This is a genomic window from Pseudacidobacterium ailaaui (genome assembly GCF_000688455.1).
GTDB classification, from domain to species: domain Bacteria; phylum Acidobacteriota; class Terriglobia; order Terriglobales; family Acidobacteriaceae; genus Pseudacidobacterium; species Pseudacidobacterium ailaaui.
In genome coordinates, this window is record NZ_JIAL01000001.1 from 3,540,333 (window position 1) to 3,598,003 (window position 57,671).

Genomic DNA, 57,671 nt, shown 5'->3' on the forward strand with positions numbered 1-57,671 from the left:
CAAGCAGGTCATCGGACGCCCGATTCTTTACAAAACAACCAAAGAGTTTCTGCTCCGCTTTGGTCTGAAAGACTTGAACGAGCTGCCTTCCATGGAAGAGTTTGAAAAGATGGCTGCCGGTGAGTTGGCCGAACCAGGAGAGCTTCCTTTTGAACGAAAGACCGCTGGAATGCCCAACTCGGAGGGCATTCTGGAAAGCGGCGAAGAAACCAGCACTGGGCCTGCCATTGAGGTGACGGACGAATCTGAAGATGAAGAAGAGGATGTCCCCGGGGTGGCGGTTGAGCCTGAGCGCGATGAGGAAGACGCGCTGGAAGCTGCTTCCGATGCATCTCAGATCGGGGAAATGGCTCCGTCACAAGGCCCGGAGGAAGTGCACCAGCCATGAGCACACCTCTTCGTCTGCAAAAGATCATCGCGGACGCTGGAATTACCTCGCGTCGCAAGGCCGAGGAGCTGATTCTTGCTGGTCGCGTGCAGGTCAACGGCCAGATCGTCACTGAACTAGGCACAAAAGCTGATCCGGAACGCGACCACATTCGCATAGACGGAAAACTGCTGCAAGGCGCGCAAAAGCACCGCTATTACTTATTGAACAAGCCGAAGGGCTTCGTTACGACCGTCAGTGATCCGGAAGGCCGCCCTACGGTGATGGAGTTCGTTAAGGGCGTGGGAACGCGCGTGTATCCGGTAGGCCGCCTGGACTACAACAGCGAGGGACTTCTGCTGCTTACCAATGACGGAGAACTGGCCAATGTCCTGACGCGCGCCGCTTCGAAGGTCAGAAAAACATATCTGGTGAAAGTGAGCGGAAAGCCAGCTGAATCGGCCCTGAACCAGTTGCGATCAGGAATCATGATCGAACGCGGCAAACCGGGATCAAAGCAGGGGCGGGTCATGACGGCCCCGGCAGAAATCAGGCTTGTCCGCGATGGGGAGAACCCCTGGTACGAAATGACACTCATTGAGGGCCGTAATCGCGAGATCCGCAAGATGTTCGAGGAGATTGGGCATCACGTGGAGAAGATCCGCCGCGTAGAATATGGGCCGTTGGTGTTGGACATTGCTCCCGGGAAGATACGGGAATTGTCACAAAAGGAAGTGGAAGAGCTGCGGAGGGCAGTACATCCGAAAGTTGATAGAAAACCAGGATTTACAAAAGCAGCTTCAAAATCCGGACCTGCCGTAAAGCCTCGCAAGAAAACGCAGCCGCCTGAGAAACGATAAGAACGATTCAGCTGGCGTTGGACCAATGGTTTCCCTCTGACAACCTGACAACCGGCCGGTAACCCCTGTACTATAAAAGGTTAGCCGTCATTTCATCTGAAACAGCGCAATCGTACTTGCGCAACAGGTGAAAGTGCGGCCTGCAAGCTATCAAGACAAGCTATGAAAATCCATGAATATCAGGCAAAGGACATCCTGGCCAGGTACGGAGTTGCCGTCCCCCGGGGTGAGATGGCCAACACGCTCGATGAAGCGCTGGACGTGGCCAAAAAACTCTTTTCCGGCGGGGCCAACGGCGTCGTAGTCAAGGCGCAGATCCACGCCGGAGGCCGCGGAAAGGGCGGTGGCGTGAAAGTTGCGAAAAACCTGGAAGAGGCCGAACAGTATGCCAAGCAGATTCTGGGAATGCAACTGGTTACGCACCAAACCGGCCCCCAGGGACAAAAGGTGCAGCGTCTTCTGATTGAAGAAACAGCGGCAATTGACCGCGAGCTCTACCTGGGCATCGTGCTCGACCGCGCTGCCGCGAAATTGGTCTTTATGGCCTCGCAGGCAGGGGGTATGGAAATCGAGGAAGTGGCCGCGAAAGACCCGACTGCCATCCATAAGGCATATATTGACCCGGCTGTTGGCTTCCAGCCCTATCAGGCGCGCCAGCTTGCCTTTGCTCTGGGGTTGAAGCCGGCGCAGATCAACGAAGCCGTGAAGTTCATGATGGGCCTGTATCAGGCTTATGTGGACACCGATGCTTCGCTGCTTGAAATCAATCCCTTTATCACGACAAAAGACGGTAAGCTCTTCGCTTTGGACTGCAAGATCAACTTCGATGACAACGCCATGTTCCGCCACAAAGAATTGAAGGAATTGCGCGATATTGCCGAAGAAGATCCTCTCGAAGTCGAAGCATCCAAGTATGCGCTCAATTACATCCGCCTCGACGGCAATATTGCCTGCATGGTGAACGGAGCGGGCCTGGCTATGGCGACGATGGATATCATCAAGTATGCCGGTGGCTCCCCCGCCAACTTCCTCGATGTGGGCGGCGGTGCGAACCAGCAGCAGATTGAGGCCGCCTTTGGCATCCTGCTTTCTGACAAGAACGTAAAGGCCATCTTCATCAATATTTTCGGCGGCATCCTGCGCGTGGACGTTCTGGCCACTGCCGTTGTCGCAGCGGCAAAGAAGTTGAACGTGACGCTGCCCATCGTCCTGCGGCTTGAAGGAACAAACGTAGATGAAGGCCGCAAGATACTCCAAGAATCCGGGCTGAAGTTTTCCGTGGGCACAACGATGAAGGAAGCGGCAGAGATGGTGGTGGCCGCTGCGAAAGGAGGCAACTAACGATGGCTGTTTTAGTAGACAAGAACACTCGCCTCATTGTGCAGGGCATCACGGGCAAAGAGGGAACGTTTCATGCAAAAGGTTGTGCCGAGTATGGGACCAACGTTGTCGGCGGTGTAACGCCCGGCAAGGGCGGCACCATCCACGAAGGTTGGCCGGTCTTTGACACGGTGGAGAAGGCAGTTGCAGAAACCGGCGCGAATGCGACTGTGATTTTCGTGCCACCGCCGTTCGCTGCTGACGCAATCCTTGAAGCAAATGACGCCGGCATTCCGCTCATCATCTGCATCACAGAAGGCATCCCGGTCAACGACATGGTAAAAGTCTGGAGCGTGCTCCGGAACTCGAAGTCACGGCTGGTTGGGCCGAATTGCCCGGGCGTCATCTCGCCTGGCAAGGCCAAGATTGGCATCATGCCGGGGCGCATTCACAAAGAAGGCAGTGTCGGCATCGTCTCCCGCTCTGGAACGCTGACTTATGAGGCTGTTTATCAGCTCACGCAGCGCGGCATCGGCCAGTCCACTGCCATTGGTATTGGCGGTGATCCGATCATCGGCACCACGCACGTGGACGCCTTGAAGCTGCTCAATGAAGACCCCGAGACGGAAGCCATCATCCTGATCGGCGAAATCGGCGGAACAGCGGAAGAAACAGCTGCTGAATACGTCAAGCAGCATGTGAAAAAGCCCGTTGTAGGCTTCATCGCCGGACAGACCGCCCCTCCAGGACGCCGCATGGGCCATGCCGGAGCCATTATCTCCGGCGGACAAGGAACGGCGTCGGAGAAAATGAAGGCGCTGAAGGCAGCAGGCATTCACGTCGTTGAAAGCCCAGCGGCAATTGGTGAAACTGTCGCCCGCGTGATAAGCAAGGCCTAGCATGACGGCAGAAAAAAGGCGGCGCATCCAAGCGCCGTCTTTTTTTGCTATTGCTCCTGAGGCTGAAAAGGCAGTAGAAAGGAAGCACAATATTTCCATACAAATGACTGCCATTATTCCGCGCCCGGTACCAGGAGCTGCATGAATATTAAAGAAGTTGCCAGGCTGGCTAAAGTCTCAACAGCCACAGTTTCCCGCACGATCAACGGTTCCAACAAAGTCACGCCGGAAACGGCGGCCCGCGTGCGCAAAGCCATAGAAGCGCTGCGCTATTATCCCAACACGAATGCGCGCGCCCTCGGCTCCGGCCGCAGCAGCCTGTACGGACTTATCATTTCTGATATAACCAACCCTTTTTTCCCGGAACTGGTAAAGAGCTTTGAAGACATTGCCGTGCAGCATGGGCAGGAAGTTCTGGTCGCTAATACGGATTACGATCCGCACCGCACCGAAATCTGTGTCGGGCGGATGCTTCAGCGCAAGGTGGACGGGGTCGCCATCATGACCTCGGAAATGGACAAACATCTCATCGAAGAATTTAGTCACAGAAACATTCCGCTGGCCTTTCTTGATACAGCATCCGCCCAAAAAGGCATCAGCAATATCCGAGTGAATTATGCGGCTGGAATTGATGCAGCCGTCGAGTACCTGATAGGGTTGGGCCACACAGCGATTGCGTTTATCGCAGGACCTCCGTCTCTTTCTTCGGCACGTATCCGGAAGCGCGCCTTTTTGAATATCCTCAGACGCAAAGGCATTTCGATGGATGCCCGCTATATTGAACAGGGAAACCATCGTACGGATGGGGGCCATGAAGCCATGCGTCGGCTTCTGAATCTGGGAGCACGCCCGACTGCAGTCATCGCATCCAATGACCTTACAGCCATTGGCGCCATGGGGGCCATCTTTGAGCATGGTCTGCGCATTCCGCAGGACATATCCTTGATTGGCTTTGATGACATTGAATTATGTTCCTTCACGCAGCCAGCGCTGACCACCGTCCGCCTTTCGCGTCAGGAAATTGCCAGGCTTGCATTTCGTGCTTTGTTCAATACCTATCAGACAGAAAACTGGGAGGGAGCTGAGTATGTTGTGCAGCCTGTTCTCGTGGTCCGTAAATCTGCCGGTCCGGTGCCCGCAAATCTGGGAAGGTAATTCGCACTCCAGCACTTTGACAAAGAAATACAGGCTCTCGGCATCATTTCGTCATTCTTTGCTCATCGAAACGGACTCCATCTTTTCCTGCAAGCTGGACAACAACGTTTCCTCCATCAGCGCAGCAACTTCATCACAAATCTCTGTACCTGGACGAATAAGAGATTTCTTTGCCTGACACGATTTCCTGATATCGGGAGAATGCAATAGATATCGCATTTCCTCAATCAGTTTCCCGGTATTTCTGGCCCCACGATGCACCAGACCACATCCCAACCGTTCCATACGTTTTCCATTGTCGAGCTGGTCTGTCCATGTGGGAAGAACAAGTTGCGGAATGCCCGCCTGCAAAGCCAGCGCAATGGTGCCGATTCCGCCATGATGCACCACCGCCTTTGCGCGGGGCAACAGGAGCGGCAATGACGTATAGGCTTCCGGCCATACCGTTTCAGGTAAGGGTGGCAGCTGTTCTACAAACCGCGTCAGGAAAACCGCCCGCATCTTCAATGCTTGGCAAATTTCCAATGCGGATGCGAAGAAAGCCCGCGGGTCCTGTGTTTCCGTTCCGGGATTAAATACAACCGGAGGATCGCCTGTCTCCAGAAACCTTAGCAACCCATCGCTTAACCCTTGGTTTTTGTTTGCATCATACATGGGAAACCCAGTGCAAACTACATTGCGTGGCCAGTCTTCGCAAGCCGGAGAAAACCAGCCGTAAAACAAAGCAACGATCTTTTGAGGCGAATACCACCAATTGCTGAGGACCCTGGACGGCTTCTCCAGTTTCATGTCCTTACATGTCTGCCCCAGCAGTCTTTGACATACCGGATCGAGTACCAGACTTTCCGCACAGCGAAATACCACCTTTCGTAAAGGAAAAGGCATGGCGGAAAACCACTGCATAGATTGAAAAAGGGGTGGCTGCTTTAAAGAATAGAGATGAGCAGGAACTAAAACAGTCGATAAATAGGGTGTGCCATATCGTTCGTGCAATAAGCGCGCCATTGCATAGAAAAAAGGCGGAGCGACCAGAATACTCTGATTGTCCAAATGGTGCGCAGCAAGAGCACACACTTCTTTGACTTTTTTTGCTAGGAACTCACCATAACTTCTTACTTTCGCATAGTAGTTAATTCCACTCGTTTGTTTAAGGAATTGCTCTTTTTCTCCTTCATCTAAAAAACTGAGGACCTGAAAGCCACACTCACGGGCCATCATGGCATAGTTTGAAGTAGTAATGAAGAGCACATCATGACCTCGCCTCATCCACGCACGCCCGACACCCAGATGAGGGTGGATTTCTCCGTCTGACCCGGCAGCAAAAATGATCGCTTTCATAAAGAGACTGAAGATGGCCTTCTAAATTTCCAATTTAGAAAAAAACCAGGCACCCAACACCAGAAAGACTGCCCCCAGGATCGTTAACAGTCCCATGTCCAGAAAATAATTGAAGTGCCAAGATCCGATAAGTGTTCCTCTCAGCCCATCAACTCCGTATGAAAGCGGATTTAGCAAGGTGATTACAGTAAGCACCTTAGGTTGATGGCTGAGGGGATAGAGTGCGCCTGACAGAAAGACCATCGGCATGACCATAAAATTGCCGATGACATTAAAGCTCTGCACGTCCTTGACTGCAGAACCAATCATCGTTCCAAGAGCAGCAAAAGAAAGCGAGATCATTCCCACAAAACCAAAAGCGGGAAGCATATTAGACCAGTGCTGCGGGCGAAAGCCAGCAATCATACAAAGGATAAGGATCAAAACACCTTGAAATAGACCAATGGTCGTTCCTCCCAGAGTGCGGCCTATCATTATAAAAAGTCGAGGCACGGGAGATACTAGTGCGGCCTTTAAAACTCCGAACTGACGGTCCCATAACATGGCTACTCCGGAAAAGATAGCGCTCAGCAGGACCGTCATCCCAATCATTCCCGGCGCCATAAATTGCAGGTAACTTCCCTGCCCCGCTTGCTCAAACACATAGTTAAATCCAAAGCCCAGTGCCAGCAAGTAGAACGCAGGTTGTGCCAGTGAGCCAATAATCTGCACTCGTGAGCGAAAATAGCGTTTCAGCTCGCGAAGCCATAAGACATAAATTGCATTCATCTGTAATTCGTTCTCCACTCCGTCGCTACCCATCACACGACGGCTGCGCTAAGCGCGATGCCGGGTGTTCTATCACTTTCATGATGGATCTGCTTTGTCAGAATCTCTGAAAACATGGCCTTCAACACCTCTGCCTGGCTTCGGTCCAGACATTCGAGGTCGCCAGCGTAATAAAAGCGCAACTTGCCTTGCAAGGTATAGGCAACCAGGCCCAGCAATCGGAAGTTAAAGGAATGTACATACAGGCGGAGGTCTTTTAAACGGAACGGGGACGCCTCATTCTGCAGATCAATGCTTCCCAGATTCGATAAAGCGAAGCGGTTCCAGCTTCCGTTTACTTTCAGCATGTCTCCAACGCGCACCATGGTCTGGATACGTTCCCGTGTTACAGGACGCAGAAGCTCATTAAAGTAGTACCGTTTCGGGATATCAATCATTTCCTTCTCGATCTGCCGGCGTATCTCATCATGGACAACACGCGCCCTCGTCCAAAAATCTTGTTGTGCATGTTCGCCAGTATGTAATTTCAGACTTCCGCCACCAAAGAAGAGCATGTCGCTTTTCAATCTGGACATGCGGCCTCGTCGCACATCCATTGGGCTTTCAATCCATGCTGGTAGTTTTTTTCTTCCCAGCACAGCCAGTAGAGCGCGGTCCAGTGCTACAAATAAGGCCGCATGAATCGAAGTCCCTTCAGCTCTGCACCGTAGTTTGAGCGCCTCTGTCTGTGGGCTGTCAAGGCTCCATTCCAGGTAATATTCGTTGTTCAATGCCTGATGGCTTGAGGCTGGAAGCATCTGTAATAGAAGATTTAATAAGTGGGCCTTCAGCTTTTCCTTCCAGGGATGAGCGGGTGTGTAGTCTCCTATCAGGTCCTGCGCTGTCACCGCAGGATAGGGGACCATCTCTTCTCTGCTCGAGAGGAGCCGCAATGTCTCCCGGACAATCGTAAGCATACTCATTCCATCGCAGATGCGGTGTGAGGATGTAAACAACAGATGATTGTCTGTATTGGACTGTAACCACACTACTCGCAACTGCGGTTGCCCGTAAGGAAAAGGAGTCATTAATTCAGCCTGACGCTCCCGTTCCAGGTCATGATCTCTAAGATACGGAATGATCCTCAGCGGAATCTCTGCTTCGCATTCTTCTTCGTAGTAGAGTTTCCCTCCCTTTTCGATCATGACCATTCGCAGAGCAGGATGCTTCCGCTGTACTCTCTGAATGGAAGAACGGAGTTGTTCTTCAGAGAAATGGCCTTCGAGAGTGACGATGTAGACGATATTGCCATCAATCATGTGTTCGATGGCTGAGAGCTTCCGCCTCATTGAATCCTCCCGCAATGTTCACCGTAGGTCCGCTCTTTAAGACAACCTTTCTTCGCTGAGCCTTACAAAAAGCCGCCACTGCTGGATGCCGTTCTTCGAATGTGCCCAAACTCCCTAGCAGGCCATCCACGTATCCAACAAGTATGGCTACAGTTTTTCTTAATTTCTGCGGCTCATATTGAAGCACACGCAGAATCTGAAGATAGGCAAGAAAGGCGCTTACCCAGTGCAGTCCCCATTGTTTCCGGTGCAGCCGCAAACAGTGCACAGCATTTCGGGCGCCGTAGTAACGCCGCCAAGCAGAATGGTTCGTCGTGTAACGCTTGCCATGACGCTCAATGTTTCCCGTGGTCTGCCGAAGCGTGACCGATGCGTTGACATATACCGGAATGCCCTGCTCTGCAGCCCGCAGACAATATTCGATATCTACATATTCAATAAAATAGTCTTCCCGGAAAGGCCCTAGCTTCCGATAGGCCGAAGCAGAAATTGCGGAGCCCGAGGAAATGATGCACAAAGAAGGAAACAGCCCTTCTTCTCGGTCATCGATGCGGACCCTGTGAGGAAGAGGCCTGGCCGGCTGGAAGATGGGCATACATCGTTGCAAATTGATTTCATAAATCTTGGGACCAAGCAGAAACTCGTCATCCCCAAGTGCATTGCAGGCCTGCATCATTTTGTCAAAAAAAGAGCTCTCAATTTCCGAATCCTGGTCGAGAAGGAAAACCACATCGCATCCTTGCTGCAGAAGGACTTCCATACCTCGGTTATAGGCTCCTGCCAGTCCCCCGCGGTTCTGGTTGTAAATGAGGGGAAGACCCCTTTTCTGCAAGGCAAGATGCAGTTGTGTATCTACATAAGGGGAATTGTCCACAACAACAAGGTTCGTGCAATCAGCAGAGGCTCTTTCAAGGTTGAGCAAAAACTTCTGCGTTGGTTCGTACAGCACAAAGATCAGACCAGCTCGATTCATGTTGTTTGCTCTGCGACAGAGTTTCCGGCCAAGCTTGACTCTTTTTTGCCCGGTAAGAGCACACAGGTATTCAGAATTTCCATTGAACGCCGTTGAATTGCCAGTGCATGAGCATGAGGCAAGGAAAATTCATCGGAGATGATGGCGAATTCCATCCTGCCTGCAAAAGTTGACAGAACCACAGTATTTGCGGGAGTGGGCGACACCATGACCAGAGGACTGTAGACCGCTTCCAGTCGGAAGCCCTGGTATTGCTGCTGCAATTCAATCTTTCCCAGGTTTGATATCGTGAGGTGCCGCACTGCAGGAGCGTTATCTGTGTCAAAGACAAACTGGCCATACTGATCATGCAGCCCTTCCAATGCAACCAGATACGAGTAGACCTGTCGCCCCAGGCGTGTGACTGCGCGATCGATTTCATTTTTCAGCCTTCGCGCACGTGACCAGTAATGGTCTATGGAGATTTGCTCTGTCGATGACAGGCCTTTCACACTCAATTCAATACCGGGCACAATTCCAAACAGAGCATCTGATCTTAAACGTGGAAGATATCGGCGCGCGTTCACCATTGCATAGGTTTTACGCAGACCCTCAGCTCCTCGCACATCACGGAAGGCCTGCATCAGTGCAAGACCTGCCGCGGAAAGTACCGTCACACCTTCTGCTTTCGCACGTTCTGTAAGCCGTTTCGTGCTCGCCTCATCCAGCAACCAGCGATGAAAGTACATCTGCTCAGCAGAAACGCGTGGTGCAGGTTTTCGTCCTGGCTGCAGGGACCGAAAGAACATGACAAGCCTGAGAATTCTTCTCTTCCTCCGGACTTCCCGGTGGAACCTTGGATTGTGCAATAACTCTTGCGGTACAAGGTCTTCGATTGCTCCTAGAGCGTCATAAGATTCTGTTGCCACATGTGCAGGATCATCACATGCAGCCAGCAGGTCACGAAGCAAGGTAATGCCAGACTGGCCGTCACAAATACAGTGGTGCGCAACCAGCAGCAACTCATGGGCAAAACTCGCACGCAGCCAAACTACGCGAAGCAATGGATCCTGGGCCGCATGAAAAGGTCTGCACCATTCGCGGCGGACTTCTCTCTGCCAATCGTCATCGCTCTGGCGTTCTACAATTCGCAATGGTATGGGTTGTGGACGCTTCAGCAACACAAAGGACCGTCCCTGCACAACGCAACGGAGTAGCGGGTGTTTGTTCTGAATACTGGCCAGTGCGCGCACGATCTGGCCCTCTTCCAGCTTGCCTGATATCTGAATGGTAAAAAGGCTGCTGAATGGAGTTTGGCCTTCGCGGAACATCGTTCGTTCCGGCAGCAAGAGGGGCCTGGACCGTTTCCCGATCTCCAGAATCGGCGCCTGTCTCATCTGGAACATCATGAGGCCTCCGCAGGTGCGGCCAAAGTAGCGCCTGCAGCCAATGCCCCTGTTGCTGGCCGTTCTTCAACACAACGATGGAGTTCCGTCATGATCTCGTTTCTGATCTCCATTGCTTCGGCATGGGGAAGAGAAGATTCATCCGAAGCAAGAGAAAAATGAAAGCGGCCTGCAAAGCTGTACATCGCAATCAGGTGGGCAGGTGTGGGTAACATCATGGCAGAAATGTCGCAGATGTCCAGCAGGCGAAACTTTGCATATTGCTGCGGCAAGTCAATTTTGCCTACGTAGCTTAAGGAGACTTTGCTGCCTGCACGTTTGGATTGAGCATAAGCAGCCATCCGGTCATACACATCATGGAACTGCTCCATTCCTAGAAAGAGCGGAAAGACACTGGAGTTGAGCTTTTCCATCCGAGCAGCCATATCAGCTTTAAGAGAACGTGCGAGTCCCCAGAAGTTTTCCTTTGTCAGAGCAATCCTGTGCAGCTTTCGCAGGGACAGCTCGATCGTAGGTGCAATCGCAAACAGGCTGTCGCTACGCAAACCGGGCAGGTAACGCCGGAAATCCACAGGAGCTTCATACTTCCTGATGCGTTCCGGCCCGCATACCTTTGCAAAGGCTTTCATACAGGCAATACTCAGCGCAGCAAAAACGCTGGTCCCTTCCTTCTTGCAATTTGCAATCAGTTTTTGCGACACATCTTCATCCATGGTCCAAAGACAGCGATAGATCCTGCCATATGTCCACGCAGGCTTCGTCCTCGTCAACCGCAGCATGAACTTGGCAGCAGCTACCTTGACTCGAATCCGCCTTTGTAGTCGACGGTCTGCCCAAACATCAGCGGGAAAGACCTCCTCTAAGGCATTCATGGATGTTCTGACACCAATGTCTGCATGGGGCTGATCACAAAGCAGAAGAATCTCACACAGCAAGGTCACTAAGGATCGGCCATCGCAAAGTGCATGACTGCACACCAGCAATAACTCACTCTGTTCTTTCCCCTGCACCCAGACCAATCGTGCCAAAGGCCCCTTGCTTCCTTCGAAAGGCTGCAGTGACTCCTGCATGGCCACATCCAGCCAATCGTCTTCATGGCGGCGTTCTATCATCCGTATGGGAATCGGTACAGGATTTTCCTGCATGACAAACCAGGGACGTTTGTCTTCTTCGACCACCAGACAACGCAGAATTGCGTGCTTTTCCTGCACTCGCCTCAATGCATGGCGTATTTGGGTTTCTGTAAGAAGACCTGAGATTCGGGCCGTAATCATCACATTTACATGAAAGCCCGCACCAAAATAGAGAGCGCGTTCAAACATCGTCAATGGACGTTTCACGCCATCGCCTCCACGGCCTGAACCGCAGCAGCATCCCTTTGTGCAGTCGGCAGCAGTTGCCATCTACACAACCAGCGGATTGCTTCGCCAACGCCATCTTCTTCGCGTACGGCGTTTCCCAGATCTTTGGCCTTGTGCCACATCGCTGGCTGCTGAGTAGCAATCAACGCGGACGAAAGAGCGTCAGGAGTGAGCGTCTTGCGTTCCAGTGCAGGAGGAGCTACTCCCAGGCTGTGAAGCCTGGCCGCCCAGAAAGGCTGGTCTCCAAAAAATGGAACAATCACTGAGGGAATGCCTGCGCGAACAGCCGCCGCCGTCGTCCCGGCTCCGCCATGATGAACTGCAGCAGACATCAGTGGAAACAACTGGTCATGAGGCGCATGGCGTAGAAAAAAAATCCGCTGATTGTAGAGGCCATCTTCACCTTCAAGACCGCCCCAACCTGTGGCAATCACAGCACGCTGACCGCTCTTCTCTACTGCCCTAAGAATGGTCTGCGTAAATTCCTTTGCCTGGTTGCTCACCATGCTCCCAAAGCCGATATAGACAGGCTTTGGTCCCGCAGCAAGAAAATCTTTCAATGCTTCAGAAGGACTCCATTGTTCCTGATCGAGGAACCAATATCCCGTCACCTGTGAGTTCACTGTCCAGTCTGATGGCCGCGGAAGCACTCGTTGGCTAAAGCCATTGATGACTTTCGAATGGTGCAAATCGCGAAAATATGGACCGTACCACGGATAAGGAGACAGACCAAGCTGGGGCCGTACAATGTCGTTGATGGCCGGACGCATCACACTCCAGAAGAGCTTAAACATCACACAATGCGCCCCCAGGCTCACCATACGCGGGAGCCTGCGCTGGGAATGGATCAACATGACAGGCGGTAATATCCCCGACAGCGTGGCCGGTTGCAGGCGCGCAATCGCATAAGGTATTTCACACGCTTCCGATAATGCCTTGGCCAAAAGGATGCTGTTGCTGACGCCAATCAGCAATCGAGCACCCTCGGCTGCTGCCAGACCTTCCTTCACCCAGTGCGCGGCCCAGCCAGCATAACGTTCCCGGAAGATGCGCACCATCGCACGGATATGAAGACCCTGATCGGCAATCGAACGGTCGGTCTCCAGCATTGCCTGGAAGTCAGCCGTCATCGGAAAGAATTCTAGGCCCGCATTGAGGACCATCCCGGCAAAATTCGTGCTTGTGGCAATGCGCACCGGATACCCAGCGCGACGAATTCCCTTTCCCAAGGCCACACAGGGACGCACATCGCCCTGTGTTCCGATTGTGAAAATAACTACAGGCTTAAGCTCAGGCATAGGCTGCTGTACTTTCTCCTGTTTCTTCCAACAGCGCAGCGGGAACCTGTGCAAGACGGTGTACCCCGGGACCACAAAGCTGCTGCTGCAAGACCGCACCAATCATCGCCGCTGGTCCAGGATCCAGGACCTCTTCATGATGGCAGTGAAGAGAATGTACTTCGATCTTTCCTTTAACAAACGGTCTCCACGCCGATGGACTGCGGTGAATCACGCTTACATTGCCGGTCGTTTTGGTCGCATGGAAATAAAGCAGATCAGTTGATACACGGGCAGGCCTGTAATTACGCGCCATCTTCAGGTTATTCAACATGACAGCGGTCAGATGATTCAGAAACTCTGGTTTGTTCTTCATCATCGCCTGGACGATCTTCATCATTCCCTGATGATTGGCCGGTACTAAGTGTGCGTTTTCAGGATGTAGTAGAAACTCTCCCAGCTCCTGGAGTGTCCTCTGTGGTTTTGCTTCTTTAAACTGAATGTCAAGAAAGCTGAGTGCGGCGCGCACTTCTTCTGTCTCGGTTAGCGCAGGACTGAAACCTTCTGGATGAAAAAGAAAAGTATCAATCATCCCGAGCATCTCGACCTCGAGCCTCTGCTCTTCCATCTGCACGGCCAAAGCATGTGCTATGAGCCCACCCATCGAGCGCCCGAGCAGGCGATACGGACCGCGAGGCTGTATACGCCGGATTTGTTGCAGATAATCCGCAGCAGTTTCCTCGATGGTAGCGGGCAAAGGGCCACCCAGAAGTCCTCGCGATTGCAGACCGTAAACCGGAATGCCGTCATCAAGGTGACGCAGTAAGTTTGAAAAACCGATGCTGACGCCAGCCATTGGGTGAATGCAGAAGAGTGCTCGATGCCTGGCAGGGTTTCCTTTCCTTAAGGTCAGTACTTCTCCAAACAGGTCACTGTCCTCATGGCGCAAGCGCTCAATCAAAGCGGCAAGGCTGGCAATGGTGGGCGCCTCAAACAGACTTCCCATGGGCAGTTCCATCTCAAAGTATGCAGGAAAATGGGCGATAAACTCGGCGGCGGAAAGCGAATCGCCACCAAGGTCAAAAAAGTTATCGTGCAGCCCCACTCGCTCAAGATTCAGAATCTCCCGCCATATCCGCGCTAGCTTCTTTTCTGTTTGCGTTACAGGTTCAACATGAATGCCAGAACTTTCGCGCTTAGGGACCGGCAATGCTTTACGGTCCAGCTTCCCATTAGGGGTCAGGGGCATGGCCTTCAGTATCGTAAAGCTGTCTGGCACCATATGGTTTGGCAACCGGCTGGCAAGGAACCAGCGAATCGAACGCAGATCCACGCTTGCTCCGTGGACCGGCACCAGATAGGCATTCAGGGAAATGGACCCGTCGTCGTGGCGCTGCGCGGTGACAGCAGCCTCGGCAATCGTCTCATGCAGCAGAAAGACATTCTCTATCTCACCCAGCTCTACCCTATGGCCATGAATCTTCACCTGGTTGTCTGCTCGGCCAATGAACTCTAAGAAACCTTGTTCATTCCAGCGCACCAAGTCTCCTGTGCGATACATGCGGGAGCCGCAAGGGGAGAATGGATCCGGCAGAAACCGCAGCTCGGTTAATTCGGGCCTATTTCGGTAACCTTTGGCCACTCCCTCCCCACCGATATACAACTCACCAATTGCACCTACGGGAACAAGCTGCTGGGCCTGGTCCAGAACATACAACTGCGTGTTGAGAATAGGACGGCCGATGGGCGGAGGATCGTCCCCAACCTTTTCAATTTGATAAGCAGTGGACCAGATCGTTGTTTCCGTTGGACCATAAAACTGGGTCACACACGCTGCCATACTTTTAAGGCGCGCAGCCAATTCCGCAGTCAGAGCCTCTCCGCCCACCAGCACATGCACACCATCCAGCTTCGTTGCGGTACTGGCCATAAGAATTCGCCATACGGAGGGAGTGGCCTGTACATGGGTCACGCCACTGGACTCGATCAACCTTGCCAGCAGCGGTGGATTGCGAAGCGCTTCACCATCTGCGATCACAACGCAGGCGCCAATGGTAAGAGGCAGATACAACTCAAGCCCGGCAATGTCAAAAATAATCGTAGTCAGCGCCAGAAATCGGTCGTCTGCCTTTGGCGCCAACTGTTCCCGCATACCTTCCAGAAAATTCGCCAGGTTTCTATGGGTTACTTCCACGCCCTTCGGTCTCCCGGTAGAGCCAGAGGTGTAAAGCACATATACGACTCCATCGGGAGAGCTGTAATCCGGCCCGGAGTCCTGGCCCTGTACGCCTGCTTGCAGCGAATCAGGATCCAGCCTTATAAAATCTCCGGAAAATCGCTCCTGCATCGTAGCTTCAGCAATCAAAGCAGCAGGAGAGGCGTCCTCAATCACCAGAGATGCCCGTTCCTCAGGACCATCCAGGTCCAATGGAAGATAAGCAGCTCCAGCGCGCATAATACCCAGCAGTGTTATCAACAGCTGCTCACTGCGCGGCAGGGCCACTGCTACGATGTCTCCCGGCTTCACTCCGGCGGCCATCAGGCCCAGTGCACACCTTACGCTGCGTTCGTGCAGTTGACGGTAGCTCAATTGCCGACCGCCATGCTCAGCAGCAGGAGCATCTGGCGTTAGCCTTGCCCATTGGGCCACCTGTGCCGGAACACTGGCATAAGACCATGACTTTCTCGTGCTGTTCCATGAAACCATCAGAGTGCGGCGCTCTTCTTCTCCGAGAATGTCCAACTGCCGCAAAGGTATCGCGGGATGTTCCAGCACCTGCTCCGTCAGTCTGGTCCATCTTCGCTTGTGTTCATCCAACTCTGCCTGGCTGTACAACAATGGATTTGCATCAAAATCAAAACGCACATCCGCGCCGGTGCCGCGGTCATAGACGAATACTGTCAGGTCTTCCGCGCCGCTATTCGACAAATTATGTGTGATGGTCTGCGCTCCATCGAAGCTCAGCCGATAATCAAAGGGTTCAATGTTTACGCCAAGCCACGCAATGTTCTGGTTGTGCCCAACCAGACCAAGATCACGGCGCAAATCTTCATACCTGTATTGCTGGTGCCGCAGAGCCTGCCGCATGACTCTCGATGCCTGCGTGAGCAGGTCGCCAAAGGTCATCTCAGCATTAAAATGGAGCCGCAGCGGTACAATATTGGCAGCCACCGCGATGGACGACCGCAGTGCAGGTAAAAGCCGTCCAGAAACTGGCATCCGGAAAACCAGATCCTCTGCACCCGTAAAGCGGTGGTAGTATGCCGCTACCAGACTGGTCCAGACCTGGGGCAGGCTGGCACCCCCCAGTTTTCCTATACCGGCCAGACTCCGCACTACTTCTGCAGAAAGATACCCTGTGCTGCGGAGCAGACTACCACTCAACTGATGATGGCCGGATTTGCGCGATAGAGTGACAGGATCAGGCATTCCGTCCAATTGCCGTAGCCAGTATTCCCGGTCCCGCTGAAAACGCTCCGAGGCGCGATACCCAGCCTCAGCCTCTAGCATTGCCTGTACTGTGCAAAATTGGTTCGGAGCAGGTTCATGTCCCCTGGCATATGCTGTATAGACTTCGGCCAGCCTTCGGGCCACCAGGCCTCCACCATAACCGTCATTCACAATATGGTGAGCACGGTGATACCAGAAATAGCGGCCTTCTCCTGCTTTCAGCAAGGCAGATACCCAGAGCGGATCTCTTGCCAGATCCAGCGGGCGGCACAACTCCTCCATCATCCACTCATGGATAGCAGCCTGCGGGTCCGGCCTAAGACTCATGTCGAGATAAGGAAATTCGCCTTCATACGCGGCCCGCACAATCTGCCTGGGCTTGCCGTCTTCCTCCACAATGCAAACCCGAAGCTGTTCAGCCTCACTGGCAACACGATGCAGGGCTTTTCTGAAGATCACCGGATCGATGGCACCACAGATTTCGATTGCCTCGGCAATGTTCATCAGGGCGCCTAGAGCAATCTTTTGACTGAACCATAACCCCCGCTGTGCAACGGTCAACGGAAAAGAACTTTGGCTGCACTCTTTCATCCGATCCTCCACCATGAACAACACCGCTCTGCTGCACCAATCGAGTGGTCCGGTCAACCTGCCTTCTTTTGTCAGGGACACGGCCATGATTTGCCAGACCTGACATCGAAAATGAAGGCCGAACTTCCGGCCCAGGGATGACTGAATTTGGTTCTGCCACAGAACCTGCAATCAGGAGGTCTTAAGATCCGCGCAATCCTGTTACTCGGCGGGCGGATCAGCGCTGCTCAAGCTCCCGCGCAACTCCTCTGAAGCTTTAAAAAAGCACCTCAACGGGAACAACAAATGACACCTGCGTACAACGCGATCCGAGAGAACGGGGCCTTGCCAAGGCAAGTCAAGGGCATAGGTAATATAAATTTATGGTTATTTTAGTAATTTAATACTTCTTTTTAGTAACAGTCTAAAAGTTACCATAGGGTGAGCTGCGCGACAAATAAAATTTTGACTTTTCTCAGAACGAGGTCCAGACAAGGAGAATTGCGCAGATCGGTGGGCTTGAAAAAGAAACGAAGAACATCGTCAAAAAACAGAAGCGCCTCACCCCCTGTCGCACTTAACCACAAGGACCGGTGAGACGCTTCCGGATCTGCTTACAGCTGGTTTCAGAAAACGAATCGGGCACCGAGTTGCAGCACTCGGGGTGAATTGATCTGGCTGGTGGAAGTCCCAAAAGACTGGGAAGTGGGGCTGACATTCGGGCTGTTGAACTGAGGGTGGTTCATCGCATTATATGCCTCCACCCGAAGCTGCAGCATCGTCCGCTCGGTAAAGCTGAAGTTTTTTAACACAGAGCAGTCCAAATTATTGGAGGGGTCCGAACGAAGAGCATAGAGGGGGAATGTCCGGTAATTGTATTGGTTTGGCTGTATCTGGTTCCCGTTGGAGTCTTTCGTTCTTGTATCAAATACGGTGGTATTAAAGGCATGCTGATAATCATGTGGCGTATTGTGAAAGTCATGCCAGTTGCCATTATAGATAACATTTCCCCAGCTCAGGGCCGTGCCTGATTCCCACATGTAGATGCCGGCAACCTGCCATCCTCCAATGACTGCATCCGTCAGATGGCCCGCATCTCTGCCAATGGCCTTACCCCGTCCAAAGGGAAGATCATATGTTACGGTCACGGCCAGATGCTGCGGAAAATCCGACGCATTGGTTCCATACCAAAGCGGTCCTCCAGCATTCAGGGGACTCGCCGCAGCCAGCAACCGGGAATATTCATAATTGATGTTGGCCGCAAGCCCTGAGGAAAGCCGCTTCGTGATGCGCGCCACCAGCATGTTCATATTGGATGAAGCAGCAGGAACCAGTTGTTCATTTACGCTGGAGTACTCCGGAAAACGGCTAAAAAGACTGCTGAGCGTAATGGTTTTTCCTGTACCAATGCCGCTACCCTGGATAAGTCCATAAAAAGGATTGGCCACGGCAGAACCATAAGTTTTGGTGACAACCGGATCGTAATAGGCCGAGCGGCTGAGGAGACCGACCGGAAAATAATCTAATGGTGCTGTATAGGACATATGCACTTGATGATTGCCAATGTAGCCGACCTGAACCATCGTGTTGTGTCCAAGATCGTGCTGAATATCAAAGCTCCAGCGGATACTATAAGCCGCCTTCGGCCTTGGATTGGTGAAAGTAATGGATTGTCCGAGATAGGTGTTGATTCCTTGGCTGCTACCAAACGGTTGGCGCAAAGGATTGGAAGAAGCAGGAAATGGATCCGATAGGGTGGCTGCGGGGGTCAGCATATTGTTATTACTGGCAATGAGTGTATTTGCAATGCTGTATCCGTATGCCTGTGGCGTGTAATAGTCGTTGAATGGGTTGTAATACAGCCCCATACCACCTCGAAAGACGGTCTTGCCATGCAGCGCATCCGGAGCATAGGCCAATCCGATGCGGGGACTCACATAAAGCGATTGTGTCGAGTAGTTGCTGCGGTTGCCAGAAGATGCATAGAGCAAGCCACCCGTCGGAGAAAAGCTTGCTGGCGCGGCCGGGTATTTTGAGGCTTCCGCGGCAAAGGCCGCCTCTGCCGCAGCCGTAGCGCTGTTCACAGCATTTGGATCAAAGCCAATCACTGCCTTGTTATGACTTTCAGTAATGGGAGTTTCATGCTCCAGCCGCAGACCCAAGTCCAGTGAAAGCTCGTGTGTCAGCTTCCAGTGGTCCTGCAAAAACCCTGCAAAGTACCAGTTGTTGTATAGGAAGGAGTCGTTAATGTCATACTCTCCACTCATAGGCAGCCCTAACAGGAATTCAGCCAGAGAGTCGCCAAATGGCGCTGCCGCCTTGTTTGTGCCTGCCGTCACCCAGTTCCCCGCAGCATTTGTGAAAGAAAAGGTGCCGGCAGAATAGCCCGGATTCTGGGTGCCAAGTTTGTTCAACCGGAAATCCATTCCCGTCTTCAGCGTGTGCCGGTCCCAGTCTTTGGTCAGATTTGTAAAAAGCTGATAGGTAACAAATTTTTCGATGCTTCCTGGCTGTGTGCTGAGGCTGGGAATGCTTGCTCCATCGCTGAATGAAATGCGTGGCATCGCAGGGAACCTTGAGTTTGAAGCCATATAAGAGGGATAGCCTAGAGCAGAAGCATTCAATCCCTGACTGGGGATTGCGCTCTGCTGGAGGGTCCGGGAGAAGCCCAGCCGCGTGTCCAGAAAAAGTTTGGGAGTAAAAACATAGACATTGTCCAGCATCCCTCCCCAGATGTTGGTAATGCTGGTCGATCCCTCGGCAATGTTCGGAAAGACTCCCGTCTGCGTCTGATTGTTATTGCTGCGATGGAGCTCGAAAGTGAGCTTGTCCGCCTGGCTTACGTTGTAGTCCAGTCGGCCCTCGCTGGAACGGTAATCGAAAATGGTGGGAGTATTGGCAAGAAAGTTGTTCTCCCCATCCGGCTTTGTTGTAGGGCCGCTATAGTTAGGCAGCGGGATATACTTCACATATGCTTGGGCGACAGGGTTAATGGTTAGTCCCGCATTGGCAAAAACATTTCCCGGAATCGGCTGCCGACTCACATTCCCGCCCGACATGGTGGCATTGTACGGGTTGTAAAGTTGATAGCTGCTGTTCACTCCCAGTAAGGCCGAAAAATCCCCGGAACGCTCAGCATCAGTGGGTACCGATGCGATGGTTGTACCGGGCGCTTTTGTACTGAATCCCTCGTAAGCATAGAAAAAGAACAACCGGTTACGCCCATTAAAAACCTTGGGAATCCATACAGGACCGCCCACCGCTGCTCCAAACTGATTTTGATGTGTCGATTGGGTGGTTGTACTAAAGAATGGCTGCGCCGCCAGCGCCGATGTTTCATAGAACTCCAGCAAAGACCCGTGAAACTGGTTTGTTCCGCCTTTCGTGGTGATGTCTACCGTCCCTCCGGACGTATCTCCCAGAGATGCGTCCGAGGAGAAAACATCCACACGGACCTGATCTACCGCATCCAGCATCGGACTGAAAGCAGAGACACGTCCGCTGTCTTCCATATTGGGAGTACCGTTCAATTCAATCTCATTACTTTGAGAGTTTCCGCCGCCCAGCGAAAAATCACTGGCGCCTGAATTGTCAAAGGGGCGGACCTGAGACGTCGCATGCTTGAGCTTGGGAACCACAGCATATTCATCACGCGCAAAACCCAGCGCCGAGCGGCCGTTGCTAGGCAGGTCCTCGATTTCCTTTGTCGTCAGGACCTGTCCGGCATCAGCGGAGGCCGTATCCAACAACGGTGATTGCGCGGCAACCGTGACTGTCTGCGACGTGCTGCCTACTGTCAAGGCAACATTCACTGTGACCTTGGCCCCCGTGTCCAGTTGCAGACCTACCCGTTCATACTTTTCAAAGCCGGATGCCACTACTGTGAGGTTGTAAGGACCTGGCGCAAGAAAGGGAACATAGTAGTCGCCTGAAGTACCAGAGCGCACCACGGTAGCGGCCGCCGTGGCTGTGTTGGTAATGGTAATGACAGCATCCGGTACCACGGCGCCTGAAGGATCGCTTACCCTCCCGGTTAATGTGGCCCGGAACTCCTGTGCGGCGGCAACGCTAACAAACATCGCTGCCGCTAAAACTCCAAAAAGAAATTTTATGAAGCGCATGGCCCTCCCCTAAAATGAAACGCCATTACACTTCATCAAAAATGAAATTGTCAATATATTTCTGAAAATACTTTCTATTTACATATATAAATGAAAGTTGTTTGTAAAAATGAGGATCAATCCTATACTCTTCAAAAAGTAAGATGAAAAGCAGGCATCCATATGCATCGATCCTCTGGCCCAAATGCTTTGCTGGGGAACTTGCTTCGGCTTAAGTCTAAGCAGACATTGGCACTTGCGGAGAAAACCATCTCGTGATCTGGCTGCGCATTCTGAATCCGGCCATCCTTGCCATCTACGTGGCCGCCCTTTTTGCTTTGGGGCTGCGCTTTTTTCGCCGTCAACGCACTACGGACCGCTATTTCATGGCTGGTCGTAACGTTCCCGGATGGTTGATGGGCATTTCCCTGCTGGCAACGATCATCACCAGCGTCACTTTCATCGCGTATCCTGGAGCGGCCTATGAAGGAAACTGGGCGCTTCTCACGCCCGGCATGATGATTCTGGCCCTTCCTGCCACTCTCGGCTTGATTGTTGTTCCTTTTTTCCGACATCTCGTGGGCATGTCCGCATTTGAATATTTCGGAATGCGCTTCGGACCAGGAGTCCGGATGTACTGTGCTGCTACATTTGCCATTGGACATTTATGCAAGATAGCGTTTGTTCTCTATTTGTTGGCACTCACCGTCAACAGCATGACTGGCTGGAGCAGTCTCCTGATGCTAGCAATCACAGCCATGGTCGGAATACTGTACGCATTCATCGGAGGCTTCGAAGCGATTTTATGGGCCGATGTGATCCAGGGGGTGCTGCTCTGGATAGGCGTACTACTGGCGATTGGATTCCTTCTCTATCAGACCCCTGCTCGTTTTTCTGCGGTCTTTCAGGCTGCATGGCAGGCGCATAAATTCAGCCTAGGTTCTACAGCAATTGATTTTCGACAGCCTACTGTCGTCGTCTTGTTGATTTACGGGTCTTTCTTTTATCTCCAGAAGTACACCGCTGACCAGACCGTCGTGCAGCGGTATCTGGCAGCGCGCAGCGACCGCCAGGCGCTCCGCGGAATTCTGCTGGGTGCGCTCCTCTGTATTCCGGTCTGGGTACTATTTATGCTGGCGGGGACCCTGCTCTGGGGCTATTACCACTTCAGCCGTGAACCACTTCCTCCTTTCATCGCGCGGAGCGACCAGGTCTTTCCCTACTTTCTTTCCTTTCACCTTCCTCCGGGAGCGGGTGGGCTTTTTCTGGCCGCGCTGTTCGGCGCAGGGATGGCCATGCTCTCATCGGACCTGAATTGTCTCGCAGCAGTACTGGTGCGGGACTTTTACCAGCACTGGAGGCCGGCGGCCACCGACCGGCAAAGCCTGCGAATGGGCCGATGGCTGGTACTGGCAAATGGCATCCTCGCCTTAGCCGGAGCATGGACTCTGGGCCATACTCACGGCACGATCCTCGCGCTCTATTACGCTGCAACGTCCATTGTTGCAGGTGGACTCGCCGGCCTGTTTTTACTTGCATTTCTTAGTCGGCGTGCGACCCGGCACGCCGCCTGGATGGCCATCGGCTCTAATTTGGCTTTTACCTTCTGGGCCACGCTGACCTCGGGAAAACATCCTCTGATTTCCTGCCGGATTTCTTTCTTCTGGCATGAATACATGATTGGAGCTGTCGGTCAGCTGCTTGTTGTGGCCATCGGATGGATCGCCAGCAGGTGGATGAAGGTTCCTAAAGATGGGCCCATGACGCTGTGGAAGTGGCTGCGATCCAGCAGACAACCCCATCCACCGCAAGCTCCTCTCCATCCGCATCTTTTTCAAACTCACGAATTGGAGAAACTATGAACCGCTTCCATCAGGCTCTTGAACACAGACGGCGGCCGCTCCTGGGTGCATCGATCTACTTTTACAATCCATTTTTCCTCGAAATTGTCGCGGAGATGGGTTTCGATGTTCTTTGGATCGAGATGGAACATGCCTTTATCACTTTTGCTGAGGCTGCTGATCTCTGCCGGATGGCGCAGGGGCGCAATCTTCTGACGATGATCCGTGTGCCGGATGCGCGCCGTGAAAGCGTGTTAAAGGCTGCCGAATGCGGACCGGACATGATTGACTTGCCGATGGTGGACTCTCCGCAACAGGTAAAGGAACTACTCAGTTATGCAAAATTCCCTCCATTGGGACACCGGGGATTCTTCAGCGTCTCCCGCTCCCTGAATTACGGTCTTGTGGAAAATCTGAGCCAGGCGCAACAGAGGCTCAATGATGAACTCTCCCTCCTGGTCCAGGTGGAAACCGCAGAAGCCCTCGACCGCCTTGACGAGCTTTGCTCGATAGACGGCGTAGACATTTTTATCGGTCCGGCAGACCTTTCCGCAAGTCTCGGATTCCCCGGGGAGACGACACATCCGAAGCTGCTCGAAGCAGGCCATCACATTACCCGAACAGCGAAAAAATACGGACGTCGCGTGGCGACGGCCGTAAATCACCGGGAAGCCTCTGCATGGATACAGATGGGTGTGGACCTTGTTTTCTGCGCCAACGACGTCGTGTGCCTGCGCAATGGAGCAGCTGCCGTCATGCGGGAAACATCAGAGATGAGAACCAATATCGAAGTCGCCAAGGTCTCCTGATGGCTTGCGGAGCCGGGTAGGCAATTTCGTCCTCAGTTTTCCTCAGCTTTCTGCCCCAAGCCACAGAATTTTTTGCTCAGACGCATGCAACCAGCAGAAAAAATTCTTACACTTCAGAGTGATGGCCACTGCTTCTGACATCGAATTTGAACGAGGTCTTCCGGCCAGCCCGGACTCAGAGCGCTCAATCCTTGGCTCCATTCTGCTGGACAACCACCTATACAACGAAGCTGCGGAAAAGCTGAATGCTGAGGACTTTTCGCTGGATTCCCACCGGCGCATCTTCGCGCGCATGGCAGAGATGATTGATGCCGGACGCGCGGTGGACATCATCACGCTTTCCGAGGAGCTGAGCAAACGTAAAGAACTGGAAGCCATTGGCGGGGTCGCTTATCTGGCGTCTTTGACCGAAGGTCTGCCCCGGCGCCCCTCGATCGAAGAGTACGTCCGCATTGTCAAGGACAAGTCGCTCTTGCGCCAGCTCATTCACATCTGCTCCACCGCGATTACACAAGCGGCGGACCAGAGTGAAGATGCCCTGGAGGTTCTGAACGCAGCCGAAAGTGGCTTGCTTGAAGTCACAGAACGCGGCATCACACGCGGCTTCGCCAGCATTCCTGAAATTGTTCGTGACTCCTTCGGGACCATTGACAATCTCTACAAGGAAGGCCGTGAAGTCACCGGGCTGGCCACACACTTCACGGATTTTGACCGCATGACCAGCGGCCTCCAGGCGTCGGAGCTGATTATTATCGCAGCGCGCCCCTCGATGGGGAAAACGGCATGGGCCATCAATATCGCACAGAACGCGGCAGTCTATGGCGGCAAAGTCGTTGCCATCTTTTCGCTCGAAATGTCAAAGGAGTCGCTGCTCCGCCGTATGCTCGCCTCACAGGCCCTGGTCGACTCGCAGAAGATCCAGAAAGGTTTTCTGCTCCGTGAAGACCAGCAGAAACTAACCCATGCGCTGGAGCAACTTGCTGAATCCAAGATCTTTATCGACGACACGCCGGGGATATCCCTCACGGAAATGAGGGCCAAGGCACGCCGCCTGCGGCAGATGCAGGGAGGTCTGGATCTGATTGTAGTCGACTACCTGCAGCTGATGACGGCCAGCGCACCTGGCCCGGGGGCCAAACGTTATGAGAACCGCACCCAGGAAGTTTCAGCCATCTCGCGCGGTTTGAAGGCCCTGGCTAAAGAACTCCAGGTCCCGGTCATTGCGCTCTCACAGTTGAGCCGTGCTTCAGAACAGCGTGGAGGAGACAAAAAACCCATGCTCTCCGACCTACGGGAATCCGGCTCCATCGAGCAGGACGCCGATGTGGTTGCCTTCATCCATCGCGAGGCCTATTACAACCGCGATGAAAACGGGAATCCTGACCCGGAGAGTGAAGGCAAAGCAGAAATCATTATCGCCAAACAGCGCAACGGCCCCACCGGATCCGTACATTTGGCATATCTTTCCAAATGCACCCGGTTTGAGAACCTGGCCTTCGGAGGAGAAGGCGGGGAGTACTGACAGACTGGCCTTTGACAGCGTAGCCCCGGTTTCATCCTCCACATAACTCTTTTTGATGAACGCGCTTAGTCCTTGCTCTCTGCCTTCAAGATGTGCAAGCATTGCACACCATAGAAAGGGTGCTGGATGCTTTTGCTTTCTTGCTGTAGAAAATCCTGTCCGGTGAAAGCAATCTCGTTCCCTGCATCTAAGTTGAGGAAACGATGTGTGATGGTCATGCACCATGCATTGTGCTAAGGAGGAGAAATGCAGGTTTTCTGCTTGGCAACTTCAGAACGCGCCGACATTTCCTGCCCGGTTTGTGGCCAGAGCTATGCCCTTTATTTTGAACGCAAATCCTTGGAGGAACGTCTGGCTGCGATGCACGCAGTACAGGAAACCCTGACCCACCATCATGCCCGCGGCGGGGCGGCGCCAGATGTACATCCGCAAAAGGCCTTTACCGTGCCGGAATGGAATGGACCGGCTCATATGTCCGGTGCCGCCATCCTGGGCGGCGCGCCTCCCTGGGCCGCCTGAAAAGAAAAACGCCACCCCGGAAATGGGATGGCGTTTTTTAGAGAAAGCTGTGGACCAGAGGTTATTGCCGCTTCCAGTTCACCAGATCCCCAAGGGTTGTAGTAGAGCTGGATACTGGCTGCTTGTAGGCTTCCACATCAGCACGGCTGGCCTCTTCGCCGACAGCACGAAGGCTGAGGCCAATCTTCTTCTCATCTGGATTCATCTTAATGATCTTGAAGTCGTGCTCCTGCCCTGTTTCCAGCTTCACTGGAACACCATTACTGTCCGTAGCTTCAGAGACGTGGCAGAGTCCTTCAATGCCTTCAGCGATTTCAACAAAAGCACCGAACTGCGCCGTACGCAGGACCTTTCCATGTACCACATCGCCAATGCGATGAGTATTGAAGAAGGTCTCCCAAACGTCTGGCTGAAGCTGCTTGATTCCCAGAGAAAGACGCCGGTTTTCCGGCTCCACTCCCAGAACCACAGCCCGGACCTTCTCGCCTTTTTTCAGGACTTCAGAAGGATGTTTCACACGTTTTGTCCAGCTCAGATTGCTGACGTGGACCAGACCGTCAATTCCATCCTCAATCTCAACAAAAGCCCCGAAATCTGTCAGGTTCCGCACCCGTCCCTCAACCACGGTCCCCGCCGGATATCTCTCAGAGAGATGCTCCCAGGGGTTCTCAAGAAGCTGCTTCATCCCCAGGGAGATACGACGGTCCTGCGGGTTGACGGCCAGAATGACGGTTTCAACTTCATCGCCCGGTTTCACGATCTTTGAAGGATGCTTCATCCGCTTTGACCATGTCATTTCTGAGACGTGGACGAGACCTTCAATGCCTTGTTCCAGTTCCACAAACGCGCCATAATCGGTCACGCTGAGGACGCGGCCGCGCACACGCGCGCCAATCGGATAACGCTCTGCTGCATCCAGCCACGGATCAGGGGTCAACTGCTTAAAGCCAAGAGAGACCCGCTGTTTTTCGCGGTCGAACTTGAGCACTTTGACCTGAATCTCGTCCCCCACATTGACCAGATCGCGCGGATGGGTCAGGCGGCCCCAGGACATGTCCGTGATGTGAAGCAGGCCATCGATTCCACCAAGATCCACAAATGCGCCATAGTCGGTGAGGTTCTTGACTGTACCGGTCAGAACGCTGCCTTCTTCCAGGTGCTCCAGGGTCTGAGCACGCTTTGCAGCAATCTCCTCCTCCAGAATCTCTTTGCGAGAGACCACCACATTGCCGCGCTTTTTGTTCAGCTTGATGATCCGGACTTCGATCGGCTGCCCGATATAACCATCCAGATTGCGGACCGGACGGACCTCTACCTGAGAACCCGGCAAAAAGGCCTTAATGCCTAGATCAACGGTAAGACCGCCTTTCACGCGGCTCAGGACCGTGCCGGTCAGATTGGTCTTCTCATTGTAGGCCCGCTCAATGGTGTCCCACACGCGATGCCTGACGGCCTTCTCATAGCTCAGGAGATAGCCACCCTCTGGCTCCTCGCGCTCGATGACGACCTCTACGGTCTCTCCAGGATGGAGTTTTGGCTGGCCGGTGTGGTCGAGGACCTGTTCGATAGGAATCAGGCCTTCAGACTTCATGCCAACATCCACAACGACGTGTTTGTCGGTGAGTTTGATGACCGTGCCCTGCACAATATGTTGGTCATCAAAGGCCTGTGCCGCAGCCTGCTCGGCCTGCTCGCGGTCAAAAGACTCAAGCACGGCGGCAAAATCTTCCATACTGTTCAGGTCCGGCTCTTCTTCCTGTTCCTGCTGCACAGCAACCGGATGTTCGGGTTCGGCTGCCTGCTCCGGAGAAGAACTGGCTTCCGGGTTGTGGGTGGTTTCTAAGGACGGTGCTTCCTGCTCCGTCGCTGCTTCAAGCGTTGGGGTTTCAAGTTCGGTGTTCAGAGGAGTGCTCTCGGTTTGTTCAGGATTTAAGACGTCTGCCATAACAGCCAGCTCAGTGGGATTCACTTTCGGCGGCCCCGGTCCGTGCCCGCCCTGCAAGATGATGCCTGCAGATTAATTCTCCGCTTTACCTCATAGATTCAGGCAGATGCGGCGAAGATTCGGGAATCGTCTTTCCTTTTTGCACCAGACCGCGCGGAAGATCTCGCAGTGAGACAGGGGAGTGCTTTTCCACTCGCGTCCATCTCAGTTGGGAACATCCGCCAGGCAGGAACATGCAGGAGCGGCGATTTCGGAACTGTGCTGGAATCCCGCGCACACAGCCCCGATGAAATCAGGATAGAACTCTGCGCTGGCAGTGTCAAACCAACAGGCCGCTTTTTCATGAATTTGCACAAAATCACCGCTGACCGGCCAGTTGCACTGCCGCACTCGCTCCAGTATAGGTAGCCTATGGACCACCTGTGGACACCCTGGCGATACACTTATGTCACTACGGCCGACCAAGCAAAGCGTCAGGGCGTGCCGGAAGAGCTCTCGGCCTGGCCAGGAGATACGGGCTGCGTCTTCTGCAATCTTCTTGAGGCCACAAAGTACTCAGAAAACCAGGGCATGGCAACAGAAGAGGCCGAAAGGGCCGCCCTGATTGTTCACCGGGGCCAGAACACTTTTGTCTGCCTCAACCGTTATCCCTATACCTCAGGCCATGTAATGGTACTGCCTTATGCGCACGAAAGCTCCCTTGCCGCCCTGCCTCCTGCAGCCGCACATGAAATGATGGATACGGCGCAACGGCTGGAAAAGGTCCTCTTGCACATCTATCGCCCGGAAGGTATCAATATGGGGCTCAATCTGGGCAAGGCGGCCGGCGCCGGAGTGGCCGGGCACCTGCATCTGCATGTCCTGCCGCGATGGGTGGGCGACACCAACTTCATGACTGTTGTTGGTGAAACACGGGTCCTGCCCGAGGATTTGCAAACCACCTGGCTGCGCATACGGGAGGGGTTTGCTCTCATGTCTGCAGACCAGCAACTGGAAAGATGAGCAGACGACCGACCTAGCAAAAAGAGCCCTCTGCCAGACGAAAATGCAAAACGGAATATTTTCTTTCTGACATTCGATTGCGCGCATCTAACAGTTTTAAAAGTAGTTTCACCAGGGTGCCGCATGAAAAAGACCGAATCCGAACCTCGGAACCACGAAGAGCATTCCGCAGGAAAGCGGAGCGCTCCCACCAGCGTACAGTCTCATGCGCCGGTTGAACCTGAGGATGCTCAACTGACCGGGGCCAGCCGCTCCTTACAGCGCCGCCTTTTGGGCCTGAATGTGGAAAACGGTCATGCACAGCAGCACCCAGATACCCCTGCAGGACAGCATGCAACAGGGTCATTTACTGGCGAAAAGAAGAAGTAATCCTGCTACTCATCTTCTTCCGTCTCCTCGGTCGTCTCCTGATCTAACAGTGGAGAGGAAAGCTCTGGCAATGTTTCCATGGCAGCTTCCACCAAAGGGGTGGGAATATTTTTGGATGGCTTGATTCCCAGATCGCGCAGCATCTCCGCCTGACGGATAACATTTCCTCGACCTGTAGAGAGCTTCTTCATGGCTTCGTCATAGCTTTGGCGTGCCGCATCCAGGCTCCTACCCACATTTGTTAATTCCACTGTGAAGGAAGCAAGCTTCTCATAAAGCTCGCCGCCGCGCCGCACAATTTTTTCGATGTTGCGTGTCTGGCGTTCCTGTCCCCACAAATAAGCGATCGTGCGCAGCACAAACAATAGGGTCGTCCGGCTTACGAACAAGACATTCTGGTCCCATGCATCCTGCCACAACCTGCCATCATTGGCCATAGCGAGCGTAAAGGCCGGCTCGATCGGCACAAACAGAATGACGAAATCCAGTGATTTCAAACCGTAGAGTGCGTGATAGTTTTTTTGCGACAGGCCTTTGATGTGGGCCCGTATCGAGGCCAGATGTCTCTTAAGGGCCCCCTCTCTGACCACCTCATCGTCCCCGCCGCTACAGTATTCACTGTATGCAAGCAAAGAGACTTTCGAGTCAATGACGACCTGTCTTCCTCCCGGCAGTTTCAGAATGACATCAGGACGCGAGCGTTTTCCGTCCTCACGGTCAAAGCTCTCCTGCACGGAGTATTCATGGCCCTTCTGCAGACCCGCTGCTTCTAGCAGCTGTTCAAGAACCAGCTCGCCCCAGTCTCCCTGGGTTTTCGAGGAACCCTTCAGAGCATTCACAAGATTTTCCGCGTCCTTGGTAAGCCGCTCATTAAGAGTGCGCAGACCCTCAATCTGGGTCTTCAGCTCCGAATGCCGGGCAGTACTCTGTGTCTTAAGCGATTCCAAGGTGTCCTTGAATTCCCCAAATTTTTCCCGCACCGGGTCCAGCAGGTGGCCAATTTGCCTTTCGCTCCATTCATCAAACTCTCGGGCGCGCTTTTTCAGGATGTCATCTGCCAGCAGCTTGAACTTCCCTTCCAGAAGGTCCAGCTTTTCCTGTGCCGACTGGCGTTCCTTTTCGAGGGCAGTCGAAAGCTGCGCTACCTGCTCGCGCAATGACATCAGATCGGCTTCTGCCCTGGCACACCTGGTTTTTTCGGCCTCAAGGGCCCGGTTTGATTCGGTCCATTGACCCTGGACCGCTTTCTTTTCAGCTTCCAGACGGGCAATGGTGGTCCGCAGTTCCATCTCCGACTGGCGCAGCCTCTCCACCTCACCCTGCGCCGGGCGACTCTTGTTGGCCTGGATCCAGAAGCCAAGCACGACACCAACCACCAGGGCCACAACTACAAGCACAGTCATTAGAGGCATAGCGATATACTCGCATTGAAAAGGTGGCAAGTAAAAGTGGACGGTGGACTCTGTATTCGTACAAAAAAGCACCGTCCCCCGGACGGCCAGTCCTTGCCTCGATGGCCAGTCCTCAGTAGACTTGAAATTTCTGAGTACGGTATTCGTGTGCCTTTTCCGACCGTCTGCCGTCCCGGAATGCTCATACAAATTTTGCCGTAACGACAAACAGGAGAATCGCATGGCAGCAGTAGAAGAAAAAGTAAAGCAGATCATTGTGGAACAACTTCAGGTAGATGAAGCGGAAGTGACACCCAGCGCATCCTTCCAGGAAGACCTTGGAGCAGACTCGCTCGATGTGGTTGAGCTGGTCATGCAGTTTGAAGAAGCCTTCGACCTTGAGATTCCCGACGAAGATGCTGAGAAGATCAAGACGGTGAAGGATGCGATTGATTACATCGAGAAAAACGCGAAAGGTGGCAAGTAACCTTGCAGCGGCGCGTCGTTATCACGGGCATTGGGCTGTTGTGCGGTGTTGGCAACACAACTCCTGAGGTCTGGAACAATCTGCTAGCAGGCAAGAGCGGGATGGCCCCCATCACAGGCTTCGATACGACGGGCTTCTCTGTCACCTTCGCTGCTGAAGTGAAAAATTTTGATCCGCTCAATTTCGTGGACAAAAAAGAAGCGCGGAAGATGGCGCGCTTCATTCACTTTGCCCTCGCCGCCACGCACGAGGCCATGGAGATGTCCGGCCTGAAGGTCACCGATGCGATTGCGGACCGTGTCGGCGTCCACATCGGATCCGGTATCGGCGGGTTTGACATCATCGAGCGTGAGCACAGCGCTATGCTGCAGGGTGGCCCGCGCAAAATATCACCGTTTTTCATCCCGGCAGCCATCATCAATCTGGCCGCCGGTCAGGTGAGTATACGGTATGGGGCCAAAGGTCCAAATGAAGCCACAGCGACCGCGTGTACGACCAGCGCACATTCCATTGGCGAAGCCTACCGCATCATCCAGCGCGGCGATGCTGATGTGATGATTGCCGGAGGCGCGGAAGCAGCCATTACTCCCATGGGAGTGGGCGGTTTCGCAGCCATGCGTGCCCTCTCGACTCGCAACGAAGAACCGGAACGGGCCAGCCGCCCCTTTGACAGGGACCGCGACGGGTTCGTGGTCGGCGAAGGTGCCGGCATTCTCATTCTGGAAGAGCTGGAGTTTGCCAAAGCCCGCGGCGCACAGATTCTTGCAGAAATCATTGGCTATGGAATGAGCGCGGACGCACACCACATCACCAGCATGGCCCCGGAAGGGGAAGGTTGTTACCGTGCGATGAAACATGCGCTGGACAGTGCCCAAGTCCAGCCGCATGAAGTGGATTACGTGAATGCTCATGCCACTTCTACCCCGGTGGGAGATGTGCTGGAAAGCGCGGCGCTGCAAAACCTCTTCGGCGAACACGCCACCAGCGGCAAACTCCTCATCAGCTCGACCAAATCCATGACCGGCCACCTTCTCGGGGGTGCCGGCGGTCTTGAGGCTGGCATCACTATCAAGGCACTCATGGAACAGGTCGCTCCACCCACGATGAACCTGGAAAATCCCGATCCGGAGTGCAGGCTGAATTATGTTCCCAACAAGCCTCAGCAGGCAAAGTTAAACGTTGCTTTGTCGAATTCTTTTGGCTTTGGAGGAACGAACGGATCACTTCTCTTTCGCCGCTGGGAGTAGCTCCCAAGTCGGCACACATTTCATCGATGGGCTGCCCCGCAGCCCATTTTCTTATGTCCGGGGATGCGCCCCCGTTGTCCCGTATGCTGCCAGAAACGCATCCACCACGTATGTGGCCAGGTCCGGAGGCACTCTTCCCCCAAGATGCTTCAGCATGATGTGTTGGTACAGCATTGGCCCCAGTAACAATGGCAGGGCCACATCCGGGTCCACGCTCTCTTTCAGCAGACCGCTCTTAACGCCGCGTTCAATCATTTCGCGCAGTTGACGGCGCGGCTGCTCCAGAACGCGCTCCCTCCATTGCCTGCCAAACACCGGGTTCCGGGCCGAGTAAGCAATCAGGTGCGGCATGATCCGCTCGCGCATTTTCCTGCGGTGCTCCGCGGGCTGGTAATTCAGTTGTGCAATCAGGTCCGCGCGGAGGTCACCTGAATCAAAGCGAGGGGGTTCAAGGTTGAGCCCATGCAGATGGACCAGGACCTCAAGGCACAGCGTGTTTTTGTCGCGCCAGTGCTTATAGATGGTTGCCTTGCTCACACCGGAAGCCTCAGCGATGGCATCCATGCTGGTAGCATCGATTCCACGCTCCGCAAAGAGCCGCAGCGCGGCTTCCAGGACCTTCCGATGCGCCATTTCACTCTTGGTTCTTGCCATCGTCTACATCTGGATCTTCGAAAACATATAAGACCCCAGGACAAGAAATCCTGCAGCCACCACCACCAGCACCGCAAAGTCATGCAGAAAACTGAAGTACCAAATGCCGGTCAGTGCACCGCGCAATCCATCGATCCCATAACTCAAAGGATCCAGATGGGTGACCAGACTCAAGGCCCGGGGCAGGTCCCAGAGCGGAAACAGTGCACCAGAAAGAAAGAACATAGGCATGGCCACAAAATTCATGACGAGTGGGAACCCCTGCATATCCTTTATGACAGAACCGAAGGCCGTCCCTAGCGCAGCAAAGTTTATGGCCACAAGGGCCACAAAAACGGCCGCCTTGGGCAGTGCCATCCAGCTGTGCGGACGGAACCCAATCATCAGACAGACCAGAAAAACCAGAAGGCCCTGGCTCATGGCCACTGTTGCTGAACCCAGAGTGCGTCCTACCATAATCTGCATCCGGGATACAGGCGCGACCAGGGTCTCTTTCAGAAAACCAAACTGTCTGTCCCACAGAATCGAAATTCCGGAAAAGACACACATGAACAGGACCGACATTCCGATGACGCCAGGAGCTATAAATTGCAGATAGCTTCCGTTCCCGGCGCGCTCAAAGACCGGACCAAGTCCAAACCCCAGCGCTACCAGATAAAGCACAGGCTGGCCCAGCGAGGCAATGATCTGGACCCGTGATCGGGAATAACGTTTCAGTTCCCGCAGCCAGAGAATATAGATTGTGCTCATACTATCTCCCCCACATTCTGGCTACCGTTCGCATGGCATCTGCGGAGCTTGCATTTTCATCTCGCAGCGACTCACCCGTCAGCGCCAGAAATGCACCTTCCAGGGAATCGCTTCCGGTCCTGTCTTTCAGCTCGGCCGCAGTTCCCTGGGCAATGATCCTGCCATGATCAATAATCGCGATTCGATGGGCCACGCGGTCGGCCTCATCCATGTAATGCGTAGTAAGAAAGACCGTGGTCTTCTCGGTCTCATTCATCTTTTTCACGTGCGTCCAGAGCTGGTTGCGGCTCTGTGGATCCAACCCGAGCGTCGGTTCATCCAGAAAAAGGATTTTAGGCGTATGCAGAAGTCCGCGGGCAATTTCCAGGCGGCGCTTCATTCCTCCGGAGAATTGTTTTACAAAATCATTGCGCCTGTCCCATAGTTCAAACTGTTTCAGCAACCTTTCGATGCGCTCCGCCCGGACCTTGCGCGGCACATGGTAAAGGATGCCATGCAGCTCCATATTCTCGTAGGCGGTCTGCTCCCCATCCAGGCTTGGGTCCTGAAAGACGATCCCAAAACGCTTTCTGGCTTCCTTCTGTTGCCGAGCGGGATCCAGACCGTCCAGTTCAATTTTGCCGCTGGTTGGCTGCAGCAACGTTGTCAGCATCTTGATGGTCGTCGTCTTGCCCGCCCCATTTGGCCCCAGAAAGGCAAAAATCTCTCCCTGCTGCACTTCAAAGGAAACGTCCTGGACGGCAGTAAATTCTCCAAAGGTTTTTACCAGATTCTGCACCCGGATCATAAGCGCTCTTCTCCGTCGATTCAATACTGAACGGTTTAGTTTAGTTTTGTCAACCCTGGGTCCGCTTTAGAGTTTGGGCCGCGCAGCGTATCCTGAAAGAGAGTCGACGTCATGATTGCGGACCATCGCTCCATCTGTCTTCAGAAAAGGAACCGTACCCTGCCGAAGGCGGCCGATACGGCAAAATGCAAACTATGGGCGCAATTTCTGCAATTGGCCTGCCTCATCATCCTCTTTCTCTGCACGATGGATGCGCATGGCCACGTTGGCAGTCCGGATATCTATGCGCAAGGCGAGGCTGGCCCATATCAATTATTTGTTGTCATCCGCCCTCCGCTGACTTTTCCGGGGGTAGCTGAAATCCAGGTAAGGGCGCAGACCTCAGGCATTGAGGGCATCACGGCCGCTCCCATGCTGCTCTCTGGCGAGGCGTCCAGTCACCCGTCCGTCTCTGAAGTACTGACAAAGTCCTCTAACGATGCCCAGTTCTTCACTGGAAAGCTTTGGATCATGGCTACTGGATCGTGGCAGGTGCGTCTGGTGGCCCATGGTGCTCAGGGCGAAGGTGCATTTTCTGTGCCTCTTCCGGCAACCGGCGTGGGCACACGCAAAATCTCATGGGGCCTGGTTTTTCTGCTCGTTGCCCTAGCGTCCGCACTGATCATGGGAATTTTTAGCATCATCACAGCGGCCGTGCGTGATACACAGGTCCAGCCAGACAAAGTCCCGGCGGCACGAAGAACCCGCGCCTACATTGCCATAGCAGCGACGGTCCTCGTGCTGTCTTCCGGTGTAGCGGTGGGCGGAATGTGGTGGCGCGCTGAGGCCGCAAACGATTCGTCCTATTTGTATCAACCGCTCGCGATGCAAGCGGTTGTACGATCAGGATCTGTGCTTGATCTGCGCCTGAAAAGCCAGGGCTGGCTTTCTGCGCATAAGCTGGATGATTTTGTTCCCGATCACAATCATCTGATGCACCTCTATGCGATTCGCTGGCCGGCAATGGATGTGGTGTATCATGTGCACCCGCAGCAGACCACTCCCGGTGACTTTCAATTCAGGCTGCCGAACATGCCCGCGGGCACCTATCGCCTGTATGCTGACGTCGTCCATGCCAATGGCTTTCCAGAGACGCTGGTTTCCACCATCACGATACCGGAGATTTATGGAAGGCCGCTCTCTGGTGATGACTCCATGGGAGAGGCCCGTCCAGTTGGTATGGAAAAGGTAACTGTTTATCAGTTGCCTGATGGGTACACGATGGTCTGGAAGCGTCAGGCAGTGTTAAAGGCAAACACGGCTGAAGACTTTACCTTTGAGCTTCTCGACCCTCAGGGCCGCGCTCCGAAAGACATGGACCTCTATATGGGTATGGGCGGACACGCTGCGTTTGTGAAGACGGACGGTACCGTCTTTGCGCATATTCATCCCTCAGGAACGGTTTCCATGGCCGCGTTCATGATGGCCGAAGCGCAAAATCCCAAAAGCATGGACCATTCAAAAATGACGATGGACGACATGCCAGGAATGGACATGGGCAAGGAGGAGACCGTCCCGAATACTGTCAGCTTTCCGTATGGGTTCCCCCGCCCGGGAGATTACCGCATTTTCGTGCAGATGAAGCACGGAAATACCATTGAGACAGCAGCCTTCGATGCTGTGGTCCAGTAAGGGGCAAACCCGGGACTGCATGGATTACTGGGGCTTTTGCGGACTAGAGGGTTGCTGCTGGCTGTCATCCCCCTTGCCGATTTCCTGCCCGCCATAGGTGATTTTTACCGACGAACCGAAACGCTTGTAGTTCGTATATTTCACCGTTTCACGGATATGCACATCCTGGCTAAGATATCCATTGCCGCCGGAAAAATGCAGGATGCCCTCTCCACGGGTGTAAACAGGAAACCAGTATTTGCCATCCACCTGCTCACGGTAAGTGATAAAAGGCGGTGACAGGTCTTCGTGTCCCTTTCGCAGATCATCGGGCACGTTTTTTCCGTTTGTCACAACAATCTGAAGATCTTTCTGGTCGACCCAGATGCGGCCCTGAAAATACCTTTTGTTTTTTTCGATGACCTTGGGTTTTACGTCAAACACAAATGTATCGATCTCATCGATTCTTTGCTTACCAACATAGGAGATGTCATATTGACTTGCTCCCTCCTTGGTCAACACAAAAGGCAGCCGGTGTTCAATGTCGTCGTAATCTGCCGGACTCATCATGATGCGGGTAAGTGTACTTTCCGGAGCAAAAACCACTTTCTCATACTTGCGCCCTGTCGGGTCCAGCGTGATGTCGGTCACCTGGTAGTATTGGCCGTCCGTTTTCCCATCATCGTCAATCGTTTCTACTTTCACACTGCGCTCGTAGGTATAGTTTTCCAGCGCCTTTTGGAATTCAGACTCTTTCGCCTCAAAATTATCAATGATTTGCTGGACGGGAACAGCAGGCTGGGAAGGATCGAGTTTCCCAAAGCCGGAATCAAGCGGCATTGAGGTATAGGAAACCTGCGCGCTGACAGAGGTAGCAGCCAAAAATACGAGGGAAGACAAAAAGGCAAAGCGGGGCGGCATCACGGAAGCATCTCCATTACTAGGATAGACGCTGAAGCGCGCAAAGGGGCGCACAGAGAGGCTACTATGTTTAAGGAGCGTCATGTCATCCCATCCTCTCTATCGCAGAAAGCTGCCGCTGGATGAAGCTGGCCTGTATGAATACGCCATCAGCGCCCTGGGTCGTCGGATGCGCACAGTGGCCGAACTCAAGCGCCTGATGCGCAGCCGCGTGGAAGAGGGCGAGTCTGGCGAAGCAAAGCTTCGCGCTGTTATTGAGCGGCTGAAAGCGCAGCGCTATCTGGACGATACGGATTTTGCCACAGAATACGCCCGACTGCGACAGGAAAATTCCAGTTTCGGCAAGCGCCGCGTGCGCCTGGACCTTGCCCAAAGAGGCATCCATGCAGATGTTATTGCTCGCACTCTCGATGCTGCCTACGAAAACGTGAATGAAGAAGAATTGGCGCGCAGACATCTAGAGCGCAAGCGCGTCCGCAAGCCTGGTAATGAAAAAGAGGCGGCCAGGATCATGAGAATGCTCATCCGGGCAGGCTTTTCTTCCAGCACAATTTTTAAAATCCTGAAAAACTGGGCGGTGGATGAGGACCTTCTCTCCCGGCTGGATAACACGGCTGAAAATGATTAGCTGATGCAGGTCAGCGCAATACCAGCAGGCTTAAGAGCAAGGACACCGGCATCAGCAGTGCTCCAGCCTTCAGGAATTGGCCCGGGGTGATTTCAACCTTTTCTCTCCGCAACGCAATCAGCCAGAGAATCGTGGCCAAAGAACCCGTCACAGAAAGATTCGGCCCCAGGTCAATCCCGATCAATGCTGCGTGTATCAGCATCCCCGGACTACGCAATTGCTGCAGCGCCGTCCCGCTGGCCAGCCCCACCGGAAGGTTATTCATGATATTGGAAAGCAAAGCCACGGAACTTCCGGCAACCAGTTTTCCCCACCCATCCGGAAGCTGCATGAGCCAGTTGAGACCACGCTGCGTCATGGAAAGCATCCCTGCCTGGTTCAGTGCCTCCACAATCGTAAACAGTCCGGCAACCAGCAGCAGCACACTCCAGGAAACACTCTTCACAATGGTCGCCGGAGCTTTTCGATCGCGCAATGCAAGAAGCCCCAGGGCCAGACCTCCCACTGCACATGTCGGAGCGCCAAGAGGCCGCCCGAATCCGGAGGCCATCAGGAGTGCCAACCCAGCGATGCAAATGCATGCGAGCGTCATCCGCCCTCCGCCAGACAGCTCCATACGCTGCGTCAATGGCGCAACCTGTTCTTGTAGGTCTTTTTTCTCTATGATGCGCAGAATACAATATGTAACAATAATGGATACAATTGAAGGCAACAGAAACATGCGCAGCCAGGGCAGGAGTGCAGGCAGCTTTTTGCCGAAAATCACCAGATTGGCCGGGTTCGAAATTGGCAGCACAAAACTTGCCGCATTCGCGATAAAAGCGCAGCTCAGCAGGTAAGGCCTCGGCTCTACCCGTGCGCGCCGCACCGCTGCCAACACTGCGGGGGTCAGCACAACAGCCGTAGCATCGTTGGAAAGAAGGACCGTGACCACGGTGCCAGCCAGATACATCAGAAGAAACAGCCGCTTGGCAGAGCGATCTGCATGTTGCACGGCGATACCGGCCACCCAGTCAAACACACCCTCGTAGCGGGCCATCTCTGCCAGCAACATCATACCGGTCAGAAAGAGATAGACATCCAACCCTTCATATACTGCTTGGATTGCGTTCCGCCAGGATAAAAGCCCTGTCACTACCAGCAGCAGCGCCCCACCGCAGACCCAGACATATTCCGCAATCCTCTTGGGCCGCAACAGCATGAGAACGATACTGGCCAGACAAATACCCCATACAAGAAAAACCATCCGCAAGATTTCCTTATGTTGATTTCGGGGCCAGAGAAGCTGCTGCCCGTATCGCTTTCTTTGTCAATGGCTGCTTTAACGTCAAAAGCTCGGCCCAGGGGTCCTGTTCCAAGCGCTTTTTCCATTGCCTGAAGCTGGCCACGGTCACATCTTCCGGATTGCCTTTCCCGATTTCATCCCACCGCAGTGGAAGGGCCACACGCACGCCTTTTCTGGCCCGCGGAGACCACGCAGCAACCGCGGTGGCCCCGCGCTCATTGCGCAGGTAATCCAGGAAAATGCGCCCACGGCGCGCCGATTTTGTCATTCTTGTCAGATATCGATCCGGCCGCCATTGCTCAAGCGCCAGCACAACATTGTGCGTAAACCTTTTCACTTCTGCCCATTCGTGGTCGGGAAGGATGGGTGCAACCACATGCAGTCCTTTCCCCCCAGTCGATTTTACGAATGCAGTTAGCCCCAGTTCTTTGAGTACATCGCGGACCTCACAAGCGCTCTCCACCACCACCTTCCAGTCGACAGCGGGACCAGGATCGAGGTCGAAGATGATTCTGTCCGGCATTTCCAGCGAGCTGTTTTGCGAACCCCAGGGATGGACTTCGAGCACCCCCATCTGCGCCAGTCCCGTGAGTCCCTCTTTTCCGGAAATGGTGAGATATGGCTGTAGGCTTCCCTTCTTTCCTGGCACATCTACACGATCCATTCCTCGTGGCAACCCGGACCCGATATGCTTCTGGAAAAAGCATGGCTTGCCGCTGCCCTCTGGACAACGCACAATGCTCAGGGGCCGGTTTACGATATGGGGAAGAAGATGCTCGGCCACGGCCTCGTAATATTCCGCCAGTTGCCGTTTGGTCAGGCCAGTTTCTTCGTCGAGTAGCTTGTCTGGATGTGTCAGGTGGACCATGGCAGCGGCAGACTTCCTTTCCTTACCGTGGCCGGCATCCGATGCGACTTCACCAGAAGTTCCTGAGGTTTTGTGATCTTCTTTGGCACGACGCGATGGGATGGTTGCTTGTGAAACCCTTGGGATGGCGGCCATATTTTCGCGCTGCACCTCTTCTGCCGGTTTGTCCTCTCTCAGTCCCTGAAAAGAGGCCTGTCTGACGCGATGGTCCCCTGTCCAGGTAGCAAACTGCACAGCCGCTACGAGTTCAGGTCTGACCCAGACAGCACCTTTGCTCTCCTCGCGATGAATTCCCTGAAATGGCGTCTTTGCCTGTCGCAGGGGATCCAGCTGTTTTCGCAGTGCCCGTCTTGAAGCCTGGGTAAACCCAGTGCCTGTACGGCCGGCATAAAGCAATTTGCCGTCTTGAAAATAGCCTAGAAGTAATGAGCCGATTCCATGGCTTCCATCTGAGGACGGCGTAAATCCTCCGATGACAAACTCCTGTTGCAGAACGCACTTTGCTTTCACCCAGTTTTTACCGCGAGCAGATTCGTATTCTGATGCAGCCAGTTTGGAGATGATCCCTTCAGCGCCGAGCTTGCAGGCGTGGCGGAAGGCCTCATCGCCGTTTCCACGGATGTGCTCAGAATAAAGAATCGTATCGCTTTGCGGCATTTCATCCAGCAACGCCTTCAGCAGGACCTTTCGCCGTTCGAGCGGAAGACGGCGTAAATTGTGGCCATCCAGATGAAGAAGATCAAAAGCAAAGTATTTCAACCGGGCCAGCTTTTGTTCCTCCAGAGCTTTCTGAAGTCCAGCAAAACTGCTCTTCCCGGAGGAATCCAGCACGACTGCCTCGCCGTCCACCAATGCTGTTTTAACTGGCAGCCGGGCGGCCTCTCCGGCAAGGCCCGAAAAGCGATGTGTCCAGTCCAGACCTTTGCGCGTGAGTGTCTGCACGCTTCGTTTGCCGTTCCCGCGCTGTTCAATGCGAAGCTGAATGCGGTAGCCGTCCAGTTTTAATTCATGCAGCCACTGTTCACCACGAGGTGGATCGGCTACCGGAGCCGCTAGTTGTGGGGAGATGAACCTGGGAAGGGCCTCACGGGGAACGTCACGCAAAGCACTTTCTCTGCGCGAAGCCGCCAACGCTTCGCTCCGCAAACGGGCCGGCCGCGAACGGTTTGGTCTTAGTCTGGATGGCTTGCTCTGCCAAATATGATCTTCTTGTGCAGCAATCTCCTCGATACTGCGACCAGTAATCACACTGTTCGGTGCGGTCTCCGTAATCGGAGGGTCTTCGGCAGAGGCTTCATATTCGTCATGCTCTTTCATCAGTAGCCAGTTCGGTTTGGATTCGTGCGAAGCGCGGCCACCCATTCGGACCAGTGTCCACTTCCCTTTGAGTTTTTTCCCATAGAGAATAAACTTCAACCGCCCCTTTTTTAACCCCTCATCCACGTCTTCCCCGGGCTGTGGCTGCCAGCTTCCCTGGTCCCATACCATCACCGTTCCCCCGCCATACTGGCCTTTGGGGATCGTGCCTTCAAAGCCGCCATATTCGATGGGATGGTCTTCCACCTCAACTGCCAGACGTTTGTTTCTGGTGGAATAGCTTGGTCCTTTTGCCACAGCCCAGCTCTTCAAAACACCGCGCCAGCCTAGCCGGAAATCATAGTGCAGACGTGCGGCGTCATGTTTCTGCACCACAAAAGGCAGTTCCGCCGTACTGGTGCTTTGAGCAGCGCCGCTGGGTTCCGTGGTCAGAGAAAAATCACGCATGGCACGGTAACGCGCCAGTTGCTCGTCCACGGCCCGAGCAGCAGAAACCTGCTTTTTTATGCGTTTCGGCATGAATTATTTTTCTCGCAGGCAATCCGGAAGGACTTCTCCGGCCCTGCCTTGGATGACCTCGGTGAAAGCGGCGGCGTTTGCCGGTAGCTCCGGACCGACATAATAGGTACGCACCCACGGACCTCTTTGCCGGGCCCAATGCACAAAACTGGCCGCTGGATGCACATTGCCTGATGTGCCGATGACAATCATCACATGGCAGCGGTCGATTTCATGCATGATGCGGTCCATTCCCAGCGGGCATTCGCCAAACCAGACAATGTGGGGACGTAACCTTGCCCCGCATTTACAGCGGGGAATCACGCTTTCTGATTCATACAAATTCTGGTCAGGAAAAACGGGCTCGCCGCAATCGTCTTCACAACGCGAAGAAAACAGCTCTCCGTGCATATGGAGAAGATTGCGTGATCCGGCACGTTCATGCAGATCATCCACATTCTGGGTGCAAAGAAAGAAATTCTGACCCAACCTTGATTCCAGCACGGCCAATGCGTGATGGGCGGGATTCGGAACAGCTTGCATCGCCTCGCGGCGGCGCATGGAATAAAACCGCCACACAAGCTCCGGATTCTTCTTCCAGGCCTCGGGAGTAGCAACCTCGTCGACTCGATGTCCACTCCACAGACCGTTGCTGTCGCGAAAGGTGGGCAGCCCGCTTTCCGCACTGATACCAGCCCCGGTCAGCACAAACACTCTTTCCTCAGCACCGATGTCAATTTTTGCGCTCATCGCATCAATCAAACGTAACGGAACAACATCATAAAACCGAAGTCCATATGGCTCTGCTGGTGGCAATGAAACAGCGTCAACCCAGGATTGGATGCGACAAAGTCCACTTCAGCAGTGCTTCCGGCCTTCACCACGAGGACGTCCTTTGTCAGGCCACTCAAAGCAGTCCCCTCCAATCTGGTGACTTCAAAACTGTGCCGGTGAAGATGTACCGGATGATCGTCCATGCTTTGGTTTTCCATCACCAGACGATATCGCTTGCCTTCCCTGAGGGCGACTGAATCTGTTTTTGGCCAGGACTTCCCATTGATCGTCCAGGCATCGAAGTCCCCGTGCCCTCTGAATCTGGAATGAAAGGTAAGCTGAATTCGCTCGTCTGGATCTTGGGCCTTCTCCAAGCGCGCAAAGCGTTTGTAGTCCCACAAGGTCTCCGCCGGATCCGTCCATTGTGGTTTTCCCTGCTGTCCGGCATACTCGATAACGATTCCCATACCTGCTTTGCGATAGTCCTCGCGGGTCTCTCCCAGGATCCATGTCCCCGGCTGCGTCATTTCGATAAAAACATCCATCCGCTCTGCAGGGGCCAGTCTCACCGCTTGTACAGTTTTCGATACAGGAACAGGATTGCCATCCATCGCCATCACCTGCATGAGATGCCCGGAACATGCCAGCCAGTGCGTAAGGGTTGCGCTTGCATTCAGGATATGAAACAGAACGCGCTGCCCTTTCCGTACCCGGACAGGCTCTCCCGCACCTAGCATCTTGTCATTGATCGTAGCGTAGTCATAATTCACGTCCATCGAAGCATCTCCGCCTCCGCCCATATGGCCGTTCCAGTCGTGCAGGGTAAGAAAGATCTCCTGGTCATAATTGCCGGAATCGACTTTGGGAACAACATAGAAGCAGCCAAACTGTCCGGTGTACATGGCCTTCTTAAGGTTGTGTCCGGCAAAAGTATGCGTGTGATACCATCGAAACCCCGCTGGCTGCGGGGTGAAGTGATAACGCTGGCGGCCCTGCGGCGGGATCATCGGCGAGCCTTCTTCCATCGCGCCATCTGCACTTGCCGGGACCCAAAGTCCATGCCAATGCACAATCTCCGGCGTATCGGTCTGGTTCTCTACATCAATCGTAATGGGTCTGCCCTCAGGCCAGCGAATCAACGGGCCCGGGACCTGGCCGTTGTAGGCAACCGTATGGATGATCTTGCCCGGAGCAATTTCTAACTGCGTAGGAGCAATCTTCAGCGCAACGTCAGCGGTCTGCTCCTCGCCCAGACAGTGCAATGCCGAGGCAGCACTCAGAGCGGCGCATCCGCGAAGAAAACTGCGTCGATTCATTGTGTACTCGCTGAGCTGCCACGTTCATGATGGCCTGACCAATCAAATCTTCTGCCGATAATGGCCTTCACAATCAGATGGTCCGTACTGGCCGTGGGCCCGATCCCAACACCAAAGTTAATTTCCCAGTTGGGAGAGACGTTCAGATCGACTGCTGGAAAGAACTGCTGCTGCTGGTCATGGAAGTTATCAAAATCCCCCAGTCTTCCATAAGAAGCATAGTATTCCAGCCCGCCCGTAATGACGCGGGTAAAGTCATAGCTGATCTTGGCGTTGGGAGAAAAACCCACCCCCTGGGAAACATCCGGCCCATGCCAGGTCCGCTCAAGGGCAGGATTCAGAGCAAAATACCAGCGCCCGATCTGCTTATCGATAATCGGCCTTATCTCCCAGGTCCAGGTATCCGGAGAAAACCGCGGTCGAACGTAACCAAATTCTGTAGAAAGGCTCACGCCCACCGGCCAGTGCCAACTGTCCGGCACGCGCACACGCGGGCGAATGTGGTCACCCACCCACTGGATTCCCTGTCCGCTTCGCTCGCTGGTAAATACATAGAAGCCAATTTCAGACCAACTGGTCAGTCCCTGTGTAATTTCAATCGTTTCATGCTCTGCATGGTTGGTCGGAAAGGTTCCGTCGGCAGCATATCGTGAGCCAGGAAGCGGCTTGGACCCATCCACCGTGAAATTGCTATGTAGCTCTACCATCGTGTTTTTAGGAGCAACGGTTTCGGAACCATAAACCTGAATCTCGTAATTGTCCTGCGCAGCCAATGGCCTGGCGATGATGGCCCAGAGGATCAACAACAGGGCCGCAGCGATCATCCTGACTTTGCACTCTGGCTTTCGGCAGAATCGTAAAAAAGGCAATTCCCCTCCCTGACAACGTGAAAGCCACGGGCGGACTGAATGGTTCCACCAGCGGCAGTTTCTTGTGCAACGCTTCGAAAATCTCGCACGAAAGACTTTGCGCCATTTACCGGCTATTCCTAATCCTACAAATTCGCCGCGCTCATCGATTCCTTCTTTTGCAAATTTTCTGAAAAGACAATCCTGGCCTTAATTTTTTTGTTAAATTCTTCTTTTCAAAGAAGTTAACAGATTTCCCCGACCTCGCACCGGTCATCAGGAAGAACAGCAAAGAAGAAGGGCGTGATCGGGATTCGACCACGCCCTGCATTTTTAGTATAGCGGTGCCGTCAAGCTTGGGGTTTCGGGGTGAGGCGGATAAACCGCTCACTGAATCGCTCCCACTCAGAAAGCAGCCATTTGGCGCGCGTGCTCCCGGTTTTTTCGGCGTGAAGGGCAATCAGGTCGCGAAGCTCCTGCTGCGCTGCTGCGTCGAGTGTGGAGCAAAGCTCAGCCAACAGGAAATCGTCGTGGTAGCGTTTTTGGCGGAGGAACTTGCCATCTTCGTCGAAGACCCAGGCCAGGCCCCCGGTCATTCCCGCACCAAAGTTGATCCCGGTGCTGCCGAGAATCACTGCGGTGCCACCAGTCATGTATTCGCAGCCGTGATCTCCTACTCCTTCAACCACTGCCAGCGCGCCCGAGTTGCGAACAGCAAAGCGCTCACCTGCGCGGCCCGCAGCGAAGAGGCGGCCGCTGGTTGCGCCATAAAGGGCGACATTCCCCAAAATCACGTGCCGTTCGCTCTCAACAGCTGCGCGGCCCTGTCCGCGAAGGATGATTTCTCCGCCGCAGAGTCCCTTGCCGACGAAATCATTGGCGACACCATCGAGCGTGAGGGTCATACCGGGAACGGCGAATGCTCCGAAGGACTGTCCAGCCACGCCTTTCAGATGAAAGACCACTGGGGCCTTTGGTTCGACGCCATGGTCCTGAAGGAGGGCAAGCTCGCCGGCAATTCTGGCTCCGAGAGTGCGGTTTTCATTCGTGATTGTGGCGTTGATCTCAAAGGGTTTCCCGTCTTTATAGGCAGCCACGGCGGGCGAGACCCATGCATCGTCGATTTCAGAGCGTTCCTGGGGGCGAAGATTCCGCTGGCCCTGCCAGCAGCGTACCGAACCGTTGACGGGAGCGGCCAGCAGCGGTTTGAGGTCGAGTCCTCCGTCGTAGCGCACCTGTTCGAGCAGGTCAGTACGGCCGATGGCGGCTTCAAGTGAGGGCAATCCAAGTTTGGCGAGCCAGAGCTGGATGTCGCGCGCGAGTTCTTCGAAGAACTTCACCAGATTTTCTGGGCGTCCGCGGAATTTGGCGCGCAGGTCTGGCCGTTGTGTAGCGATTCCGGTGGGACAGGTATTGAGGTGGCACTGGCGGGCCATGTCACAGCCGAGTGCAACAAGGACTGCGGTACCGAAAGCGTACTCGTCAGCGCCAAGCATGGCGGCGTAGAGAACATCTTTTGCCGTGCGCAGGCCGCCATCGGTACGGAGGCGGACTCGCCCACGGAGACCGTTGCGGATGAGGACCTGCTGCGATTCAGCCAGTCCAAGCTCCCAGGGATTGCCGGCGTATTTAATGCTCGATAGCGGCGAGGCTCCGGTGCCGCCGTTATGTCCGGCAATGACGATGTAGTCAGCGTAGGCCTTTGCTACCCCTGCGGCCACGGTGCCGACCCCCAGCTCAGAGACTAGTTTGACGCCGATCGCAGCATTCGGGTTGACGCGGCGCAGGTCATGGATGAGCTGGGCAAGGTCTTCAATCGAATAAATATCGTGATGGGGCGGAGGGCTGATGAGCTGGATGCCAGGCTGTGCGTGGCGCAGCCGTGCAATGAGCTCAGTGACCTTGTGACCGGGGAGCTGTCCGCCTTCGCCGGGTTTGGATCCCTGAGCAATCTTAATTTCTATCTCTTCGGCGTTCATCAGGTATTCCGCAGTGACGCCAAAGCGGGCAGAAGCAACCTGCTTGATTTTGTTGTTGAGCAGAGGTGCGGGGTAGCTCACGCCATTGAGGGTGAGTTCACCCTTAGGATTATAGACAGCGCGGTCTTCCCCGCCTTCACCCGTGTTGGAGCGGCCGCCGAGCATGTTCATGGCAGCAGTGATGGTCTGGTGTGCCTCCGGGCTGAGCGAACCGAGCGACATGGCGCTGGCAATAAATCGCTTGTAGTAATTCTGCGGAGGCTCGACCTGCTCCAGCGCAAGGGGGGAGCCAGCGGGTTTGATTTCGAGAAGGTCGCGGAGGACTGCGGGCTCTTTTTCAACCGCAATACTGGCAAAGGCGTTCCACGCTTGCCCGGGCTCGGTTGCCGTCGCGGCTGCTCCGCGTGCAGTACCGACTACGGTCTGCAGCAGACGAACGGTCTGCGGCTGCCATCCGTGAGGCTCGGATTTTTCGGCCTTGCGGAAGCGGACCCAGCCGTAGTCAGGCAGGTCTTTTACAGCAGTCGTAATGCCTTCGCCCTCGCCGGAGGCGCCCTCTTCGTTGAAACTCGCTGTCCAAAGATCGCGCACCATACTTTCCAGTGCGGTAAAACCAATGCCGCCAAGCGGCGCCGGAGTTCCAAAGAAGCACTTGTCGACGACTTCCTGGCTAAGACCAATGGAATCAAAGAGGTGTGCGCCACGATAGCTGTCCACGACAGAGATGCCCATCTTGGACATGATTTTTGCTAAGCCCAGGTCTAAGGCGTGCAGCAGGTTGGCTTCTCCCTTTTCCGGGTTGGCAGCGCGTGCAGTTTCCAGCGCCAACCACGGGCAGACTGCACCTGCTCCCATCCCGAGAAGCACGGCCCCGTGATGAAGGTCACGGCAATCGCCTGCTTCAACGGCAAGGCCGACCCGAGTGCGCTCCCCGGCACGGATGAGCGCGTGATGCACGGCGCCTGTGGCCAGGGCCATCGGAATGGGGATGGCGTTCTGGTTGCAGGTACGGTCAGTAAGCAGAAGAATGGCCGCGCCTCCGCGGACAAGATCAATGGCCTTGGCACAGAGGTCGTCCAAGGCCGAGAGTAGATTGCACGTAGGATGAAAGACGCAATCGAGGACAGCAAGAGGAAGCTCATCAGTCAGGCCATGCTGACGGCTGCGCAATGCTTCCATCTGGCCGAGCGAGAGAAAAGGCGAAGACAATGAGAGCCCGGGCAGAGGCGCTTTCTTATTGAGCAGATCTGGCCAGGGACCGAGGCGTGTGTGCAATTGCACGACGCAGGCCTCGCGCAGCGAGTCAATCGGCGGATTGGTGACCTGCGCAAAGCGTTGGCGAAAGTAGGCATAGACTGGGCGCGGCGTGCGCGCAAGCGGGGCCAGGGGTGTGTCATCGCCCATCGACCAGACGGCATCCTTGCCATCGTTGGCCATCGGCTGCAGAATCATTTTCACGTCTTCCCGCGTATATCCAAAGCCTAGCTGCAGACGCAGGAGTTCGGCGGAATCGAGGGTCGCAACTGGAGTGCCGGGGTCGAGGGTAGTCTCTTCAAGAAGATTCTCATACTGCGGCGCAGCGTTATCGAAGATTTGCAGGAGCTCTTCGTTCTCGTAGAGCCGCTGCTTTTCGATGTCAGCAACGATCATTTCACCGGGACCGAGACGTCCACTGTGAATGACGTGCTCCGGATCCAGGTCTACGAGACCGGCCTCTGAGCCGACAACGACTATGTCTTCGGTGACGAAAAAGCGGCAAGGACGCAGGCCATTGCGATCGAGTGCTGCTCCAATAAAACGCCCATCTGTAAAAGAGATGGCAGCAGGGCCGTCCCACGGTTCGAGTGCATCTTCGTTATAGGCGAAAAAGGCTGAATTGCCTTTTTCCTGTGCCGGAGGCAGCAGCAGGCGCACGGATTCAGCGATGGTCCGTCCGTTGTGCGCCAGCAGCTCCAGCATTTCATCCAGACTGGTGGAGTCTGAACCATCGGGGGTAAAGATGGGCTTCAGCTCTTCAGGCAGGGTGGCAGCGCGCGCATCCATGCGGGCGCGGTTGCCCCACACGGTATTAATCTCACCATTGTGAGCCAGCATCCGGAAGGGCTGTGCACGGTCCCAGGAAGGGGCCACGTTGGTGGCATAGCGCTGATGGAAGAGGGCAAAGGGTGTGATGAAGCGCGGGTCCTTGAGGTCCGGATAAAACTCCGGCAGCAGCCTCCCGGCACACATGCTTTTGTAGACCATGGTGGTCGAGGAGAGTGAGCAGATATATCCGGGCGCGCCGCTGCGCTCAAACTGCTTGCGAGCGAGATAGAGACGACGGTTCAGGTGCTCTTCACTATCAGCGGTAAGAAGCACGTGCCGGATGACGGGCATAGTAGAGAGGGCAATTTCTCCGAGGACTTCCGGGCGGGTAGGCACATCCCGCCATGCCAGCACGCGACAGCCCTGGGCGGCAAGGGCCTGCTCAATTTCACTGTGAGATTCGGCCACATCCTGCGGGAAGAAGACTACGCCGACGGCTAAAGGGGCTTCCGGAGCAAGCGTAATGCTACAGGATGCAAGCAGAAATTCACGCGGAATGCCGGTACAGATACCGATGCCGTCGCTCGACTTGCCATCAGCAGCGACTGCGCCGCGATGGGCGAGACGGGAAAGGGCCGTGAGCGCCTTGTCCAAAATGTCATGCGAAGGGCTGTTTTTGAGGGTGGCGATAAAGCCCACTCCGCAGGATTCATGCTCGAAGCGAGGATCCACAAGGGAAGAGACACCATTGCGTCCCGCCGGCACCGGCGAATCAGAGGATTTTATGTAGCCCATAACTAACTATACTTCGGTTTTCTTTGGCAAGCAGCAAAAAATTTAACGGAAATGCAATGAAACATCGCATAAAACGGCCTTATGCAAGTTTTGCTTATGCATCAGAGAAAAAAGATTTATCGCATGACTTGCAATCCTTTTCAGGTGTAGGGTTCTCGACGTGGGAAGGTGTGTGATAGTCTTCATGGCGGAGAAAACGATTTCCTAAACCATGACGATCTGCCAATCTCTTACTTCCTTATTTGCTTCTTTCCTGCTGATGGCCTCTTCTGTCGAACGGCCAAGGGCCATTCCGCTGACGGGCGACTTCTGGGGCACGCATGATCCTTCCATCATGCGCGAGGCAGGCACCTGGTATGTCTTTGCTACGGGGAAGGCCTCCGACGGAGGGCAATTTCAGGTCCGCTGCTCGAAAGACCTGCAAGAGTGGAAGCTATGCGGCCATGTTTTTGATCAGATTCCAGAGTGGATCCAGAAGGACAGTTCAGGCACCAAAGAGCTCTGGGCCCCGGACATCTCTTATGAAAACGGCGAATACCGGCTGTACTATGCCTATTCCCTCTTTGGAAAGAACCTCTCAGGCATCGCCCTCGCCACCAACAAGACCCTCGACCCTACGAGAAAAGACTACAAATGGATAGACCGGGGACTGGTGCTCAAATCCACAGCGGCGGATGATTTCAATGCTATCGATCCGAATTTTGTCCGCGACGCGGAAGGTCATGCATGGCTGGCCTTTGGAAGCTTTTGGAGCGGAATCAAGATGCGCCGCCTGGACGACAAGACCGGGTTGCTGTCTTCGACAGATACCAGACTGTACTCGTTGGCATCGCGTCGCAAACCGGAAAACCCGCCGGCACCCCGACCTGATCTACCGCCGGACTGGCAGGCAGTGGAAGCACCTTTCGTGGTGTATCACGGAGGTCATTATTATCTCTTCGTCTCCTGGGACCTGTGCTGCAGAGGAATCCACAGTACCTACCGGACGATGGTGGGACGTGCGGAGCGGATTACCGGTCCCTATGTAGACAAAAACGGAACGCCGATGACAGAGGGTGGAGGGACAGAGCTGCTCCATGGAAACTCGCGGTGGCTGGGACCGGGAGGGGAGTCCGTGTGGATGGGCAAAGATGGACAGGACCTGATGGTCTTCCATGCCTATGATGCTCAAAGCGGGAAGCCTGCGCTGCAGATTTCCACCATTGTCTGGCGAGATGGCTGGCCGGAGGTGACGCTGGGGCAGTGAGGGCTGCTGAACACGCGAGGAACAGACAAAATCAAAGCGCCGCAAACCGCAGCGCCGGAGGGTGAAAAGCAAACAAACGTGGATTTTACGAGGCGCGCATCAGCTCCTGCTCAGCGCGGTACCAGTCTTCTTCGTGCTTTCCATGCGTGCGTCCGCGTTCCACCCAGAGCTGGTGCGCACGCCGTGCAATTTCTTCGTGCGTAGGACGGATCGGAACCGGCTCAGAGGCAGTCTGGGTCTTTTTTCTGGCCGAAGTCTTACGCGGTTTTGAGGTTTTCTCAGCTTTCGGAGTTGGCATGGGGGCGATGTTTTCCTCCTAAAGAATGGTTTCTTTTATGATACGAAGCCTTCAGAAACGCTGAAAGCCGTTTTTCCCGAAAGGATTGACCAAAGAGGAACATCATCTGCCCCAGAACTTGCTGGCAAACTCAAGGAAAGCAGGCCAGTTGGGTAACGGTGTATGTCCGTCGCTGTGCTGTCGGAAGCCCAGGGATCCGTCCAGCAGCGCTTTGCCGATGGGCGGGAACTGATTGGTACCCAGTCCCTGCTTGCCGAGCAACTGGTAGACCGGCCCTGCGGCAACCTCGGCCAGAAACATGCCACGGGCATCAGCCCATCCATCACCCTCTGCTGATCCGGCGCCGATGAATACGGGGCGAGGAGCACACAAAGCAATCAATTCATGGGCGTCTACGGGCAAGTCCTTCACGGTGAGAGGGCCGGCATATTTGAGGAAGTTTCCCGCCATCCAGTGGTATTCGTTGGGAGCGGCGACGTTTTCGAGCGGCTCGCCAAAATTGTGCCGGAAGAGCTTGGCGCCGCCTGCTCCAGATGAACTGATGTAAGCAATGGAGAAGCGCTGGTCGTAAGCCATGGTGACCAGTGCGGCCTTGCCATAGCGGGAATGTCCGCTGATGCCGACGCGCGTGGCATCCACGGCTTTGTCGGTCTTCAGGTAATCCAGGACGCGGCCCGCCCCCCAGGCCCAGGCGCGAAGCGTACCCCAGTCATCGGGCCTGCGAGGCTGGCCTTTGTTCATGAGTCCGATGATGCCACTGGTGAGTCCGGCACCCTGATCAGCCTGATAGCTGGTCGGGATGAGGATGGCGTATCCCCAGCCTCGGGCCAGGACCTGCTCCTGCCAGGTTGGACCGGGAGGCGGTGGAGGGAGTTTGATACCGTGTTTTGCCAGTTCAGCCATGAAGACCGGATCAAATGTGAACTCGATTATGACAGGGACTCGGGCTTTTGCCTGGGCCGGAAGCGTAAGAGTGAGCGGAATGGAGACCTGGATCGCGGGATAAAAAGCATTGTCTACGTGGCCGATGAGCTTCTTTGTGACCACCGGTATGCCACCGATGCTTTCGCGTGTTGTGCTCTTTAACTCCCATGTAACTCGGGGCAGATGGGAGGGCAAGCAGCCGTAGATCTCGCGGTCAAATACTTCTACCAGTTCGGGACGGCGCTGTTTCCACCACATTCCAGCGGTGGTCACAGGCTTTCCATTGTCCAGGACCAGCGGATTGGGTAAAGGAGAAAATGGTCCGGCCTTGGATTCGTCATAGTTGGCTGCATTGGGGGCCGCGGGATTTCCACTCACACCATGCCGTAGGGAATGGATGTGCAGCAGGTCCATCATACGCTGATGGTCCTGCTCGGAAGTAAGCTGCACAGGAGCAACCGTCTGCGCGGTCCAGGCCATACCAGAGCCAACACAAAAGACCGCAACCGTCCAGCAAAGAGAATGGCGGAAAACTGACAAGCGAAACCACCTTTTTGAACCAAGATAAAGATACCGAAAAAGTACGGTGGCGGAAGGCAAAAACCAACCAGGAATGATGAGACACAAAGGGCCCTATGGTTTCGGTAGAGAAAAACAAAGGCAAGTTAATACAGAAGTGCCTGTTTCCTCCGGCTTTCAAACTGCTGGAGTGAAGCACGCCAGTCTTCGGCGATATGTTGCGGATCACTTCCCTGCCGCAGCATCTCAAAGACATGCTGGTTGGCGAGCAGGGTCTGGATGCGGTCGATCCTGTATTGTTCCGGATAAAGCTTATGCAGGGCGGCTGCAATTTCAATTCCCAGCTCCGGAGAATCGAGTACATCGCGTGAGGTCAACAGGATGCGGACTCCCTGGCAGAGCTCGTCGCCATAAGGGTAGGGCTTTTGCGGAGTAAACAGAACAGGAACAAAACGCACTCCGGGGATAAACCTGCGGTTCAGATACCGTGCCAGCGAATGGGCGTGGATCCATGGCGCGCCCAGAATCTCAAAGGGGGTATCGGTCCCGCGTCCCACGGAAATATTTGTTGTTTCAATCAGTCCCAGGGCAGGATAGAGCGTGGCCTCTTCCAGGTCCCTCAGGTTCGGTGAGGGATGGATCCATGTGAGCCCGGTGGAATCATACCAATCACCTCGCTGCCACCCCTGCATTCGGACCACAGTGAGCGGAGCGTGGAGGTCTCGTTGCTGATTGAAATAACGTGCAAGTTCGCCCATGGTCATCCCGTGCCGTACGGGCAATGGCATGTAATGGACGTAGCTTTCGTCTCCTTCATCTGACAAAGGCCCCTGAACGAATGCTCCATTGATAGGATTGGGCCGATCGAGAACAACGATGTCTGTTCCGGTTTTACCGGCGACCTCAAGAAAATAGGCCATGGCCGTCTCATAGGTGTAAAACCGCACTCCAGCATCTTGTAAATCAATGATGACAGCATCCAAATCACGCATCATTTCGGGCGAAGGACGCCGCTGCGCCTCCGTTGCACCATAAAGGCTCACTACGTGAATTCCGGTCTGCGGATCGATAGAGTTGCCGATGCTGGTCGTGTCCTGCCGGCCCTGAATGCCATGTTCTGGACTGAAGATGGTCTTCAGTTCGATCCCGGGGGCGTGCGCCAGAACATCGATGGTCCGCCGACCGTCCGCGTCCACGCCGGTCTGGTTAGTGAGCAAGCCGATCCGGAGGCGCCCGCCATGTTTGCTGGCCAACTCGCGCAACTGGGCAAAGCGGGTGGATTCGAGGACGTCGATGCCTGTCCTGACTTCAGCGTTGCGGGCTATCCAGCGACGCATCCCACTCAGCGATTCGTTATAACCGGTCAGTGTCGCCGAAAGCCTTCCCTGGTCTGGAGCAACGCCCAGCGCAATCGCGACGGCATCAGCAATCCTGCTGCGCAGTGCAGTAATGCCGGTAGGACCATTGGGGTGCACGGCATTCGCGAGAAGGATGACATAAGTATCAGAGATCGGGTCAATCCAGAGCGAGGTCCCTGTGAATCCGGTATGACCGAAGGAACCGACCGGAAAAATGGTGCCGCGATTGCTGGAGAAGGGCGATTCAATGTCCCAGCCGAAGCCACGGAGTGCCGTACCGGTCGCAGGCTGCTCAGGCGTGACCATTTTCATCAGGGCCGCGCGTGACACCGGAAAGCGGCTGGGCCTTCCTGCAAGCTTATCCAGTAAAGCCTGTGCGTAGAGCGCGACATCGTCCGCAGTGCTGAAAAGGCCGGCATGACCAGCAACGCCTCCCATACGGCGGGCTGTGGGATCATGCACGATGCCGCGCAACATCACTCCATACTCATATTGCGTAGGGGCAATCTGTGGTCTCCATGCCGCAGGAGGAAGATAGCGGGTATGCTTCAGTCCAAGGGGCCGAATGATGTTGCTGAGCACGTACTGGTCTTCGGTCATGCCGGAGAGCTTTTCCACCAGAGCGCCCAGCACAATGAAGTTGATGTCACTATACAAAAAGCGCACACCGGCCGGGTAATCCGGCTGGACAGCAAAGGCACGTCGAAAGGCCTCGGCCTTCCCTTCCCACGGAGTGGAGAGGGAAAGATCGGGTGGCAATCCGGAGTAGTGGGTCAGCAACTGGCGTATTGTGATCTCTGCTTTGCCATTTGCAGCAAATTCCGGAAGGTACCTGGCGACGGGATCATCAAAGCGCAGCTTGCCTTGATCAAAAAGCTGCATGATGGCGGTTGCGGTCATGAGCGGCTTGGTAAGTGAAGCCATGTCGAAGACGGTATCCGGAGTCATTGGCTCGCGGGTGGGTTCGAGTGAACGTGCACCGTAAGCCTTACGGAAGACCACATGGCCGCCATGTCCGACCTCGACGACAGCGCCAGGGAGACGATGCTCGGCAATGGCCTGCTGAACGAGTGCGTCGATAGCCGAAAAACTTTCTGACTGCTGGGCAAAGGCGCTGGCACAACTGAGACACAACAGAACGAGCCAGAGCTTTACGAGTGCGCGCATTTAGATCCTGCTCCTTGCTGCTTGGTTTCCACCGCCCCGACTGAAGAAGTATCCGAGAACGAACGTAACTGTAGAACCAATCAGTACATACCAGGTCCACGCAATTTTGGGCAGAACAAACCCGTACACAGAAAGAGGCCCGCTTTGCCTCCACAACATGACATTCACGACGCAGCCAGCAATCAGGCCAATCATGGCGCCGGTTTCTGTGGCCCGTCGGGTAACAGTCCCCAGCAGGAAGACGCCAAGCATTCCACCATACAAAACCGATGCGATGGAGAGACCAATCTCCAGCACGTGGCCTCCGCTACGGGAAAGAATGGCCAGAAACAGAAGTACGGCCGCCCACCCGAATGTCATCCAGCGTGAGATTTTCGTCTTCTGCTCTTCACCTTGCTGCTGATGACGAGGGAGATAGAAATCGACCATGGAGGTAGAGGCCAGCGAATTGAGCGCAGCGCTGAGGTTGGACATGGCCGCGGCAAGGATGGCGGCAATCATAAGACCGGCAATCCCAACCGGCATCTGATGCACAATGTAGAGCGGAAATATGCGGTCAGGGCTGGCCGCATGCGGCGGTCCTCCTGCGATGCGGTAGTAGACAAACAGACCGGCCCCGATCAAAAGAAAGAGCGAGAACTGGATGAAGATGACCAGACCGCTGGACAGGAGGGCCAGCCGCGATTCGCGCAGATTTTTTGCAGCGAGCAGCCGTTGCACCATTAACTGGTCAGTGCCGTGACTTGCCATAGTCAGGAAACATCCGCCAAGCAGGCCGGCCCAGAAAGTATAGGTTTCTGTAACGGACACCGCGAAGTGAAAGACAGTGAATTTGTGCGCGGACGAGGCCACTGCAATCAATGAATGCAGACCGCCGGGAATGTGATGCGTTATGCTCCAAAGACTCACAAGCGTGCCCAGGACGTAAAGACACATCTGCAGGACATCGGTCCAGATGACGGCCTTCATTCCGCCCTCAAAGGTATAGAGTAGCGTGAGCAGGGACAAGATCATGATGGAGGCAATGTCTCCCGTACCGAATGCAACCCCCACGACGATTGCTACGGCAAAAACACGGACCCCCTCAGCCGCTGCGCGCATCAGCAGAAACAGGAAGGCCGTAGTGCGATGCAAGCGACTGCCAAAACGTTCGCCGATAATCTGATAGGCCGTCATCAGCTCTCCGCGGAAGTATCGCGGCAAAAAAAGGACGCAGATGACGCCGCGCCCCAGAAGATATCCCATAACGAGCTGCAGAAAACCAAAGTCTGTGGTGTAAGCGATGCCGGGAACGCTGATAATGGTCAGCGTGCTGGTCTCAGCAGCAACAATTGAGAGTGCAATCGCCCACCAGGGAATGTTTCGGTCTGCCAGAAAATAGCTTCGGATGGAGCGCTCGCCGCGGCTGCGGAAGCGCAGTCCGAACCAGGTGATACCCAACAGATACAAAACAACAATGATGAGGTCTGGGGTACGCAGAGGAATGTGCATCAGTTGACCTGCTCAATTCCGATGGACCCGGGAGAGGGCAGGGTATGCGAGTTGACCCATTGCTCCCGCGCGGTCCGGATTTTGTCTGCGCGGGCTATCCATAACTGCATGGCCATATCGTACTGGGCGAGTACATTGTCGAGCCAATAAGGGCGGTTTTCTTTGAGCCAGGCCTCCCGGTAAAGGTCGCGGAGGTAGCCATATCCGTCACGCAAATCCTGGCAGCGGCCATTCACACCCGAGAGGTTCCACAAATCGCGCGACATATGCCTGCTTACTTGAGGGTCCTGCTGTCCGTTGTATAAGCGAAGGTATTGCTGGGCAATGCTGCTGGCCGTCTGAAACTTGAAGGCAAGAAAATCCATTCGGCGCGCCCCAAGTTCCATGGCGTCAATGGCGTCCTGCTCCTCAAGATTTCCCGCGCGCCGCGCCGCGGCAATGAGCGTCAGGGCCCGCTCGGCATTCTGGCGCACCTCAGCCAGTGCTGGCTGGATTTTGGCCATCACTCGCTGGCCTTCGGCACTCCATGGGTCGAGCCAAAAAAGAGAATCGCGCAGATCTCCGATTCCCGTCTTTTCCATGGCCTGGTGCGCAGCAATCAGAGCAAGCTGTGCCTGACTGAGGTCTCCTGTGGTGTCGTGATGAAAGACAGCTCCGTAATTGTTCTCAAAATCTGTGATGCTGCTCTGACCCGGCTGCCATGCCGCCGCTGCGCCGAACAAGACCCCATACCAGTCTTCTGCAAAGAGGCCCTCGCCATCATCGTTCCAGATGGTATTTAACATGCCGGTACTACCGGCCTTCTGGCCGTCTGCCACAAAGCCTTGAATATTGCCAAGCGCAAGCTCGTTATTGGGATATACCCGGTTCCAGTTATTGACGCCAGGAGCGACCCATGTTTCCATGCCAGCACTTGTATATGGGTCAAGCCACCTGCTGAAGCCACCAGGCTCCGGCTCATAATGCCATGCGACAGCTACCATGTCCCGGGGAAGATCTTTCACACGTGCAGGATCGTTCATGGCCACGTCCCCCCAGAAGAGCAGCCTGCGGTGCAGCGGTGCAAGTTCGTCGTGGATCTGCTTCAGGAAGTCTACATAGACCGCCCCAAGGCCACGCTGCTTTACGTCCTGAGCGGTCCTGCCCTGGCCCAGTTCAAAGGTCTCGTCCGCGCCAATATGGAGAAACGGACCGGGAAAGATTGCCGCAAGCTCCGTAAACCATTGCCGAATTAAAGCAAGCGAACCAGGATCTCCAGGCGCGAGAACAGCTCCATCCGGGACTTCTGC

The 57,671-nt window shown here is 54.5% G+C and carries 43 protein-coding genes (2 of these 43 cut by a window edge); 17 read left to right on the forward strand and 26 right to left on the reverse strand.

What is annotated here, in order from left to right; translation table 11 throughout:
* The 6 genes from scpB to N655_RS0115825 all read left to right on the forward strand — a co-directional run.
* Window positions 1-388: the 3' end of an SMC-Scp complex subunit ScpB gene (gene scpB, locus N655_RS19450; RefSeq protein WP_044934898.1), read on the forward strand. The gene continues 599 nt to the left of window position 1, outside the view; 388 of the gene's 987 nt are visible here — the last part of the coding sequence; its start codon lies off the left edge, out of view; it ends in the stop codon at window positions 386-388.
* The gene (locus N655_RS0115805) at window positions 385-1,227 is read left to right on the forward strand and encodes a pseudouridine synthase (protein WP_026443765.1); all 843 of its coding nucleotides are present in this window, start codon (window positions 385-387) and stop codon (window positions 1,225-1,227) included. Before scpB ends, N655_RS0115805 begins: the two co-directional genes overlap by 4 nt.
* A gap of 162 nt (window positions 1,228-1,389) precedes the next feature.
* A complete protein-coding gene (gene sucC / locus N655_RS0115810; RefSeq protein ID WP_026443766.1) occupies window positions 1,390-2,568 on the forward strand; it encodes an ADP-forming succinate--CoA ligase subunit beta in 1,179 nt (392 codons plus the stop codon).
* Between the two features lie 2 nt (window positions 2,569-2,570).
* Entirely contained in the window at window positions 2,571-3,446 is an 876-nt protein-coding gene (gene sucD / locus N655_RS0115815) for a succinate--CoA ligase subunit alpha (protein ID WP_026443767.1), read from the forward strand.
* Between the two features lies 1 nt (window position 3,447).
* On the forward strand, window positions 3,448-3,591 hold the full coding sequence (locus N655_RS20640) for a hypothetical protein (RefSeq protein WP_155987627.1): 144 nt from the start codon (window positions 3,448-3,450) through the stop codon (window positions 3,589-3,591).
* Entirely contained in the window at window positions 3,588-4,601 is a 1,014-nt protein-coding gene (locus N655_RS0115825) for a LacI family DNA-binding transcriptional regulator (RefSeq protein WP_026443768.1), read from the forward strand. Before N655_RS20640 ends, N655_RS0115825 begins: the two co-directional genes overlap by 4 nt.
* Before the next feature lie 51 nt (window positions 4,602-4,652).
* On the opposite strand, the gene N655_RS0115830 is transcribed toward N655_RS0115825, so the two are convergent.
* The 9 genes from N655_RS0115830 to N655_RS0115880 form a co-directional block, all read right to left on the reverse strand.
* On the reverse strand, window positions 4,653-5,849 hold the full coding sequence (locus N655_RS0115830; protein ID WP_162173568.1) for a glycosyltransferase: 1,197 nt from the start codon (window positions 5,847-5,849) through the stop codon (window positions 4,653-4,655).
* Window positions 5,850-5,960: 111 nt separating this feature from the next.
* Window positions 5,961-6,707: an ABC transporter permease gene (locus N655_RS0115835; RefSeq protein WP_026443770.1), complete on the reverse strand. Its 747-nt coding sequence runs from the start codon at window positions 6,705-6,707 to the stop codon at window positions 5,961-5,963.
* Window positions 6,708-6,739: 32 nt separating this feature from the next.
* Complete coding sequence (locus N655_RS0115840; RefSeq protein WP_081823756.1) at window positions 6,740-8,035, reverse strand: condensation domain-containing protein; 1,296 nt, start codon at window positions 8,033-8,035, stop codon at window positions 6,740-6,742.
* Window positions 7,998-9,008, reverse strand: coding sequence for a glycosyltransferase family protein (locus N655_RS19455; protein ID WP_049961488.1), 1,011 nt, complete (start codon window positions 9,006-9,008; stop codon window positions 7,998-8,000). The genes N655_RS0115840 and N655_RS19455 overlap by 38 nt, the downstream gene beginning before the upstream one ends.
* Window positions 9,005-10,396 carry a condensation domain-containing protein gene (locus N655_RS0115850; protein WP_081823757.1) on the reverse strand — a complete coding sequence of 464 codons (1,392 nt, stop codon included), beginning with the start codon at window positions 10,394-10,396 and terminating at the stop codon, window positions 9,005-9,007. Before N655_RS0115850 ends, N655_RS19455 begins: the two co-directional genes overlap by 4 nt.
* A complete protein-coding gene (locus tag N655_RS0115855; protein WP_162173569.1) occupies window positions 10,393-11,733 on the reverse strand; it encodes a condensation domain-containing protein in 1,341 nt (446 codons plus the stop codon). The genes N655_RS0115850 and N655_RS0115855 overlap by 4 nt, the downstream gene beginning before the upstream one ends.
* Window positions 11,730-13,052 carry a glycosyltransferase gene (locus N655_RS0115860; protein WP_026443774.1) on the reverse strand — a complete coding sequence of 441 codons (1,323 nt, stop codon included), beginning with the start codon at window positions 13,050-13,052 and terminating at the stop codon, window positions 11,730-11,732. The genes N655_RS0115855 and N655_RS0115860 overlap by 4 nt, the downstream gene beginning before the upstream one ends.
* A complete protein-coding gene (locus N655_RS19460; RefSeq protein ID WP_162173570.1) occupies window positions 13,045-17,073 on the reverse strand; it encodes a non-ribosomal peptide synthetase in 4,029 nt (1,342 codons plus the stop codon). The genes N655_RS0115860 and N655_RS19460 overlap by 8 nt, the downstream gene beginning before the upstream one ends.
* A 605-nt stretch (window positions 17,074-17,678) precedes the next feature.
* Window positions 17,679-21,131, reverse strand: coding sequence for a TonB-dependent receptor (locus tag N655_RS0115880; protein WP_162173571.1), 3,453 nt, complete (start codon window positions 21,129-21,131; stop codon window positions 17,679-17,681).
* A 296-nt stretch (window positions 21,132-21,427) separates the two neighbouring features.
* Between N655_RS0115880 and N655_RS0115890 the strand changes: the two genes are divergently transcribed.
* The 4 genes from N655_RS0115890 to N655_RS0115910 all read left to right on the forward strand — a co-directional run bounded on the left by N655_RS0115890 (window position 21,428) and on the right by N655_RS0115910 (window position 25,843).
* Complete coding sequence (locus tag N655_RS0115890; RefSeq protein WP_026443776.1) at window positions 21,428-23,014, forward strand: sodium:solute symporter family transporter; 1,587 nt, start codon at window positions 21,428-21,430, stop codon at window positions 23,012-23,014.
* Window positions 23,011-23,802 carry an HpcH/HpaI aldolase family protein gene (locus N655_RS0115895; protein WP_026443777.1) on the forward strand — a complete coding sequence of 264 codons (792 nt, stop codon included), beginning with the start codon at window positions 23,011-23,013 and terminating at the stop codon, window positions 23,800-23,802. Before N655_RS0115890 ends, N655_RS0115895 begins: the two co-directional genes overlap by 4 nt.
* A 121-nt stretch (window positions 23,803-23,923) precedes the next feature.
* Window positions 23,924-25,324 (forward strand): replicative DNA helicase, encoded by a 1,401-nt coding sequence (gene dnaB / locus N655_RS0115900; protein WP_026443778.1) that lies wholly within the window; start codon window positions 23,924-23,926, stop codon window positions 25,322-25,324.
* Between the two features lie 246 nt (window positions 25,325-25,570).
* Window positions 25,571-25,843, forward strand: coding sequence for a hypothetical protein (locus N655_RS0115910; RefSeq protein ID WP_026443779.1), 273 nt, complete (start codon window positions 25,571-25,573; stop codon window positions 25,841-25,843).
* 61 nt (window positions 25,844-25,904) lie between these two features.
* Here the strand turns inward: N655_RS0115910 and N655_RS0115915 are convergent, their stop codons facing one another.
* Window positions 25,905-27,788 carry a 30S ribosomal protein S1 gene (locus N655_RS0115915; protein WP_026443780.1) on the reverse strand — a complete coding sequence of 628 codons (1,884 nt, stop codon included), beginning with the start codon at window positions 27,786-27,788 and terminating at the stop codon, window positions 25,905-25,907.
* Window positions 27,789-28,199: 411 nt separating this feature from the next.
* Between N655_RS0115915 and N655_RS0115925 the strand changes: the two genes are divergently transcribed.
* Entirely contained in the window at window positions 28,200-28,790 is a 591-nt protein-coding gene (locus N655_RS0115925) for an HIT family protein (protein WP_026443782.1), read from the forward strand.
* A gap of 123 nt (window positions 28,791-28,913) precedes the next feature.
* The gene (locus tag N655_RS0115930) at window positions 28,914-29,159 is read left to right on the forward strand and encodes a hypothetical protein (protein WP_026443783.1); all 246 of its coding nucleotides are present in this window, start codon (window positions 28,914-28,916) and stop codon (window positions 29,157-29,159) included.
* Window positions 29,160-29,164: 5 nt separating this feature from the next.
* Here the strand turns inward: N655_RS0115930 and N655_RS19465 are convergent, their stop codons facing one another.
* Window positions 29,165-30,571: a DNA recombination protein RmuC gene (locus tag N655_RS19465; RefSeq protein WP_044934900.1), complete on the reverse strand. Its 1,407-nt coding sequence runs from the start codon at window positions 30,569-30,571 to the stop codon at window positions 29,165-29,167.
* A gap of 220 nt (window positions 30,572-30,791) precedes the next feature.
* On the opposite strand from N655_RS19465, the gene acpP reads away from it, so the two are divergent.
* Together acpP and fabF are read left to right on the forward strand one after the other, a co-directional pair.
* A complete protein-coding gene (gene acpP / locus N655_RS0115940; RefSeq protein WP_026443784.1) occupies window positions 30,792-31,037 on the forward strand; it encodes an acyl carrier protein in 246 nt (81 codons plus the stop codon).
* A 2-nt stretch (window positions 31,038-31,039) separates the two neighbouring features.
* A complete protein-coding gene (gene fabF / locus N655_RS0115945; protein WP_026443785.1) occupies window positions 31,040-32,284 on the forward strand; it encodes a beta-ketoacyl-ACP synthase II in 1,245 nt (414 codons plus the stop codon).
* 51 nt (window positions 32,285-32,335) lie between these two features.
* On the opposite strand, the gene N655_RS19470 is transcribed toward fabF, so the two are convergent.
* Genes N655_RS19470 through N655_RS0115960 form a run of 3 tightly spaced genes read right to left on the reverse strand, consistent with a single transcriptional unit; the run spans window position 32,336 to window position 34,475 of the window.
* Window positions 32,336-32,938: a TetR/AcrR family transcriptional regulator gene (locus tag N655_RS19470; RefSeq protein WP_044934902.1), complete on the reverse strand. Its 603-nt coding sequence runs from the start codon at window positions 32,936-32,938 to the stop codon at window positions 32,336-32,338.
* A 3-nt stretch (window positions 32,939-32,941) separates the two neighbouring features.
* Window positions 32,942-33,688: an ABC transporter permease gene (locus tag N655_RS0115955; RefSeq protein WP_026443786.1), complete on the reverse strand. Its 747-nt coding sequence runs from the start codon at window positions 33,686-33,688 to the stop codon at window positions 32,942-32,944.
* A gap of 1 nt (window position 33,689) precedes the next feature.
* Window positions 33,690-34,475, reverse strand: a complete 786-nt coding sequence (locus tag N655_RS0115960) for a daunorubicin resistance protein DrrA family ABC transporter ATP-binding protein (protein ID WP_026443787.1) — start codon at window positions 34,473-34,475, stop codon at window positions 33,690-33,692.
* 111 nt (window positions 34,476-34,586) lie between these two features.
* Here N655_RS0115960 and N655_RS0115965 point away from each other — a divergent pair, with 111 nt between their 5' ends.
* Window positions 34,587-36,146 carry a DUF8832 domain-containing protein gene (locus tag N655_RS0115965; RefSeq protein ID WP_049961491.1) on the forward strand — a complete coding sequence of 520 codons (1,560 nt, stop codon included), beginning with the start codon at window positions 34,587-34,589 and terminating at the stop codon, window positions 36,144-36,146.
* Window positions 36,147-36,170: 24 nt separating this feature from the next.
* Here the strand turns inward: N655_RS0115965 and N655_RS0115970 are convergent, their stop codons facing one another.
* Entirely contained in the window at window positions 36,171-37,130 is a 960-nt protein-coding gene (locus N655_RS0115970) for a hypothetical protein (RefSeq protein ID WP_238324797.1), read from the reverse strand.
* Here N655_RS0115970 and N655_RS0115975 point away from each other — a divergent pair.
* Complete coding sequence (locus tag N655_RS0115975; RefSeq protein ID WP_026443790.1) at window positions 37,129-37,674, forward strand: regulatory protein RecX; 546 nt, start codon at window positions 37,129-37,131, stop codon at window positions 37,672-37,674. The genes N655_RS0115970 and N655_RS0115975 overlap by 2 nt on opposite strands.
* Window positions 37,675-37,684: 10 nt before the next feature.
* On the opposite strand, the gene N655_RS0115980 is transcribed toward N655_RS0115975, so the two are convergent.
* The 6 genes from N655_RS0115980 to gltB form a co-directional block, all read right to left on the reverse strand.
* The gene (locus N655_RS0115980; protein ID WP_026443791.1) at window positions 37,685-38,920 is read right to left on the reverse strand and encodes an arsenic transporter; all 1,236 of its coding nucleotides are present in this window, start codon (window positions 38,918-38,920) and stop codon (window positions 37,685-37,687) included.
* A 13-nt stretch (window positions 38,921-38,933) separates the two neighbouring features.
* Complete coding sequence (gene ligD, locus N655_RS0115985; protein ID WP_049961492.1) at window positions 38,934-41,663, reverse strand: DNA ligase D; 2,730 nt, start codon at window positions 41,661-41,663, stop codon at window positions 38,934-38,936.
* Window positions 41,664-41,666: 3 nt separating this feature from the next.
* Entirely contained in the window at window positions 41,667-42,392 is a 726-nt protein-coding gene (locus N655_RS0115990) for an SIR2 family NAD-dependent protein deacylase (RefSeq protein ID WP_026443793.1), read from the reverse strand.
* Window positions 42,393-42,400: 8 nt separating this feature from the next.
* On the reverse strand, window positions 42,401-43,732 hold the full coding sequence (locus N655_RS0115995; RefSeq protein ID WP_026443794.1) for a multicopper oxidase family protein: 1,332 nt from the start codon (window positions 43,730-43,732) through the stop codon (window positions 42,401-42,403).
* Window positions 43,729-44,556: a hypothetical protein gene (locus N655_RS0116000; RefSeq protein WP_026443795.1), complete on the reverse strand. Its 828-nt coding sequence runs from the start codon at window positions 44,554-44,556 to the stop codon at window positions 43,729-43,731. The genes N655_RS0115995 and N655_RS0116000 overlap by 4 nt, the downstream gene beginning before the upstream one ends.
* A 374-nt stretch (window positions 44,557-44,930) precedes the next feature.
* The gene (gene gltB, locus N655_RS0116005; RefSeq protein WP_026443796.1) at window positions 44,931-49,379 is read right to left on the reverse strand and encodes a glutamate synthase large subunit; all 4,449 of its coding nucleotides are present in this window, start codon (window positions 49,377-49,379) and stop codon (window positions 44,931-44,933) included.
* A gap of 211 nt (window positions 49,380-49,590) precedes the next feature.
* Here gltB and N655_RS0116010 point away from each other — a divergent pair, with 211 nt between their 5' ends.
* Entirely contained in the window at window positions 49,591-50,625 is a 1,035-nt protein-coding gene (locus tag N655_RS0116010) for an arabinan endo-1,5-alpha-L-arabinosidase (protein ID WP_155987629.1), read from the forward strand.
* Window positions 50,626-50,710: 85 nt separating this feature from the next.
* On the opposite strand, the gene N655_RS0116015 is transcribed toward N655_RS0116010, so the two are convergent.
* The 5 genes from N655_RS0116015 to N655_RS0116035 form a co-directional block, all read right to left on the reverse strand.
* On the reverse strand, window positions 50,711-50,923 hold the full coding sequence (locus N655_RS0116015; protein ID WP_044934905.1) for a DUF2934 domain-containing protein: 213 nt from the start codon (window positions 50,921-50,923) through the stop codon (window positions 50,711-50,713).
* A gap of 102 nt (window positions 50,924-51,025) precedes the next feature.
* Window positions 51,026-52,387, reverse strand: coding sequence for an alpha/beta hydrolase family protein (locus N655_RS19475; RefSeq protein WP_081823843.1), 1,362 nt, complete (start codon window positions 52,385-52,387; stop codon window positions 51,026-51,028).
* Window positions 52,388-52,512: 125 nt separating this feature from the next.
* Window positions 52,513-54,891 carry an exo-beta-N-acetylmuramidase NamZ domain-containing protein gene (locus tag N655_RS20975; protein ID WP_026443799.1) on the reverse strand — a complete coding sequence of 793 codons (2,379 nt, stop codon included), beginning with the start codon at window positions 54,889-54,891 and terminating at the stop codon, window positions 52,513-52,515.
* The gene (locus N655_RS20980; RefSeq protein ID WP_044934907.1) at window positions 54,892-56,382 is read right to left on the reverse strand and encodes a sodium:solute symporter; all 1,491 of its coding nucleotides are present in this window, start codon (window positions 56,380-56,382) and stop codon (window positions 54,892-54,894) included.
* Window positions 56,382-57,671 carry the 3' portion of a beta-N-acetylhexosaminidase gene (locus N655_RS0116035; RefSeq protein ID WP_026443800.1) on the reverse strand. The gene runs 792 nt beyond the window's last position, so 1,290 of the gene's 2,082 nt are visible here — the last part of the coding sequence; the start codon falls outside the window, past its right edge; the stop codon is at window positions 56,382-56,384. The genes N655_RS20980 and N655_RS0116035 overlap by 1 nt, the downstream gene beginning before the upstream one ends.

Bases quoted from the DNA above. Each gene is read 5' to 3' on its own strand.
- sucC (WP_026443766.1), top strand. From the start codon at position 1,390: ATGAAAATCCATGAATATCAGGCAAAGGACATCCTGGCCAGGTACGGA.
- N655_RS0115840 (WP_081823756.1), bottom strand. From the start codon at position 8,035: ATGAGGCGGAAGCTCTCAGCCATCGAACACATGATTGATGGCAATATC.
- N655_RS0115965 (WP_049961491.1), top strand. From the start codon at position 34,587: ATGATTGCGGACCATCGCTCCATCTGTCTTCAGAAAAGGAACCGTACC.
- N655_RS0115880 (WP_162173571.1), bottom strand. From the start codon at position 21,131: ATGTTTGTTAGCGTTGCCGCCGCACAGGAGTTCCGGGCCACATTAACC.
- ligD (WP_049961492.1), bottom strand. From the start codon at position 41,663: ATGCCGAAACGCATAAAAAAGCAGGTTTCTGCTGCTCGGGCCGTGGAC.
- N655_RS0115970 (WP_238324797.1), bottom strand. From the start codon at position 37,130: ATGACGCTCCTTAAACATAGTAGCCTCTCTGTGCGCCCCTTTGCGCGC.
- N655_RS0115990 (WP_026443793.1), bottom strand. From the start codon at position 42,392: ATGAGCGCAAAAATTGACATCGGTGCTGAGGAAAGAGTGTTTGTGCTG.
- N655_RS0115960 (WP_026443787.1), bottom strand. From the start codon at position 34,475: ATGATCCGGGTGCAGAATCTGGTAAAAACCTTTGGAGAATTTACTGCC.
- N655_RS20640 (WP_155987627.1), top strand. From the start codon at position 3,448: ATGACGGCAGAAAAAAGGCGGCGCATCCAAGCGCCGTCTTTTTTTGCT.
- N655_RS0115850 (WP_081823757.1), bottom strand. From the start codon at position 10,396: ATGATGTTCCAGATGAGACAGGCGCCGATTCTGGAGATCGGGAAACGG.
- N655_RS0115835 (WP_026443770.1), bottom strand. From the start codon at position 6,707: ATGAATGCAATTTATGTCTTATGGCTTCGCGAGCTGAAACGCTATTTT.
- N655_RS0115805 (WP_026443765.1), top strand. From the start codon at position 385: ATGAGCACACCTCTTCGTCTGCAAAAGATCATCGCGGACGCTGGAATT.
- N655_RS0115930 (WP_026443783.1), top strand. From the start codon at position 28,914: ATGAAAAAGACCGAATCCGAACCTCGGAACCACGAAGAGCATTCCGCA.
- N655_RS0115895 (WP_026443777.1), top strand. From the start codon at position 23,011: ATGAACCGCTTCCATCAGGCTCTTGAACACAGACGGCGGCCGCTCCTG.
- dnaB (WP_026443778.1), top strand. From the start codon at position 23,924: ATGGCCACTGCTTCTGACATCGAATTTGAACGAGGTCTTCCGGCCAGC.
- N655_RS19460 (WP_162173570.1), bottom strand. From the start codon at position 17,073: ATGAAAGAGTGCAGCCAAAGTTCTTTTCCGTTGACCGTTGCACAGCGG.
- N655_RS0116015 (WP_044934905.1), bottom strand. From the start codon at position 50,923: ATGCCAACTCCGAAAGCTGAGAAAACCTCAAAACCGCGTAAGACTTCG.
- N655_RS0115825 (WP_026443768.1), top strand. From the start codon at position 3,588: ATGAATATTAAAGAAGTTGCCAGGCTGGCTAAAGTCTCAACAGCCACA.
- N655_RS0115860 (WP_026443774.1), bottom strand. From the start codon at position 13,052: ATGCCTGAGCTTAAGCCTGTAGTTATTTTCACAATCGGAACACAGGGC.
- N655_RS0115925 (WP_026443782.1), top strand. From the start codon at position 28,200: ATGGACCACCTGTGGACACCCTGGCGATACACTTATGTCACTACGGCC.
- N655_RS0115980 (WP_026443791.1), bottom strand. From the start codon at position 38,920: ATGGTTTTTCTTGTATGGGGTATTTGTCTGGCCAGTATCGTTCTCATG.
- N655_RS20980 (WP_044934907.1), bottom strand. From the start codon at position 56,382: ATGCACATTCCTCTGCGTACCCCAGACCTCATCATTGTTGTTTTGTAT.
- N655_RS0115915 (WP_026443780.1), bottom strand. From the start codon at position 27,788: ATGGCAGACGTCTTAAATCCTGAACAAACCGAGAGCACTCCTCTGAAC.
- N655_RS0115995 (WP_026443794.1), bottom strand. From the start codon at position 43,732: ATGAATCGACGCAGTTTTCTTCGCGGATGCGCCGCTCTGAGTGCTGCC.
- N655_RS0116010 (WP_155987629.1), top strand. From the start codon at position 49,591: ATGACGATCTGCCAATCTCTTACTTCCTTATTTGCTTCTTTCCTGCTG.
- N655_RS19465 (WP_044934900.1), bottom strand. From the start codon at position 30,571: ATGCCTCTAATGACTGTGCTTGTAGTTGTGGCCCTGGTGGTTGGTGTC.
- sucD (WP_026443767.1), top strand. From the start codon at position 2,571: ATGGCTGTTTTAGTAGACAAGAACACTCGCCTCATTGTGCAGGGCATC.
- N655_RS0115910 (WP_026443779.1), top strand. From the start codon at position 25,571: ATGCAGGTTTTCTGCTTGGCAACTTCAGAACGCGCCGACATTTCCTGC.
- N655_RS20975 (WP_026443799.1), bottom strand. From the start codon at position 54,891: ATGCGCGCACTCGTAAAGCTCTGGCTCGTTCTGTTGTGTCTCAGTTGT.
- N655_RS19455 (WP_049961488.1), bottom strand. From the start codon at position 9,008: ATGAATCGAGCTGGTCTGATCTTTGTGCTGTACGAACCAACGCAGAAG.
- N655_RS0116000 (WP_026443795.1), bottom strand. From the start codon at position 44,556: ATGATCGCTGCGGCCCTGTTGTTGATCCTCTGGGCCATCATCGCCAGG.
- N655_RS19470 (WP_044934902.1), bottom strand. From the start codon at position 32,938: ATGGCAAGAACCAAGAGTGAAATGGCGCATCGGAAGGTCCTGGAAGCC.
- gltB (WP_026443796.1), bottom strand. From the start codon at position 49,379: ATGGGCTACATAAAATCCTCTGATTCGCCGGTGCCGGCGGGACGCAAT.
- N655_RS0115955 (WP_026443786.1), bottom strand. From the start codon at position 33,688: ATGAGCACAATCTATATTCTCTGGCTGCGGGAACTGAAACGTTATTCC.
- N655_RS0115975 (WP_026443790.1), top strand. From the start codon at position 37,129: ATGTCATCCCATCCTCTCTATCGCAGAAAGCTGCCGCTGGATGAAGCT.
- acpP (WP_026443784.1), top strand. From the start codon at position 30,792: ATGGCAGCAGTAGAAGAAAAAGTAAAGCAGATCATTGTGGAACAACTT.